Origin of the sequence: Nitratireductor sp. GZWM139 (assembly GCF_030068685.1) — a bacterium.
In the GTDB taxonomy this organism is placed as follows: Bacteria; Pseudomonadota; Alphaproteobacteria; order Rhizobiales; family Rhizobiaceae; genus Nitratireductor; species Nitratireductor aquimarinus.
Window position 1 is genome coordinate 1 of sequence record NZ_JAMQML010000009.1, and the last position, 55004, is coordinate 55004.

The 55004-nt window shown below is 62.7% G+C and carries 59 protein-coding genes and 1 tRNA gene (1 of these 60 running past the window's edge); 25 read left to right on the forward strand and 35 right to left on the reverse strand.

Annotated elements, in window-relative coordinates:
* The 4 genes from NDI72_RS12250 to NDI72_RS12265 form a co-directional block, all read right to left on the reverse strand.
* Positions 1–432 (reverse strand): biotin/lipoyl-containing protein (locus NDI72_RS12250; RefSeq protein ID WP_283800587.1); only part of this gene is annotated, 432 nt, incomplete at its 3' end.
* Position 433: 1 nt separating this feature from the next.
* Positions 434–1444, reverse strand: a complete 1011-nt coding sequence (locus NDI72_RS12255) for an alpha-ketoacid dehydrogenase subunit beta (protein ID WP_113153517.1) — start codon at positions 1442–1444, stop codon at positions 434–436.
* The gene (locus tag NDI72_RS12260; RefSeq protein ID WP_113153518.1) at positions 1444–2478 is read right to left on the reverse strand and encodes a thiamine pyrophosphate-dependent dehydrogenase E1 component subunit alpha; all 1035 of its coding nucleotides are present in this window, start codon (positions 2476–2478) and stop codon (positions 1444–1446) included. Before NDI72_RS12260 ends, NDI72_RS12255 begins: the two co-directional genes overlap by 1 nt.
* Positions 2479–2589: 111 nt before the next feature.
* A complete protein-coding gene (locus tag NDI72_RS12265; protein ID WP_283800588.1) occupies positions 2590–3906 on the reverse strand; it encodes an NAD(P)H-dependent oxidoreductase in 1317 nt (438 codons plus the stop codon).
* A 339-nt stretch (positions 3907–4245) separates the two neighbouring features.
* On the opposite strand from NDI72_RS12265, the gene NDI72_RS12270 reads away from it, so the two are divergent.
* Positions 4246–4491 carry a hypothetical protein gene (locus tag NDI72_RS12270; protein ID WP_113153520.1) on the forward strand — a complete coding sequence of 82 codons (246 nt, stop codon included), beginning with the start codon at positions 4246–4248 and terminating at the stop codon, positions 4489–4491.
* 83 nt (positions 4492–4574) lie between these two features.
* Here NDI72_RS12270 and NDI72_RS12275 read toward each other — a convergent pair whose 3' ends face one another.
* Both NDI72_RS12275 and NDI72_RS12280 read right to left on the reverse strand, forming a co-directional pair.
* Positions 4575–5408, reverse strand: coding sequence for a lytic transglycosylase domain-containing protein (locus NDI72_RS12275; RefSeq protein ID WP_432516497.1), 834 nt, complete (start codon positions 5406–5408; stop codon positions 4575–4577).
* A 179-nt stretch (positions 5409–5587) separates the two neighbouring features.
* Positions 5588–5663, reverse strand: a tRNA-Ala gene (locus tag NDI72_RS12280).
* A gap of 216 nt (positions 5664–5879) precedes the next feature.
* Here NDI72_RS12280 and NDI72_RS12285 point away from each other — a divergent pair.
* The 3 genes from NDI72_RS12285 to NDI72_RS12295 all read left to right on the forward strand — a co-directional run bounded on the left by NDI72_RS12285 (position 5880) and on the right by NDI72_RS12295 (position 7185).
* Positions 5880–6170 (forward strand): YggT family protein, encoded by a 291-nt coding sequence (locus NDI72_RS12285; protein ID WP_113156082.1) that lies wholly within the window; start codon positions 5880–5882, stop codon positions 6168–6170.
* Between the two features lie 3 nt (positions 6171–6173).
* On the forward strand, positions 6174–6500 hold the full coding sequence (locus tag NDI72_RS12290; RefSeq protein ID WP_206995541.1) for a DUF167 family protein: 327 nt from the start codon (positions 6174–6176) through the stop codon (positions 6498–6500).
* A 70-nt stretch (positions 6501–6570) separates the two neighbouring features.
* Complete coding sequence (locus NDI72_RS12295; RefSeq protein ID WP_206553258.1) at positions 6571–7185, forward strand: hypothetical protein; 615 nt, start codon at positions 6571–6573, stop codon at positions 7183–7185.
* Positions 7186–7301: 116 nt separating this feature from the next.
* On the opposite strand, the gene ppa is transcribed toward NDI72_RS12295, so the two are convergent.
* The 5 genes from ppa to NDI72_RS12320 form a co-directional block, all read right to left on the reverse strand.
* Entirely contained in the window at positions 7302–7835 is a 534-nt protein-coding gene (gene ppa, locus NDI72_RS12300; RefSeq protein ID WP_113153523.1) for an inorganic diphosphatase, read from the reverse strand.
* 202 nt (positions 7836–8037) lie between these two features.
* Positions 8038–8544: a GNAT family N-acetyltransferase gene (locus NDI72_RS12305; protein ID WP_283800590.1), complete on the reverse strand. Its 507-nt coding sequence runs from the start codon at positions 8542–8544 to the stop codon at positions 8038–8040.
* An 87-nt stretch (positions 8545–8631) separates the two neighbouring features.
* Positions 8632–9276 (reverse strand): TPM domain-containing protein, encoded by a 645-nt coding sequence (locus NDI72_RS12310; protein WP_283800591.1) that lies wholly within the window; start codon positions 9274–9276, stop codon positions 8632–8634.
* A 1-nt stretch (position 9277) separates the two neighbouring features.
* Complete coding sequence (locus NDI72_RS12315; RefSeq protein ID WP_283800592.1) at positions 9278–10117, reverse strand: TPM domain-containing protein; 840 nt, start codon at positions 10115–10117, stop codon at positions 9278–9280.
* 13 nt (positions 10118–10130) lie between these two features.
* Positions 10131–10769: a LemA family protein gene (locus NDI72_RS12320; protein WP_206545642.1), complete on the reverse strand. Its 639-nt coding sequence runs from the start codon at positions 10767–10769 to the stop codon at positions 10131–10133.
* A gap of 184 nt (positions 10770–10953) precedes the next feature.
* Here NDI72_RS12320 and NDI72_RS12325 point away from each other — a divergent pair, with 184 nt between their 5' ends.
* The 3 genes from NDI72_RS12325 to NDI72_RS12335 all read left to right on the forward strand — a co-directional run bounded on the left by NDI72_RS12325 (position 10954) and on the right by NDI72_RS12335 (position 12852).
* Positions 10954–11247: a hypothetical protein gene (locus NDI72_RS12325; RefSeq protein WP_222474045.1), complete on the forward strand. Its 294-nt coding sequence runs from the start codon at positions 10954–10956 to the stop codon at positions 11245–11247.
* 8 nt (positions 11248–11255) lie between these two features.
* The gene (gene pdxY, locus NDI72_RS12330) at positions 11256–12134 is read left to right on the forward strand and encodes a pyridoxal kinase PdxY (RefSeq protein WP_283800593.1); all 879 of its coding nucleotides are present in this window, start codon (positions 11256–11258) and stop codon (positions 12132–12134) included.
* A gap of 73 nt (positions 12135–12207) precedes the next feature.
* Complete coding sequence (locus tag NDI72_RS12335) at positions 12208–12852, forward strand: carbonic anhydrase (RefSeq protein ID WP_113153529.1); 645 nt, start codon at positions 12208–12210, stop codon at positions 12850–12852.
* Between the two features lie 63 nt (positions 12853–12915).
* On the opposite strand, the gene NDI72_RS12340 is transcribed toward NDI72_RS12335, so the two are convergent.
* A complete protein-coding gene (locus NDI72_RS12340; protein WP_206545640.1) occupies positions 12916–14181 on the reverse strand; it encodes a multidrug effflux MFS transporter in 1266 nt (421 codons plus the stop codon).
* Positions 14178–14657, reverse strand: coding sequence for a MarR family winged helix-turn-helix transcriptional regulator (locus tag NDI72_RS12345; protein WP_206548035.1), 480 nt, complete (start codon positions 14655–14657; stop codon positions 14178–14180). Before NDI72_RS12345 ends, NDI72_RS12340 begins: the two co-directional genes overlap by 4 nt.
* A 143-nt stretch (positions 14658–14800) precedes the next feature.
* On the opposite strand from NDI72_RS12345, the gene NDI72_RS12350 reads away from it, so the two are divergent.
* The 6 genes from NDI72_RS12350 to NDI72_RS12375 all read left to right on the forward strand — a co-directional run bounded on the left by NDI72_RS12350 (position 14801) and on the right by NDI72_RS12375 (position 23419).
* On the forward strand, positions 14801–16855 hold the full coding sequence (locus tag NDI72_RS12350; protein ID WP_283800594.1) for a M3 family metallopeptidase: 2055 nt from the start codon (positions 14801–14803) through the stop codon (positions 16853–16855).
* A gap of 138 nt (positions 16856–16993) precedes the next feature.
* The gene (locus NDI72_RS12355; RefSeq protein ID WP_113153533.1) at positions 16994–18562 is read left to right on the forward strand and encodes an alkaline phosphatase D family protein; all 1569 of its coding nucleotides are present in this window, start codon (positions 16994–16996) and stop codon (positions 18560–18562) included.
* A gap of 233 nt (positions 18563–18795) precedes the next feature.
* On the forward strand, positions 18796–19692 hold the full coding sequence (locus NDI72_RS12360) for an MBL fold metallo-hydrolase (protein WP_283800595.1): 897 nt from the start codon (positions 18796–18798) through the stop codon (positions 19690–19692).
* Between the two features lie 243 nt (positions 19693–19935).
* Positions 19936–21759 carry a translational GTPase TypA gene (gene typA, locus NDI72_RS12365; RefSeq protein ID WP_113153534.1) on the forward strand — a complete coding sequence of 608 codons (1824 nt, stop codon included), beginning with the start codon at positions 19936–19938 and terminating at the stop codon, positions 21757–21759.
* Positions 21760–22191: 432 nt separating this feature from the next.
* Complete coding sequence (locus tag NDI72_RS12370) at positions 22192–22803, forward strand: LysE family translocator (RefSeq protein ID WP_283800596.1); 612 nt, start codon at positions 22192–22194, stop codon at positions 22801–22803.
* A gap of 4 nt (positions 22804–22807) precedes the next feature.
* Positions 22808–23419, forward strand: coding sequence for a LysE family translocator (locus NDI72_RS12375; protein WP_206553266.1), 612 nt, complete (start codon positions 22808–22810; stop codon positions 23417–23419).
* Positions 23420–23439: 20 nt separating this feature from the next.
* Here the strand turns inward: NDI72_RS12375 and NDI72_RS12380 are convergent, their stop codons facing one another.
* From NDI72_RS12380 to ccmA, 6 genes are all read right to left on the reverse strand, one after another.
* The gene (locus NDI72_RS12380; protein ID WP_283800597.1) at positions 23440–24516 is read right to left on the reverse strand and encodes a DUF2332 domain-containing protein; all 1077 of its coding nucleotides are present in this window, start codon (positions 24514–24516) and stop codon (positions 23440–23442) included.
* 102 nt (positions 24517–24618) lie between these two features.
* A complete protein-coding gene (locus tag NDI72_RS12385) occupies positions 24619–25203 on the reverse strand; it encodes a DsbE family thiol:disulfide interchange protein (protein ID WP_283800598.1) in 585 nt (194 codons plus the stop codon).
* Positions 25200–25367, reverse strand: a complete 168-nt coding sequence (gene ccmD, locus NDI72_RS12390) for a heme exporter protein CcmD (RefSeq protein WP_113153539.1) — start codon at positions 25365–25367, stop codon at positions 25200–25202. The genes NDI72_RS12385 and ccmD overlap by 4 nt, the downstream gene beginning before the upstream one ends.
* The gene (locus NDI72_RS12395) at positions 25364–26152 is read right to left on the reverse strand and encodes a heme ABC transporter permease (protein WP_113153540.1); all 789 of its coding nucleotides are present in this window, start codon (positions 26150–26152) and stop codon (positions 25364–25366) included. Before NDI72_RS12395 ends, ccmD begins: the two co-directional genes overlap by 4 nt.
* A 43-nt stretch (positions 26153–26195) precedes the next feature.
* A complete protein-coding gene (gene ccmB / locus NDI72_RS12400) occupies positions 26196–26861 on the reverse strand; it encodes a heme exporter protein CcmB (protein ID WP_283800599.1) in 666 nt (221 codons plus the stop codon).
* 67 nt (positions 26862–26928) lie between these two features.
* Complete coding sequence (ccmA, locus tag NDI72_RS12405) at positions 26929–27543, reverse strand: heme ABC exporter ATP-binding protein CcmA (protein ID WP_432443003.1); 615 nt, start codon at positions 27541–27543, stop codon at positions 26929–26931.
* A gap of 280 nt (positions 27544–27823) precedes the next feature.
* Between ccmA and acnA the strand changes: the two genes are divergently transcribed.
* The 3 genes from acnA to NDI72_RS12420 all read left to right on the forward strand — a co-directional run bounded on the left by acnA (position 27824) and on the right by NDI72_RS12420 (position 32456).
* Entirely contained in the window at positions 27824–30517 is a 2694-nt protein-coding gene (gene acnA / locus NDI72_RS12410) for an aconitate hydratase AcnA (protein WP_206545629.1), read from the forward strand.
* Positions 30518–30680: 163 nt separating this feature from the next.
* Entirely contained in the window at positions 30681–31445 is a 765-nt protein-coding gene (locus NDI72_RS12415) for a DUF1223 domain-containing protein (RefSeq protein WP_113153543.1), read from the forward strand.
* A 627-nt stretch (positions 31446–32072) separates the two neighbouring features.
* Positions 32073–32456 (forward strand): DUF2794 domain-containing protein, encoded by a 384-nt coding sequence (locus tag NDI72_RS12420; protein ID WP_113153544.1) that lies wholly within the window; start codon positions 32073–32075, stop codon positions 32454–32456.
* A gap of 121 nt (positions 32457–32577) precedes the next feature.
* On the opposite strand, the gene NDI72_RS12425 is transcribed toward NDI72_RS12420, so the two are convergent.
* From NDI72_RS12425 to NDI72_RS12440, 4 genes are all read right to left on the reverse strand, one after another.
* Positions 32578–33150 (reverse strand): GNAT family N-acetyltransferase, encoded by a 573-nt coding sequence (locus tag NDI72_RS12425; protein WP_283800600.1) that lies wholly within the window; start codon positions 33148–33150, stop codon positions 32578–32580.
* A gap of 90 nt (positions 33151–33240) precedes the next feature.
* Positions 33241–33981 (reverse strand): Bax inhibitor-1/YccA family protein, encoded by a 741-nt coding sequence (locus NDI72_RS12430; RefSeq protein ID WP_113153546.1) that lies wholly within the window; start codon positions 33979–33981, stop codon positions 33241–33243.
* Between the two features lie 257 nt (positions 33982–34238).
* The gene (locus NDI72_RS12435) at positions 34239–36788 is read right to left on the reverse strand and encodes an ABC transporter permease (RefSeq protein WP_283800601.1); all 2550 of its coding nucleotides are present in this window, start codon (positions 36786–36788) and stop codon (positions 34239–34241) included.
* Between the two features lie 11 nt (positions 36789–36799).
* Positions 36800–37501 (reverse strand): ABC transporter ATP-binding protein, encoded by a 702-nt coding sequence (locus NDI72_RS12440; RefSeq protein WP_113153547.1) that lies wholly within the window; start codon positions 37499–37501, stop codon positions 36800–36802.
* Positions 37502–37581: 80 nt separating this feature from the next.
* Here NDI72_RS12440 and NDI72_RS12445 point away from each other — a divergent pair, with 80 nt between their 5' ends.
* Both NDI72_RS12445 and thpR read left to right on the forward strand, forming a co-directional pair.
* Complete coding sequence (locus tag NDI72_RS12445; protein WP_283800602.1) at positions 37582–38253, forward strand: arylesterase; 672 nt, start codon at positions 37582–37584, stop codon at positions 38251–38253.
* Positions 38254–38332: 79 nt separating this feature from the next.
* Entirely contained in the window at positions 38333–38932 is a 600-nt protein-coding gene (gene thpR, locus NDI72_RS12450) for an RNA 2',3'-cyclic phosphodiesterase (RefSeq protein ID WP_113156087.1), read from the forward strand.
* Here thpR and NDI72_RS12455 read toward each other — a convergent pair.
* Positions 38881–39354, reverse strand: a complete 474-nt coding sequence (locus NDI72_RS12455; protein ID WP_283800667.1) for a low molecular weight protein-tyrosine-phosphatase — start codon at positions 39352–39354, stop codon at positions 38881–38883. The genes thpR and NDI72_RS12455 overlap by 52 nt on opposite strands.
* Before the next feature lie 60 nt (positions 39355–39414).
* On the opposite strand from NDI72_RS12455, the gene NDI72_RS12460 reads away from it, so the two are divergent.
* The 4 genes from NDI72_RS12460 (at position 39415) to rlmN (ending at position 42240) form a co-directional block, all read left to right on the forward strand.
* Entirely contained in the window at positions 39415–39711 is a 297-nt protein-coding gene (locus tag NDI72_RS12460) for a 4a-hydroxytetrahydrobiopterin dehydratase (protein WP_113153549.1), read from the forward strand.
* 79 nt (positions 39712–39790) lie between these two features.
* Positions 39791–40171 (forward strand): YkvA family protein, encoded by a 381-nt coding sequence (locus NDI72_RS12465; protein WP_113153550.1) that lies wholly within the window; start codon positions 39791–39793, stop codon positions 40169–40171.
* Between the two features lie 215 nt (positions 40172–40386).
* The gene (locus NDI72_RS12470) at positions 40387–40887 is read left to right on the forward strand and encodes an invasion associated locus B family protein (RefSeq protein WP_206548045.1); all 501 of its coding nucleotides are present in this window, start codon (positions 40387–40389) and stop codon (positions 40885–40887) included.
* 126 nt (positions 40888–41013) lie between these two features.
* Entirely contained in the window at positions 41014–42240 is a 1227-nt protein-coding gene (rlmN, locus tag NDI72_RS12475) for a dual-specificity RNA methyltransferase RlmN (RefSeq protein ID WP_283800668.1), read from the forward strand.
* Positions 42241–42314: 74 nt separating this feature from the next.
* Here the strand turns inward: rlmN and NDI72_RS12480 are convergent, their stop codons facing one another.
* The 3 genes from NDI72_RS12480 to NDI72_RS12490 form a co-directional block, all read right to left on the reverse strand.
* The gene (locus NDI72_RS12480) at positions 42315–42956 is read right to left on the reverse strand and encodes a LysE family translocator (RefSeq protein ID WP_113153552.1); all 642 of its coding nucleotides are present in this window, start codon (positions 42954–42956) and stop codon (positions 42315–42317) included.
* 105 nt (positions 42957–43061) lie between these two features.
* Positions 43062–44093: an SIS domain-containing protein gene (locus NDI72_RS12485; protein ID WP_283800603.1), complete on the reverse strand. Its 1032-nt coding sequence runs from the start codon at positions 44091–44093 to the stop codon at positions 43062–43064.
* 66 nt (positions 44094–44159) lie between these two features.
* The gene (locus tag NDI72_RS12490) at positions 44160–45050 is read right to left on the reverse strand and encodes an N-acetylmuramic acid 6-phosphate etherase (protein ID WP_283800604.1); all 891 of its coding nucleotides are present in this window, start codon (positions 45048–45050) and stop codon (positions 44160–44162) included.
* Positions 45051–45323: 273 nt separating this feature from the next.
* Between NDI72_RS12490 and NDI72_RS12495 the strand changes: the two genes are divergently transcribed.
* Positions 45324–46121 carry a GntR family transcriptional regulator gene (locus NDI72_RS12495; protein ID WP_206548049.1) on the forward strand — a complete coding sequence of 266 codons (798 nt, stop codon included), beginning with the start codon at positions 45324–45326 and terminating at the stop codon, positions 46119–46121.
* Between the two features lie 79 nt (positions 46122–46200).
* On the opposite strand, the gene NDI72_RS12500 is transcribed toward NDI72_RS12495, so the two are convergent.
* The 6 genes from NDI72_RS12500 to NDI72_RS12525 all read right to left on the reverse strand — a co-directional run bounded on the left by NDI72_RS12500 (position 46201) and on the right by NDI72_RS12525 (position 52063).
* Positions 46201–47721: a di-heme oxidoreductase family protein gene (locus NDI72_RS12500; RefSeq protein ID WP_283800605.1), complete on the reverse strand. Its 1521-nt coding sequence runs from the start codon at positions 47719–47721 to the stop codon at positions 46201–46203.
* A 58-nt stretch (positions 47722–47779) separates the two neighbouring features.
* The gene (locus tag NDI72_RS12505; protein ID WP_283800606.1) at positions 47780–49036 is read right to left on the reverse strand and encodes an imelysin family protein; all 1257 of its coding nucleotides are present in this window, start codon (positions 49034–49036) and stop codon (positions 47780–47782) included.
* 147 nt (positions 49037–49183) lie between these two features.
* A complete protein-coding gene (locus tag NDI72_RS12510) occupies positions 49184–50398 on the reverse strand; it encodes a beta-ketoacyl-[acyl-carrier-protein] synthase family protein (RefSeq protein ID WP_206545620.1) in 1215 nt (404 codons plus the stop codon).
* Complete coding sequence (locus NDI72_RS12515; RefSeq protein ID WP_113153557.1) at positions 50399–50674, reverse strand: acyl carrier protein; 276 nt, start codon at positions 50672–50674, stop codon at positions 50399–50401.
* Between the two features lie 147 nt (positions 50675–50821).
* On the reverse strand, positions 50822–51274 hold the full coding sequence (locus tag NDI72_RS12520) for a hypothetical protein (protein ID WP_224873570.1): 453 nt from the start codon (positions 51272–51274) through the stop codon (positions 50822–50824).
* Positions 51275–51379: 105 nt separating this feature from the next.
* Positions 51380–52063, reverse strand: a complete 684-nt coding sequence (locus NDI72_RS12525; RefSeq protein WP_206548052.1) for a D-lyxose/D-mannose family sugar isomerase — start codon at positions 52061–52063, stop codon at positions 51380–51382.
* A gap of 195 nt (positions 52064–52258) precedes the next feature.
* On the opposite strand from NDI72_RS12525, the gene NDI72_RS12530 reads away from it, so the two are divergent.
* Complete coding sequence (locus NDI72_RS12530) at positions 52259–53464, forward strand: Aq_097 family APC-type transporter (protein WP_283800607.1); 1206 nt, start codon at positions 52259–52261, stop codon at positions 53462–53464.
* A 13-nt stretch (positions 53465–53477) separates the two neighbouring features.
* Here NDI72_RS12530 and NDI72_RS12535 read toward each other — a convergent pair whose 3' ends face one another.
* Positions 53478–53714, reverse strand: a complete 237-nt coding sequence (locus NDI72_RS12535; RefSeq protein ID WP_007010700.1) for an Lrp/AsnC ligand binding domain-containing protein — start codon at positions 53712–53714, stop codon at positions 53478–53480.
* Between the two features lie 55 nt (positions 53715–53769).
* Complete coding sequence (locus NDI72_RS12540) at positions 53770–54600, reverse strand: hormone-sensitive lipase (RefSeq protein WP_283800608.1); 831 nt, start codon at positions 54598–54600, stop codon at positions 53770–53772.
* A 219-nt stretch (positions 54601–54819) separates the two neighbouring features.
* On the opposite strand from NDI72_RS12540, the gene NDI72_RS12545 reads away from it, so the two are divergent.
* Positions 54820–55004, forward strand: partial view of a bifunctional salicylyl-CoA 5-hydroxylase/oxidoreductase gene (locus tag NDI72_RS12545; protein WP_283800609.1) — the 5' end (the start) only. Its footprint extends 2107 nt past the window's final position; the window shows 185 of its 2292 coding nt (coding positions 1–185); its start codon is at positions 54820–54822; its stop codon lies off the right edge, out of view.

The window sequence follows — 55004 nt, forward strand, 5'->3', positions numbered from 1 at the left end:
GTCGAGACCGGCTTCCTTCGCCAGACGGCGGGCAAGCGGAGAAGCGCGGACGCCGGAGGATGCCTCCGCAGTCGCTGCCGGAGCAGCGGCGACGGGTGCGGCGGCCTCAACGGGGGCCGGCGCTTCCGCCTTTGCGGGCGCTTCGGCTGCGGCTTCGGCAGGCGCAGAAACCGGCGCATCGGCCACGGCCTCGCCTTCTTCATAGATCCACGCCACAACCTGACCGACCGGAATGTCGATGCCTTCCTTGCCGGTGATGTTGCGCACGATGCCGGCGGCAGGAGAATCGATCTCCATGGCCGCCTTGTCGGTCTCGATCTCGAACAGAAGATCGCCCTTCTTCACGGTCGCACCTTCCTCGACAAGCCAGGAAGAAATGCGGCCGGTCGACATGTCCATGTCGACCTTGGGCAGGATGACTTCAACAGCCATGTCAGCGCGCTCCCGTAACCAGATCGCGGGCCGCCTTGACGATGCCGTCGACCTGCGGAACCGTCGCCTTTTCCAGCTCCGGATTGTAGGGGATCGGCGTTTCCGCGCCGCCCAGACGGACGACCGGTGCGTCGAGATAATCGAAGGCCTCGCTCTCGGCGATCATCGCCGAAATCTCTGCGCCGACGCCGAGCGTCTTAACGCCCTCATAGACGCACATCAGGCGGGACGTCTTGCACACGCTGTCGATGATCGTCTGGCGATCCATCGGGCGGATGCTGCGCAGGTCGATGACCTCGACGTCGATGCCTTCTTCGGCAAGCTGCTTTGCAGCGTCCAGCGACTTGTGCACCATGATCGACGTGGCGACGATGGTGAGATCAGCGCCCTCGCGACGAACGGCAGCCTTGCCGATCGGCACGGTGTAATAGCCTTCCGGCACTTCGCCCTTCATCTTGTAGAGGAGCTTGTGCTCGTAGATCATCACCGGATCGGGATCCTCGATGGCCGCAAGCAGCATGCCCTTCACATCGTGCGGGGTGGACGGCTGGATGACCTTCAGGCCGGGCACATGGCCGAGCCACGCTTCGAGGCTCTGGCTGTGCTGCGCAGCAGCGCCCGTGCCGGAACCGGCCGGGAAGCGCATGACGACCGGCACCGAAACGGCGCCGCCCAGCATGTAGCGCATCTTGGCGGCCTGGTTGACGATCTGCTCCATGGCGAGCGTCGCGAAATCGGAGAACTGGAACTCGAAGATCGGACGCATGCCGGTCACGGCTGCACCGACTGCGACGCCAGCGCCGCCCAGCTCCGAGATCGGCGTGTCCATCACGCGCTCGGGGCCGAAGCGTTCCACCAGATCGCCGGTGACCTGGAATGCGCCACCATAGACGCCGATGTCCTCGCCCATGAGGAACACGCGCTCATCGCGCTCCATGGCAATGGCCATGGCTTCCTGGATGGCCTGCGCGTAGCTCAGTTCACGCGTGGCTGTCTCGACTTGCGCGTCCATCAGGCCTGCTCCGTGTAGACGTATTTCTCAAGATTGGCGACTTCGGGCATCGGGCTTTCCTTGGCGAACTCGATGCCTGCTTCGATTTCCTTGCGGACCCCTTCGCGGATCGCTTCGATCCCGGCGGCGTCGATGACGCCGAACTCGACGAGTTCTGCCTCGAACGCCTCGATGGGATCACGCTCGGTCATCCACTCCTCGATCTCTTCCTTGGTGCGGTAGCGATTGCGGTCGCTCTTGGAGTGGCCGCGATAGCGATAGGTCTTGCACTCGATGAGCGTCGGTCCCTCGCCATTGCGTGCGCGCTCGGTCGCCTCGTGCATGGCCTCGGCCACATCCGACACGACATTGCCATTCACGATCACGCCCGGCATCGCATAGGCGGCGGCGCGGTCGGCAATGTTAGGCACCGCCGTCGCGCGGGCAACGGAGGTGGACATGCCGTAGCCATTGTTCTCGCAGACGAAGACGACCGGGAGCTTCCAGATGGCGGCCATGTTGAGCGCCTCGTGGAACGCGCCCTCATTGTTTGCGCCGTCGCCGAAGAAGCAGACAACGACATTGCCGGTCTTCATCTTCTTGGCGGTCAGGGCAGCGCCAACGGCGATCGGGAGACCGCCGCCGACAATGCCGTTTGCGCCGAGATTGCCCGTCGACACATCGGCGATGTGCATGGAGCCGCCACGGCCACGGCAATAGCCGGTGGTCTTGCCGAAGAACTCGGCGAACATGCGCGAGACATCCGCACCCTTGGCGATGCAGTGGCCGTGGCCACGGTGCGTGGAGGTGATCTGGTCTTCATCAGAAAGGCCGAGGCAGATGCCGACAGCGCTTGCTTCCTGTCCGATGGACAGATGCATCGTGCCGTGGATCAGGCCACGCATGTAGCTTTCTTCTGCGCCTTCCTCGAACTGGCGGATCAGATACATCTTGCGCAGTGCATCGCGCAGCTTTTCCTGATCGAACTGCCTGTAGATGAAAGGCTGGTTGGCGCCATCGGTTTTCGAGGCGCTCTTTTTGGCCGTGGCCGACATTTTTACGCTCCTGTCTAGAGCATCGGACCGAAAAGCGGGAACCGGCTTCCGGTCCGATGTTCCATCAATAAATCAGATCGTCCGTGTGCGCCCGAACGGGCGCATGGCGATCTAGCCGTAAACGAGCTTGTCCTGACGCGCGCGCAGCTCGGCGATCTTGGAACCGGCCGGCGGGGCAGCGTTGTCGGACGTGATCAGTTCACCCTTCTTGATGGGCTTGGTGACCGTGCCGCCCTGAAGCAGACCGCAGGGGATGGCTTTGGAGGCGCGGGCCTCGGGCACCGTCATGATCCATGCGCGGTAGCAATATTCACCGATTGCATCGAGCGTCTCACCCGGCTGCATGTCCTTCTTGGCGACGGCGCAGACTTCCGCAACCGGCTTGTCCAGCGGCACCATGTCCGGCTTGCCGTAGAGAACGACGCGGGCGCAGGTGAGCGGCACTTCAAGCGAGGTGAGGTGATAGGGACGGTGGAAGGTGAAGTAAGGGCCCTTGCCCATCTTCAGGTCTTCCATGCGCTCCGAAATGCGCGGATGCGACATGTCGGCGACAACGAAGACGCCGGGCGCCACGCCCTTGCCGATGGAGTAATCCACCACGCCAACGCGCGACAGCACACCGCCATCCTTTTCCGGCACCAGTACGGAGGACAGCTCGTCCAGCGTCGCCTTGGGGCCATGCATGCCCGGCTTGTCCGGCACGAGACCGGTGGCGTTGGCGATGGCCGCCATCTCGACCATGGTCTTGGAACCATCGACGAACTCGACCAGCATGCGCACATTCATGTTTCGGCGCGCTGCTTCCTCGGCATAGTCGTCCGGGATCGCATCGATGTTGAGCGGGTTGTTCTTGCCCTTGCCGGCGGCGACGATGGGATGCCCCATGGCCGAAACGAACTCGATCAGCTCCATGCAGGAGGACGGCTCGTCGCCAGCGCCCAGCGAATAGGTAACGCCCAGGCGGTCGGCTTCGCTCTTCAGATAAGCGCCGATGGTGACATCAGCCTCGACATTCATCATGACGAGGTGCTTGCCGTGCTCCATGGCCCGGAGGCCGATTTCAGCACCGACAGCGGGAACACCGGTCGCGTCGATCACGACGTCGATGAGATCGTTCTCGAGAAGCAGATCGGCATTGTTGGTGACGGCAACTTTGCCGGCTTCCATCGCCGCGGTCATTGCGGATTGCGTGTCCGCTTCCTTGGCGTGCCCTTCTTCCTGATAAGCGATATCCACGGCGCGGCTTGCCGCAGGCAGGTTCAGCTCCGAAATGGCGCCGATTTCAATGCCGGGCATATGTGCGACGCGGGTGACGATATCGGTACCCATTTCGCCCGACCCCACAAGGCCGATACGGATCGGCTTGCCGGATTTGGCCCGATCCTCGAGATCCCGGGCAAGGCCGGTAAGCGCAACGTTGGCAGACATTTCTGACCACTCTCCCAGATGGCGTTTCCTCAGATTGAGGCTTATTGAACATATGTTTAGGTGTCAATACGAATGTCCATGAGCGCAGCAACAACGCCCTGCTCTCCCCAGAACCGTCAGCAGCAAAAGCCCGCACAGCAGACATGACGCCAGGGAAAGAGAAAATCGTAACATTCCAGCTTTTGTGAACGCTCTGTTTCAGTTTTCCGATCTGAACGAACGCAAATGGGCTCCCTAAATGAAGAACCAGCCAGGGAAGACGCCTCGGCTTCGAAGTAATAACACACTTCCCTGACGGAAATGTGAAACGCTTGTTGATAGCTAACTGGAGTACCGAAAATGAAAACTGCTCTCTCCGCTCTCGTTATTTCCACCTTTATTGCAGCTCCGGCATTTGCCATTGAGCCGATCAAGGGAAGCATCACCTATGACGGTCCTTCTCAGTCGACGCTGAGCAAAACGCCGGTCGGTTCTGTTCTTCAGCACCAGTTCAACGCGAACGGCAATGAATATCGCGAGATCTATGTTGTCGGTGACGACGGCCGCCCGGTCCTCGTAAATCGTACGATCGTAGACAACAGCTAATGTTCAAATGAACATTGCAAGAAAGGCCCGGACATCGATCCGGGCCTTCTCTGCATCAGGGGGAACTCTACTTCGAAACGCGATTACCTGTTTCGCAATACAACACAGGGCAGCCCGCCACTGCGAAAACGGCGACAGACACGCACTGCATCCGGCCGGCTGTCAGCGCCGATGCGGACCGCATAGATGCCGCGCCATCCGCGCGGCGAGCGCACCCGGGTAATGACCGGCTCGTAATCCTTCAGAAGCGCTGCATGCCGGCGCAGAACCATCTGCCAAAGCCTTATCGCCACATCGCGGCGAAAATGCCCCGCCACCTGCACGCCCCAGGGCTGGGTGTGAACACTGGCCATCGCCATGACGGCGCGGGCGGAGACAGGCAGAGCAAGACAGGCCTCATCGAACGGCTTGTCGGGATGCAATGGCTGAACCTTTGCAGCGCGCGTGCGCTCGGAGAACGTATCGACCGGCTCTCCCAGGATCGCCATGACGTAATTCTCGGTTTCGAGCGGCAGGAAGCCGCCCTTCGAGAGCCAGCGTGAGACACGCCCCTCTCCCGCATTGTAAGCGGCAGCAGCGAGACCAAGATTGCCGTACTTCTCTTTCAGCTCCGCCAGATAGGCAGCCGAGGCCGGTATCGCCTTTTCAATATCAAATGCATCGTCGAGCCCGCGCATCGCCGCCGTGCCCGGCATGAACTGCGCCACGCCCTCCGCCCCCTTGGGGCTGACGGCATTGGGATTGAAGCGGCTTTCCTTCCAGAGGAGGCGGGCAAGGAAAGCGGGCTCCATGCGGTTGTCCCGCGCCTCAGCCTCCACGATCCGGCAGATGGAGGCGATGAGCGTCGCCTTCTCCGTTTCATCCTTCTTCTGGTCGCCCTGTTCTGCGTGAACGGAAGAAAGGCCCGACAGAAGCATGACGAGCATGGCAATATGCAAGATCAGCCAGCGGGAACGGACATGCTGCATCGGGCACCCTTTCGCTCTGGCCGAAGCGTAGGGCCAGCCCCGACGACAGGCAAGCCGCAGGAGAGAAGCCGCAATGGCAAAGAGCCGTTTGCCGCATCAAAAAGCCGTCGATCAATCCGCAGGAGGCATGGTGGAGCTGAGGGGAATCGAACCCCTGACCTCGTCATTGCGAACGACGCGCTCTCCCATCTGAGCTACAGCCCCGTTCCACCGATTGCACGCATTTAGGTATGCGGAAGCGGGCCTGTCAAGAAGTGCGCGCGCAAGAAGAGAGTGCATGGAAACTGCACCCTGCGCCGTGCAAAAATTCCCTCCAGACTTGCCGCATCCACCGCCAATGGCTACATGTCGCAAAATTGCCGGCATGCAATGCAGGAACCGCCTGTGCGTGCCGCGCTTAACACGGCCCAGGAGACCGGCATGCTCGCGCTTATCCAGACCATCATCATGGCGCTCGACATCTATTGGTGGCTGATCATCGCCTCCGCCATCTTTTCCTGGCTGTATGCCTTTAACGTGGTCAACCCGCGCAACCAGTTCGTCGGGTCCATCGGCAACTTTCTCTACCGCGTGACGGAGCCGGCGCTGCGCCCCATCCGCAAGGTCCTTCCGGACCTCGGCGGCATCGACATTTCGCCGATCATCCTGCTTCTGGCGCTGTTCTTCATTCGCCAGTTCATCCTGACCACCGTCGCCCCCGCGCTTCTCTGATCCATGTCGGAACTGCCCGCCTTCTGCCGACAGGCCGATGACGGGCTGGTGCTGTTTGTGCGCCTGACGCCGAAATCGTCGCGCGACGCCATTGAAGGCCCGGCGGAAACGGCGGATGGTCGCTGCCATCTGAAAGCGCGGGTGCGCGCCGTGCCGGAAAACGGCAAGGCCAATGCCGCGCTTGAAAAACTGCTCGCCAAGCAGCTTCGCGTGCCCGCAGGCAGCGTTTCGGTGACCGGCGGAAGCACTTCGCGCCTCAAGACCGTGACAGTGGCGAACGCCGACAAGGACGTGCTCGACCGGCTCTCAGGCTTCGCTGCAGAAAAATAAGGCTCCCCTGTCGAAACAGGCTATGCTCCGCCCCCAAGGGGGATGAGGGGTTATGAAGAGGAGCCTGCCCATGAGAATGGCACTGACCAGACTTGCGATAGCGGGACTTGCGATGGCGGCGATGGCCGGCACGGCGCGAGCGGTCGACATTGAAAGCGCATATACAGAGCTGAACACCGAAAAGAACTGCGCACCCTTTGCCGCGCCGGGCGGCGACGAACCGGGCGACTGGGTCAACCTCGTATGCTCAGGCTGGAAAGGCTATCCCGTTCTTGTCTACTACAGCGATGCACGGGAATCGCTGTTCTATGGCTTCCCGCCGGCCGGCGATCTGGCACCTGAGTGGGAAAGCTTCTCCGCGTTCAATTCCACCGGCCCCACCATCGAATGGCGCATCATGAAGGATGGCGACCGCGAATGGCCCGTCGCGACGATCCATCGCTGGTTCGTGGATGACGATTTCGGCGACAAGATCGAGGTGCTTGTGGTGGAAAAGGTCGGGCAGCTTCTGGAACGGCAGGGCTGTGTCGTTGGCTATGTGGTTGCGACAGGCAACGAAAACGCCAATGAAAAAGCCCGCCGCATTGCTGATCGGCAGGCCTATGACTTTGCTTGCGGGGCCGACCAGCCGGTGGTTGACGCGGGTGAGGTGCCAGCCCCGATGAGCGCGGGTGGCGGCGGCTAGAACACGGGACCGAAAACTGAAATCCGGCTTTCGGTCCGATGTTCAGGTGAAGGTCTGGATCGCCCGTGGTGCGCCCTGATGAAGGCAGGCCGATCCAGACGCCGCCAGCGCCATGCTTACTTGCTGGTCTTGGCCCGCTCGATGGCCTCGACGATCAGCCTGCGCGCTTCGCCGGCATCCAGCCAATCGCCGATCTTGACCCACTTGCCGGGCTCGAGATCCTTGTAGTGTTCGAAGAAGTGCTGAATCTGCTGGAGGGTGATCTCGGGCAGGTCCTTGTAGTTGTGCACGTTCTCGTAGCGGCGCGTCAGGTGAGCCGACGGCACGGCGATGATCTTCTCGTCCTGTCCGGAATTGTCTTCCATGACGAGAACGCCGATCGGGCGCACATTGATGACGCAGCCGGGAATGAGCTGGCGCGTGTTGCAGACCAGAACGTCGATGGGGTCGCCGTCATCCGACAGGGTGTGCGGCACGAAGCCGTAATTGCCCGGATAGGTCATCGGCGTGTAGAGGAAGCGGTCGACGACCAGCGTTCCCGAATTCTTGTCCATCTCGTATTTGATCGGCTGACCGCCGACCGGGACCTCGATGATGACGTTCACGTCTTCCGGCGGATTATCACCGGTGGAGATGGCGTCTATGCGCATGGAGAAGCAACCTTTGTTCTGGCAGGTGATGGCTGCCGGAGACCGGCGCGGCGACCGATAAGGTCCGCCGGACGAGGCAACCCGGAAATGGATGGCTGCCGCTTTATCGCGTCACAGGCCGCATGGCAATGCAGCGAATGGTGCAGTGCGAAATTTTGATGGTGCGCGCGGACCGGAAAGACATGCGCAGCAGGGTCGAAGCTCAGTCCCAGACGAAGGCCAGCTTGCGCAGCGCCCGGCTGTGAAACACCTCGACGCCCTCGGCAATGTCGCGCCCGCCGGCGCCGGCATAGAACGCCAGCGCTGCCTCATTGTCTTCCAGAGCCCACACGACAAGACCGTTCAGACCATGGGCCGACAGCATGTCGCGCGCGGCCTGGAAGAGCCGCGTGCCAAGACCGACGCCCTGATATTCAGGCCGCAGGTAGAGCTCGTAGATCTCGCCTTCCTGCGTCAGCTCACGGGCGCGGTTGCGCCCGAGCGTTGCGTAGCCGGCAATCTCTCCGCCGATTTCGATGACGAGAACGGTGGCGGACCGACGAATCGCATTGGCCCACCAGCGCGGACCACGACGACCGATCATGCGCCCCAGCGCCTGATAGGGGATGATGCCGGTATAGGCCCCGCGCCACGCGCTATCGTGGACTGCGGCCACCGCCTCGGCGTCTTCCGGCTCTGCTCGTCTGATGTCGACCGTCAGCGTGTTCATAGTTTCTTAACCATAGCTGCGTCGGGTCGACATGCGCAAGCATTAGAGCGCTCATCTTTGCGGTCGCGCACAGGCAGCCGAAAGCGCTCAGATTTCCGTCAAACGGTCTTCGATTTCATTGGGATTAAGCCGGCCGGCGGGGAAATGCTGTGCAAGCACCTCTCCGGCGTAGCCAACGGTTTCGACAAACCCGTCGGCCAGCGTGCCGCGGCGCGCGTGCTCCAGCATCATGGCGACGCCCTCGTTCCAGACACGCTGTTCGACACAGGCGTCGATCTCGCGGTCAGCCACGATTTCCACGTAGCGTTCCGCCAGCGAAACGAAAATCAGAACGCCGGTCCGCCCCTCGGTCACATGGATGTTGTGGGCGAAAAACTGGTTCTGCGCTTTCTCGTGGGCGCGCCGGTATTTCAGCGCCTTGGGCACAAGCGCTACGCGCAGCCCCCGAAAAGCGATCAGAAGAGCGCCGGCCGCGGCAAATGCCGCGAGCTGCGCAGCGGCGAAAACCACGGGATCGACGGAAATCCACCAATGCCTGAGCGCCAGCGCCAGAAACGGCCCGAGAATGAGGATTGCCAGCGCGACGATGAGGCCGGCGGGATAGAGGTAGGGATCGCTGGAACGCGCGAGCACGCAGTAGATTTCGCCCGCAGTGCTGCGCTCGGCGTCACGGATCGCCTTTGCGATGCGGGCATGTTCTTCGTCCGTCAGTGTCCTGATCTTTCGCAACATCCTACCAGCTCCCCGAAGCACCGCCGCCGCCGGACGAACCGCCGCCGCCGGAAAAGCCCCCGCCACTGCTGCCGCCGGAAGACCATCCGCCGGAGGAGCTGCGTCCGGAGCGCCCGCTGGACTTCTTGTAATTCACCTTCATGCCGAGCCACTCATACTGGCCCGGCCCGATCTTGCGCCCGAAGATGGGCGGCAGAAGCGCCATGGCGAAACCGCCGAAGAAGAAGGTGCCCCAGACGATGAAGAACAGGATCGTCGGCCAGGGAATGCTGTCATCTTGCTGCTGGCTGCGCCGGGCGCGGGCCTCGAGCTCCGCCGCATTGCCCTCCAGCACCATGATGATGTCATCCACCGCGCCATCGATGCCGGCGTCGTAATCGCCAGCGCGGAAGGCCGGCACCATGGTGTTTTCGATGATGAGTTTGGAGTGCAGGTCGGTCAGCGTGCCTTCGAGACCATAGCCGACCTCGATCCGCATCTTGCGGTCATCGAGCGCGACCAGAAGCAGGACGCCATTGTCCTCACCCGCCTGCCCCAGCCCCCATGCGCGGAAGAGACGGTTGGCGAATGGCTCCAGCGCCTCGCCATCGAGGCTGCGAATGGTGGCGACGACGATCTGGTCGGAAGATTTCTGCTCGAAGGCTTCGAGTTTTCCGGTCAGGCGTGCCGTGGTTTCCGCATTGAGGATGCCGGCGTTATCGACCACCCGCCCGGTGAGCCGGGGCAGTTCCGCAGCGGCCAGCGCCGATGCCAGAAACAGAGCGACAAGGCCGGCCGCAAGGGCAAGCCAAAGGCGCTGGCGATCACGTGCGGCGGGAAACCGCCGGACTGCCTCCCCCATCGATCAGTCTCCGTCAGCCGCCGCTGTTCGTGCCGAAATTGACCGACGGCGCATCCATCTGCTCCTGCGAGATGGTGAAGGTCTCATAAGGCTCGTTGCCCGTGAACCAGAACATCGCCCACAGCATGGAGGGCAGCGTCTTCAGCGACGTGTTGTAGAGGCGAACCGCCTCGATATAGTCGCGCCGGGCGACGGCGATGCGGTTTTCCGTGCCCTCAAGCTGGGCCTGCAGCGCCAGAAAGTTCTGGCTCGCCTTCAGATCCGGATAGTTCTCGACGACGGCCAGAAGGCGCGACAGCGCGCCGGTCAGGCCGGCCTGGCTCTCCTGAAACGCCTTGAAGGCTTCCGGGTCGGTGAGCATGTCCGTCGACACCTGAACCTGGGTGGCCTTTGCGCGGGCCTCGACGACGCCTTCCAGAACCTCGCGCTCGTGGGAGGCATAGCCCTTCACCGTTTCGACCAGATTCGGGATGAGGTCGGCGCGGCGCTGATACTGGTTCAGCACTTCGCTCCAGGCGGCCTTGGCCTGTTCCTCACGGGTGGGGATGGTGTTGAACCCGCAGGCAGAAAGCAGCGGCAACATCACGAAGAGCGCCAGAAGAGAAAGAAGGCCGCGCTGAGAGACAGCGGCGAGCGGCTTGGCAATCGGCATGAAGGAGCGCCTCCGAAACATTGGTTCTGGGAACATTAGAGCATCGGACCGAAAAGTGGAAACCGGTTTTCGGTTATTCCGATGCTCCATCAATCGCTTAGATCGTCCTTTGTGCGCCGGAATGGGCGCACGGCGATCTAGAACATGGGCCACTGACAGGAAACCAATTCCGATCAGGCTGCCCATGCTGTACGGTTATCGCAAATCCACTGCAACGGGTTTTCAGATGGGGTCGGGAAACAAACAGGATCAGGAAGCCGAAGCGGAGTCGCGCCGGATTCTCGACCGGGTTGGCCGAGAGAGCGAAGGCAGCTCCATGATGACGCGCGTGCGCGATCACGTGGCGGCTACCGATGCAGAGCAGAACGACCCGATTGAACTCTGGGGCACCCGCATCGGCAGGGCCATCGCCGTGACCACGCTGACGGCCCTGATCCTCTGGCTCCTCCTCTACGTCTTCGGCATAATCGGCGGATAACGGACAGCATGACCAATCAGGACAACCGGGGCGAGGCGCGCGCCGTTATCGTCATTTCAAGCCATGTGGCGCGCGGCAGCGTTGGCAACAGGGCGGCCGTTTTCACGCTTGAAGCGCTGGGCTTTCCGGTCTGGGCGGTGCCGACGGTCATTCTGCCCTGGCACCCCGGCCACGGGCCGGCGACGCGCATTGTGCCGGAGGCAGATGAGTTTGCACGCTTCATTCACGATCTGGAAAACGCCCCCTGGCTGGGTGAAGTGTCGGCCGTGCTGACAGGCTATCTGGGCGGGCCGGAACAGGCGACGGCGATTGCCGGGCTGGTGAAAACCCTGAAGGCACATAACCCGCAGGCGCGCTATGTCTGCGACCCCGTTCTGGGCGACAAGGGCGGACTTTACGTGCCGGAGGCGACGGCAACGGCGATCCGTGATCAGCTGCTGCCACTGGCCGACATCACCACGCCGAACCGCTATGAGCTGGCGTGGCTGACGGGGATGGAGATTTCCGGCACGGAAAGCGCCATTCGCGCGGCGCGGCAGGCCCCGCCGGCGGATGTGATGGTGACGTCAGCGCCGGCCAGCAGCCCCGACCGGCTCGCCAATCTTCTGGTGAGCGAGACGGACGTTCTGCGCGCCGTGCATGACAGCATTCCAAGCGCGCCGAACGGGACGGGCGATCTGACGGCAGCGCTCTATCTCGCCCGGCTGCTCGCAGGCGAGACGCGGGAAGAAGCGCTTGCAAAGACGACGGGCTCGGTTGTGGCGATCCTCAACAAGGCGGCAGAACGCGGCTCGAACGAACTGATGCTCGAAACCGACCGGCAGATCCTGACGCGCCCGGAAATGAGCATCGAGATCGAGCATGTGGCGGAAACCGCGGAGGCATGACGGCGGTCTGAGCCTGCGGGCAAACGCATAAACCGGATTGCCCGAAGAACGGTTTACCGTTATTCGGAATTCCATGACCCATCTGCCAGACCGTCTTATCGCCGGCTACCGCAACTTCATGGCGGGCCGTTACAGCTCCGAGAGCGATCGCTATCGCGCATTGGCCAAGGATGGCCAATCCCCGAAAACCATGGTCATCGCCTGCTGTGATTCACGCGCGGCGCCGGAAACGATTTTCGACTGCGGCCCCGGCGAGCTTTTCGTCGTGCGCAACGTGGCCAACCTCGTGCCGCCCTATGCGCCGGACGGGCAGCATCACGGCACGTCCGCAGCCCTGGAATTCGCGGTGCAGAGCCTCAAGGTGAAGCACATCGTCGTGATGGGGCATGGACGCTGCGGCGGCATTGGCGCGGCGCTGAACCGCTCGGCCGAGCCGCTTTCGCCCGGCGACTTCATCGGCAAATGGATGGGGCTGGTCAAGCCGGCCGCAGAAGCCCTGGCCGAGAACGAGATGATGACAAAGGCCGAGCGCCAGACAGCACTTGAGCGCATCTCGATCCGCTACCAGGTGGAAAACCTGCGCAGCTTTCCCTGCGTGAAAATCCTCGAAGACAAGGGCAGGCTCACCCTGCACGGCGCGTGGTTCGACATTTCGAGCGGCGAGCTGTGGGTGATGGACCCCAAGACCGGCGATTTCGAACGGCCGGACTTCGAGTAGACCCGATACTGTCAGGCGGGATCGCCTGACTTTTCACCAAAAGCGAAGCGCGATGGCCCCGTATCAGACGGGGCCTGTCGGACCATGCCGCAATGCCGTTGCCAGCGTTGGCTCCGGCAGCCTGTTCCAGATGATCCATGAAACGATTGCCACCGTTCCAAGCGTCGGGATGATGAGCACCATGGCCAGAACGGGATCGCCGATGAGTGCGGCGATGGTTCCGCCGGCGAGCCCGGTCGTCATCTGAAGAAAGCCCGTCAGCGACGATGCGGAGCCCGCAATGCGGGGGAATGGGGCAAGGCCCGCCGTCATCATGGCCGGCATCACGAAAGCGATGCCGAAGGCATAAACGCCGACCGGCCCCATCACGCCGATGAAGCTTGGCTCGAACAGGGTGAGCGCAAACACCAGAAGCAGGCTGCCCACACCGATGGCCGTGAGGCCGATGGGCACAAGCCTGTAAGCGCCGAGTGACTTCATCAACTGCCGCGCGGCGACAGCGCCGACGAAATACATGCCCGATTGCGCCAGCATGCCGAGGCCAAACTCGGCGGGTGTCATGCCGACATTGTCCATCAGAATGAAAGGCAGAACGGTTGCCTGCGTATAGAGCGCGCCGACCGCACCGGCGATGACGAAGCTCGACAGCATGAAGTAGCCATTGCTCAGAAGCAGGCCATAGGAGTGGACCAGCGCCTTCGGGCTGATGCGCGAGAGATCGCGCTCGACGGTCTCGCGCATACAGAAATGGATGATGAGCGCGATCACCAGTCCCGCCACCAGCATGAGAATGAAGATGGCGTGCCAGCCGGCTATCTGCATCGTCAGACCGCCGAGCGTCGGCGCGAAGGCCGGCCCCACGGCAAGAATGATGCCGACCAGGTTCATGATCCGGGCGGAACTTTCATTCGTGAAAAGATCGCGCACGATGGCGCGCGAAACGGCCACGCCGACGGCCGCGCCAAAGCCCTGTAGAAAGCGGGCGGCGATCAGCGTTTCGATATTGGGTGAGATCAGCGCGATGAAACTCGCCACCACATAGATCGCGATGAAGGCGAAGGTGACGGGCTTGCGCCCGAGGCCATCCGACAGGGGGCCGCAGAAGAGCTGCGCCACTGCAAAGCCGGCAAAGTATAGCGAGATGGTCATCTTGACCGCCGCTTCCGTGGTGCCGAAAGCCTCGACGATCTCCGGCAGCGCAGGCGTGAAAAGCGCCATCGAAACGGGCCCGAGCGCCACCAGCAGCGCACCGATGATGCTGACCCGCCGTTCGCTCATCAGCGGCGGTGGCGGGGTTTCGGCATCCGGTGCTTCTGCGCGCATGTTCATAAAGGCTCCCCCTGCCGTGGCGCGGCAGGCTTTTGCGACAGGCCCGCCAGATTGGCCCGCACCACTTTCAGTTTCTCGAGCATTTCGTCCCACTCGGCTTCGCTGAGCGTGCCGGCAGCGCTGCGCCGCATCTCGGTGCCCACCCGGCCAATGGCCTCAAGCACCGCATCGGCCTTGTCCGTCAACTCGACGAGCTTTGCCCGACGGTCGGACGGGTCGTTCGCACGGCGCACGAGATCGCGCGCCTCAAGCCGGTCGAGATAGCCGCTCAGCGTCATCGCCTCGACGCCCATGCGCTCAGCGAGAACATTCTGGCGAACTGCGCCGGCGCGCGCGGCATGAACCAGCGTGCGCGCCTCACCGGGCGTCACGCCGATACCGGCATTGGAAATTGCCCGATCCATCGTGTTTCTGATCAGACGATAAACGTCTGCGATGAGGAAACCGAACGATTCCGGATTCACGTGCTGCGTCATCAAAAAGACCCTTATTATAAGGCAAACTTAATATAAGCCATACATATAGTCAGCCCCTATCATCGTCAACTCCGGCCATTGCGCCGTCAGCCGCCAGCGCTTACATCGCAAGGGCTCTGTTCCTCCAACGAACCGGAAACGCCATGCAGAAATCCGCTCCCATCGATCTTGCAACGCACCCGCTGACGAACTGGACCGGGCCGCACGGCCTGCCGGATTTCACCGCATTCGACGATGCCGCGTTTGCGCCCGCTTTCGAGGCAGCCATCGCTGCCCATGAGGCGGAGATCGAGCAGATCGCCAACAATCCGGACGCGCCGGACATCGAAAACACGCTGGCTGCGATGGAACTCGCCGGCGAAGCGCTCTCGCGGGTCTCGGCCATCTTCTGGTGCCGCGCAGGCGCACACACCAATGAGACGATCCAGGCGCTGGAACGGGAAATCTCGCCGCGCATGGCCCGGCACATCTCGTCCGTTCTCATGAACGCGGCGCTGTTTGAGCGCATCGACCGGCTTTATCAGGCGCGCGACACGCTCGACCTTGATGCAGAGACCGACCGCGTTCTTGAAAAGGTCTGGAAGCGCTTTGTGCGCGGTGGCGCACAGCTCGACGCAGACGACAAGGCGCGGCTTGCCGTGATCAATGAGGAACTGGCCGGGCTTGGCGCGAAATTTGGCCAGAACGTGCTTGCAGACGAAAGCGGCTGGTCACTGTTTCTGGAGGAAAACGACCTGGCCGGGCTCTCCGACGCGCTGAAGAGCGCCATGGCGGAAGCCGCCGAAGCGCGCGGCGAGAAGGGGCGCTATGCGGCAACGCTCTCACGCTCCATCGTGGAACCGTTCCTTGCCTCCTCCGAACGGCGCGACCTGCGCGAGAAGGTGTTCAACGCATTTGCCAAACGCGGCGAGAATGGCGGCGACACGGACAACGCCGACATTATTGCGAGCACGCTCAAGCTTCGCGCAGAGAAGGCGCGATTGCTCGGCTATGAAACCTATGCCGCGCTGAAGCTGGACGACACGATGGCGAAAACGCCGGAGGCCGTGCAGGAGCTTTTGCAGCCGGTCTGGCGAAAGGCGCGCGAGAAAGCCGCCGAAGACGAAAAGGAACTGGCGAGGCTGGCAGCCGAAGACGGCCAGAACCACGCCATCGCCCCCTGGGACTGGCGCTATTATGCGGAGAAGCGGCGCGCCGAGCGCTTCGCCTTCGATGAAAGCGCGCTGAAACCCTATCTCGCACTCGAAAACGTGATCGCCGCCTCCTTCGATGTCGCCAACCGGCTGTTCGGCCTGACCTTCGAGGAGCAGAAGGGCGTTCCGGCCTGGCATGAAGACGTGCGCACCTTCATCGTGCGCAATGCCGACGGCTCGCAACGCGGCCTGTTCCTGGCCGACTATTTCAATCGCCCGTCCAAGCGCTCCGGCGCATGGATGAGCGGGTTGCAGTCGGGCTATCGGCTGGGTGCCGGCAAGACGCCGATCATCTACAATGTGATGAACTTCGCAAAGCCGCCCAAGGGCACCCCTGCCCTTCTCTCGGTCGATGAAGCACGCACATTGTTTCACGAATTCGGCCATGCGCTGCACGGGCTTCTGAGCGACGTGACCTGGCCGTCGATTTCCGGCACCTCGGTCTCCCGCGACTTCGTGGAGCTGCCCTCGCAGCTCTATGAGCACTGGTTCACCGTGCCGGAGGTGCTGCAGAAATTCGCCCTGCATCACGAAACCGGCCAGCCCATGCCGCAGGAACTGCTTGAGAAGATGCGCGCGGCGCGCACCTTCGACGCCGGCTTTGCAACGGTGGAGTTCACCGCCTCGGCGCTGATGGACATGGCGTTCCACAGCCAGGCCGAAGCACCCGATGCGCCGCTGGACTTCGAGGCGGAAACGCTGAAGCAGATGGAAATGCCGGACGCCATCGTGATGCGCCACCGCACGCCGCATTTCCTGCATGTGTTTGCGGGCGATGGTTATTCAGCCGGCTATTATTCCTATATGTGGTCGGAAGTGCTCGACGCAGACGCCTTCCGCGCCTTCGAGGAAACGGGCGATCCGTTCGATCCGGAAACCGCGAAGAAACTGCTCCGGCACATCTATGCGGCCGGCGGGTCGGCTGATCCCGAAGAGCTTTACAAGGCGTTCCGCGGGCGCATGCCGACGCCGGAAGCCATGATGGAAAAGAAGGGGCTCGCCTAGGGCCGGAAACCTGACGATGACGGCCTGCCTGCGGGCCGTCATTCAATGGTCAGATAGATGTCACGCCGCCGATAACCGGTTGCCACACTAAACGGTGAAATTGCCTCCCACGACCCAACCAGATCGAGGGAGACTGTCATGAAGTCCTTTGGAGTGAGCACCCGCCGCAAATTCCTGATCGGAAGCGGCGCAACCGCACTTGCCACCACGCTTGGCGGGCTGGCCATGCCCGCCATTTCGCGCGCCTCGTCGCGCCCCGTCTTCACTCATGGCGTCCAGTCCGGCGACGTGGACACCACGACCGGCATGATCTGGACCCGCACGGATCGCCCGGCGCGGGTGGAGTTTGAAGTCTCGACCACCGAGAGCTTCGCTAACCCGACCCGGCTGCCGAGCCTCGACGCCCTGCCCGACAGCGATCTCGCCGTCAAAAGGCTGCTGGAGAACCTGACGCCCGATCAGGATATTTTCTACCGCATGACTGCCGTTGATCTCTCCGACGTTTCGGCGCGCTCGGAGCCGATTGTCGGACGCTTCCGCACCGCACCCTCTGCACGCCGCGACATCCGTTTCGCCTGGTCGGGCGACACCGCCGGCCAGGGCTGGGGCATCGATGAGACCGGCATGAAGACCTATGCCACCATGTCGAAGCACGAGCCCGACTTCTTCCTGCATTCCGGCGACACGATCTATGCCGACGGCGCGATCCAGGACGAGGTGGAGCTGAAGGACGGCTCCAAATGGGTCAACAAGGTGGTGATCGACGAGAAGCGCAAGGTCGCTGAAACGCTGGACGAGTTCCGCGGCCAGTGGAAGTACAACATGATGGACGACCATGTGCGCGCGCTGAACGCCGTGTGCCCGACCTTCTTCCAGTGGGATGACCATGAAGTGGTCAACAACTGGTCGGCCTCCAAGGACCTCACCGAAGACGACCGCTACACCGAGAAGTCGGTGGCGCTTCTGCAGGCGCGCGCTGCCCGCGCGTTCCACGAGATGTCGCCGATCCGCTTCACCCCGGCAGAGCCCGGCCGCGTCTACCGCAAGATCGCCTACGGGCCGATGCTGGACGTGTTCTTCCTCGACCTGCGCTCCTATCGCGGCCCCAACACCGCTTCCATGCAGGATGAGCTGAGCGATGAGGCCCGCATTCTGGGCGATGCGCAGATGCAGTGGCTGAAGCGCGAACTCTCGAACTCGCGCGCCACCTGGAAGGTGATCGCCTGCGACATGCCGATCGGCCTTGTGGTGCGTGACGGCGAGAAGATCGAGGCGATTGCAAATGGCGACGATGGCGCTGCCAAGGGCCGCGAGCTGGAAATCGCCGAGCTGCTGCGCTTCATCAAGAATGCGGGCATCGAGAACACGGTGTGGCTGACTGCCGACGTGCACTACACGGCTGCCCACTACTACAATCCCGACAAGGCGCAGTTCCAGGACTTCAACCCGTTCTGGGAATTCGTGTCCGGCCCGCTGCACGCCGGCACGTTCGGCCCCAACGATCTGGACCAGACCTTCGGCCCGGAACTGAAATATGTGAAGGCCCCGAGCAAGGAGCAGGGCGTGAACCTGCCGCCTTCGGACGGCTTCCAGTTCTTCGGCCTGGTCGACATCGACGCCGACACCCAGCAGATGACGGTGCGCCTTATGGATCGCGATGACAACGAGCTCTACACAATGACGCTCGATCCCGTGCGCTCGGCCTGACACTGAGCGCATGCACTCGAACCGGGGCCTTTGCGCCCCGGTTTTTTGTTTCGCGCGAGGCATGTGCCACGCAAATGACTGGAGGTAATCCGGTTACTCTTAGAAAATCATGCCCAATTGGTCGCAGTCTGCGAAATTGCATCTTTCCGCAACGCACACTAACTAAACCCGGAAAGCTGTCGAAAACCGTGGAGAGCAAGATGCATCAGACAGGCGCGCCCCAGGGAGCCGAAATGACCGCAGACGCAGGTCCTGCCCGGCCAGACGTGACCGTCTTCTTCGACAGGCGCACCTTCTCGGCACAGTATGTCGTCGCAGATCCGGCGACCGGCAAATGCGCAATCATCGATCCCGTTCTCGATTTCGACGAGAAATCCGGCGCAACCTCCACGGAAAACGCCGACCGGCTCCTCGCCTTCATCGAGGAGAAGGGGCTCGAGCTCGAGTGGATTCTCGACACCCATCCCCATGCCGATCATTTTTCAGCCGCGAGCTATCTGAAAACCAGAACCGGAAAGCCGATCGCCATCGGCGAGAAGGTGGTCGAGGTGCAGAAGCTCTGGAAAGGCATCTACAACTGGCCGGAGTTCCAGGCAGACGGATCGCAGTGGGACAGGCTTTTCGCTGACGGCGAGACTTTCACCATCGGCTCTTTGCCGGCAAAGGTCATGTTCTCGCCCGGTCACACGCTGGCCTCGATCACCTATGTGGTCGGCGATGCGGCCTTCGTGCACGACACGCTGTTCATGCCCGATTCCGGCACGGCGCGCTGCGACTTTCCCGGCGGCAGCGCGGAGCGGCTCTGGAAGTCCATTCAGGACATTCTCAGCCTGCCGGACGAAACGCGCATCTTCGTCGGCCATGACTATCAGCCGGGCGGACGCGAGCCGCGCTTCGAAAGCACGGTTGCCGAGCAGAAGGCCACCAACAGCCACATGTCGAAATGCGCGACAGAGGCGGAATTCGTTGCCGTGCGCGAGGCGCGCGACAGGACGCTGCCCATGCCGAAGCTCATTCTGCATGCGCTTCAGGTGAACATGAATGCGGGCCAGCTTCCCGCGCCGGAAGCCAATGGCGAGCGCTATCTGAAGTTTCCGCTCAACGCGCTTGAAGGCGCTTCCTGGGGCTAGAGCGCCGTGCATCGTGCTTTCCGAAAATCGATCCCGATTTTCGGGCCGATGCGCTAGACAATTCCAGGAAAAGCGGGAACCGGTTTTCCGTCCGGAATTGCGCAAAAACAATGATTTGAGCGGTCCCGGGGTCGACAACGGGCACTGCGGACTTTCGCAATTGCGAAAAAACCTGTAAGAGCGCGGCAACGCAACAGGGCCGCGCCTTGCCTTTCGCGCGCCTACCGACCCCAAAGAGCACATATGAAACTGCGCAACATTGCGATTATCGCCCACGTTGACCATGGGAAAACGACACTCGTCGACGAGCTTATGAAGCAGTCCGGCGCGTTCCGCGAGAACCAGCGCGTCGCCGAACGCGTCATGGACTCCAACGAGATCGAAAAAGAACGCGGCATCACCATTCTCGCCAAGGCCACCTCGGTGGAATGGAACGACACCCGCATCAACATCGTCGATACGCCCGGACACGCCGACTTTGGTGGTGAGGTGGAGCGCATCCTCTCCATGGTGGATGGCGCAGTTCTTCTGGTGGACGCGGCCGAAGGCCCGATGCCGCAGACCAAGTTCGTTGTCGGCAAGGCGCTGAAGGTTGGCCTGAAGCCGATCGTCGCCATCAACAAGATCGACCGCCCGGACGCACGCGCCGACGAGGTGATCAACGAGGTGTTCGACCTGTTCGCAGCGCTCGACGCCACCGACGAGCAGCTCGACTTCCCGATCCTTTACGGTTCAGGCCGCGACGGCTGGATGAACTACAGCCCGGAAGGTCCGAAGGATGAGGGCCTCACCCCGCTCTTCGATCTGGTGCTGAAGCACGTGCCGGAGCCCAGCACGGAGCCCGGTCCGTTCCGCATGATCGGCACGATCCTGGAAGCCAACCCGTTCCTCGGCCGCATCATCACCGGCCGCGTGGCAGCCGGCTCCATCAAGCCGAACCAGGCGGTGAAGGTGCTGCATCACGACGGCACGCTGCTTGAGACCGGCCGTATTTCCAAGATCCTCGCCTTCCGCGGGCTCGAGCGCCAGCCCATCGAGGAAGCGCAGGCAGGCGATATCGTCGCCATTGCCGGCCTCTCCAAGGGCACGGTGGCCGACACGTTCTGCGATCCCTCCGTCAACCAGCCGATGGAGGCACAGCCCATCGATCCGCCGACGGTGACCATGAGCTTCATCGTCAACGACTCGCCGCTCGCCGGCACCGAGGGCGACAAGGTGACGAGCCGCGTGATCCGCGACCGCCTCCTGAAGGAGGCCGAGGGCAATGTCGCGCTGAAGATCGAGGAAGCCGACGACAAGGATTCCTTCTACGTCTCCGGCCGTGGCGAGCTTCAGCTTGCCGTTCTGATCGAGACCATGCGCCGCGAGGGCTTCGAGCTTGCCGTTTCGCGTCCGCGCGTGGTGATGCAGAAGGACGAGAACGGCAATCTTCTCGAGCCAATCGAAGAAGTCGTGATCGACGTGGACGAGGAGCATTCCGGCATCGTCGTGCAGAAGATGTCGGAGCGCAAAGCCGAGATGATCGAGCTGCGCCCCTCCGGCGGCGACCGCCAGCGCCTTGTCTTCCACGCACCGACGCGCGGCCTGATCGGCTACCAGTCGGAGCTCCTGACCGACACGCGCGGCACGGCCATCATGAACCGGCTGTTCCACGATTATCAGCCCTACAAGGGCGAGATCGGCGGCCGCATCAACGGCGTGCTCATCTCCAACGATGACGGCGAGGCGGCAGCCTACGCGCTGTTCAACCTGGAAGACCGCGGCCCGATGGTGATCGACGCCGGCGTGAAGGTCTATCAGGGCATGATCATCGGCATTCACTCCCGCGACAACGATCTGGAAGTGAACGTGCTGAAGGGCAAGAAGCTCACCAACGTCCGCGCCTCCGGCAAGGACGAAGCCGTGAAGCTGACCCCGCCGATCCGCATGACGCTGGAGCGCGCGCTTTCCTGGATTCAGGACGATGAGCTGGTGGAAGTGACGCCGAAGTCGATCCGCCTGCGCAAGCTTTACCTGGACCCGCACGAGCGCAAGCGCTTCGAGAAAAGCCGCGCCGGCGCGGCTTGAGGTCTGAACCCAATATTGAGCCCGCATCTACTTGCGGGCTCAATTGCATCTGGATGATGCTTTTCCGGTTTATGATGGCTGCTGGGCGCTGCAGGATGGAGCCGGCTTCAACGCCGCGTCAGGCACCCTCGCCCTTCGACAGACTCAGGATGAGGGTTGTTGAGGCGTCGGGTGCCAATCCAGCGGCTGTGGCTGTGTGACCGGCATCCCATCAGGCTGCAGCATGGGCAGCTGAAGCATCCGCCAGGCCCGTTTTTACATGCGTCCCAATAACCCTCATCCTGAGCCTGTCGAAGGGCGAGGGTGCCTGGCGCGGACTGAGACGCCGCCTATCCTTCACACCACCTCCCATGGCAGCAGCCTTTCGCAGCCGGGTTGACAGCACCCGAACATCCCGCGCTAATCGCCACAAGGTTGTGGAGGACGTTTCAGATGGATCCGGCATTCCTGCTCACGGCGCTTGTCGTTGTGCTGATTCCCGGCACCGGCGTGATTTACACGCTGAAGATTGCGCTTGGTCGAGGCGGCCCCGCTTCGGTTTCGGCGGCGTTTGGTTGCACGCTGGGCATCCTGCCACATATCGCAGCCGCAATTCTCGGCATCGCCGCGCTGCTGCATGCCAGCGCCATGCTTTTCCAGATCGTCAAATTCGCCGGCGTGCTCTACCTGCTCTGGATGGCATGGGGCGCGCTGAAGGAAAACGGCATGCTCAATGCAGAGCCAGACCGCACGGCGATTGCACATCGCGCCATCATCCGGCGCGGTTTTCTCATCAACATTCTGAATCCGAAACTGTCGATCTTCTTTCTGGCGTTCCTGCCCCAGTTCATCCCTGCTGAAAGCACCCTTCCCGCGCTCGACATGGCGTGGCTCGGCTTTGTCTTCATGGTCATGACGTTCGTGGTCTTCGTGCTCTATGGGCAGATGGCGTCGCTGGTGCGCGGCAGGGTTCTGTCGAGCCCGACGATCATGAAATGGCTGCGCCGCTCCTTCGCGGCAGCCTTTGCGGCGCTGGGACTGCGCCTCGCCCTTTCGACAAGGTAGTCAGATGGAACTCTCCGCTCTCGTCATCTTCGCCGGCGCGCTTCTGGTTGCTGCCGGCACGCCCGGCCCCAGCATCGCCGCCCTCGTGGCCCGTGTGATCACGCGCGGCTGGGGCGATGTCCTGCCCTTCATGGTGGCGATGTGGATCGGCGAAGCGGTGTGGCTTTCCTTCGCGATTTTCGGCCTCGCGGTTCTCGCCGAAAGCTTCCATCTGGCGTTCTCGGTCATCAAATATGCGGGCGTGGCCTATCTGCTTTATCTCGCATGGAAAATGTGGACCGCGCCGGTGACGAACCCGGACGACGCCGTGCCCGACGCGCAATCGGGCGGGCGGCTGTTCTTTGCCGGTCTGGCGGTCACGCTTGGCAACCCCAAGATCATGATGTTCTACGTATCGCTGCTGCCCACGATCATTGATCTGGCTTCGGTGACCCTGATGGGCTGGGCAGAGCTGACACTGACCATGCTGCTCGTGCTGCTGGTGGTGGACGCGGGCTGGATCGTCGCGGCGGCGCAGGCCCGAAAGCTGCTCAGAAGCCCGCGCGCCATGCGCATCGCCAACCGTACAAGCGCATCGCTGATGGCAAGTGCAGCGGCAGCCATCGCGGCGCGGTAGGGCGTTCGGCGCTCAAACATTCAGGGCCGCGTTTCCCTGCAACGGTGAACCGTTCTAGGGTCAGCGCCAATCCACTCGATCCAGCGGCCATGGAAGTCGCAGCGCGCCAGATCGCGGCGCGTTCCTTCCGGCCACAGGGTGAGCGAAACGCGCGCGAAGGGCTCCTTCATGTCGGACGGCTCCATGCGCAGCCAGGCGATGGGCGCCCCGCCGGCGTGCCCCGCTTTTTCCAGCGCGCCCTCGATGCGGGACTGCGTTTCGAACGGCAGATATTGCCACATGATCGAGTGAAACAGCACTAGCACCCGGTCGGGTTCGCGCATGGCAAGCGCCGCCTCGACAAAATCGGCCGCATCCGCCTTTTCCAGCGAGAGAGAAGCGCCATCCGCAAGGCTGATCGCCGCGACAAGACGTTCGAGCCGCGCCGCCTGATCGGCCCAGACATAGGAGGTGAGACGCAGGCGCTCGCTCTCCAGCGCAACATCGATGGGGGCGATGTCACTGCCCTCGCGCGAGGCGATTTCAAGCCTGCCGGAAAGGTCGGGCGCAGCGCCCCGCACTTCTGGCGCGAGCTTTACCGGTGAGGCGGCATCGCCCCAGATGCTCTCGCCGTAACAATAGTGGAACCGGTCGAACAGAAGGTTCAGCCCCGCGCTCGATCCGATCTCACGAAGGTCAAGCGGAAGGCCGGTTTCGCGGGCAATCGTGAGAAAACCCGGCAGGAGCATGGCCGAGCGGGCGATCTCATTGGTCTGCGGCGCGCTGTCCAGAGTGGTGCAGAGCCGTGCATCATGGCGCGCAATGGTGCCGGCGACAGCCGCGCCAACGGCATCACGCGAGGCCGTTCCGGGTGGATAGACGCCGGCTAACTCCGCGTCCTCTCCCGCCAGAACCAGCGCATGAAGCCCGCCGCAAAGCCGCAGCGCCAGCGCATCTTCGCCGGGCGCTCCGGACCAGTCGAGCACGCGCGCGCCGGTTCTCGTGTTGCGATCCAGAATTTCAGGCAGAAGCCGGCACAGCTGGGCGGTGAAGGGGGAGCCCATACGGTCGCAGGCCTCGGCCTGCTTTTCGAAATGTGCGCTGATCCGGCTTTCCATGCAGTTCTCCTTCAAAGTTTGAAGGAGAGGCTAGCATGCGTTGTCCGAGAGATTTGTTGCAGCGCAGCATTTTTTCTGGACCAACCGACTGGCACAGAAAAATCAGCCTGCCGGGCGCTCTGCCAAAAGCTTTTCGATCTCGGGCATCAGGTCGTTCTGCACGCTTTCGGGCGTGAAAGGGCCGACATGCTTGTAGCGGATCCTGCCTTCCGGCCCGACGAGAAAGGTTTCCGGAACGCCGTAGACACCCCAGTCGATGGCCGCGCGGCCATTCTGGTCCACGCCGATTGCATCATAGGGATTGCCGAGATCGCCGAGAAAGCGGCGGGCGTTTTCCGGCTTGTCCTTGTAGTTCAAACCGGCGATGACGAAACGCTCGTCTCTGGCCAGCTCCATCAACAGCGGATGCTCCTGCCGGCAGGGCAGGCACCAGGAGCCCCAGACATTCACCAGCGTGATCTTGCCTGCAAAGGCGTTAGAGGAAAGTCCCGGCAGGGACATGCCCTCAAGCGGCGGCAGATCCGTCTGCGGCGCATCGCGGCCGATCAGCGCCGAAGGCACGAGCGAGGTGTCCCGCCCGGAAAAAAGCTGCATGAGGAAAACGGCGGCCAGCGCCAGGAAGACCAGAAGCGGCAGCAGAAACAGCAACCGCCGCGAACGGTTGGACTTTTCGCCGGTAACGCTCATTTCTTCTCTGCCTTGCGCTCGGAGCGGCGGCGAACGCCGCGCTCTTCGAGTTCCTTGAGTTCGCGCTTGCGGCCTGCCTGATCGATCAGGATCCAGAGGCAGAGCCCCGCAATCACCAGTGCCGAAATACCATAAGCGGCGAACACATAACCTGCGTGGGTCATCGCGCTGCCCTTTCTGCCGCGCGCGCCGAAAGCCTGCGCATGGCGATCACACGCCGACGCCAGATCTCCGCACGCATGGCCATCAGGTGAAGCGTGAGAAGCACGAGCGTGAAACCAAGCGCGCAGACGAGCAGCGGCCAAAGAAGCGATGTGTGGATGGTGGGACCATCGAGACGGAACACGGATGCCGGCTGATGCAGCGTGTTCCACCAGTCCACCGAGAACTTGATGATCGGGATGTTGACGAAGCCGACAAGCGTGAGGATCGCCGCGGCCCGCGCCGAACGGCCGGGATCGTCCATCGCCCGCGTCAGGGCGATGATGCCGAGATACATCAGGAACAGGATGAAAACGGAGGTCAGCCGCGCGTCCCAGACCCACCAGGTGCCCCACATGGGCTTGCCCCAGACGGAGCCGGTGAACAGCGCCAGCGCGGTGAAGGCCGCGCCGATGGGAGCGGCGGACTTGAGCGCCACATCCGCGAGCGGATGCTTCCACACAAGCGTGCCAAGCGCGGACGCCGCCATGAGCGAGTAGCAGAACATGGCGAGCCAGGCGAACGGCACATGGATGTACATGATCCGCACCGTGATGCCCTGCTGATAATCCTCGGGCGCGGTGAAGGCCATGTAGAAGCCTGCCGCAAGCACCGCCAGCGCCGTGCCGCCAAGCCAGGGCACGAGTGTGTCTGCCAGCGCGAGAAAGCGCGTGGGATTGGCGAGCGCCGTCAGGCGACCGGAGAGCGTGGAGGCTTGCGGGGTGGCGTTTGTCATGCCTGAACCCATAGCGTCGAGTGTCCTGTTCCGCAATCGAATCGATTGCCGCACATCAATCGCCGCCCCACCGCAATGCGAGCGCGGCGGCCAGCGGCCCGATGACCGCAAAAAACAGCATCAGCGCGGCAAGAATGAGGAAGGGCGGCAAAAACGGGTCCGGATCGGCAACCGCGCCGCGCGCCGCCGCCACGCCGAAGATCAGAACCGGGATGGTGAGCGGCAGAACCAGAACCGAGACCAGAAGCCCGCCCCGTGGCAGCGCCACGGCAAGGGCCGCGCCCACCGCGCCGATGAAGGTGATGGCGGGCGTGCCGACGGCCAGCGTCGCGGTCGCAGCCAGAATGCCCACCGGTTCGACATTCATGAAGAGGCCGAGCAGCGGCGTCACCACCACCAGCGGCAGGACGTTCACCGTCCAGTGCGCGAGGCACTTCACGAACACGGTCAGCGCCGTCATGTGGCGGTTGTCGGCGAGAAGCATGAGATCAAGCGAGCCGTCTTCGCGATCAGCCTGGAACAGGCGCTCAAGCCCGAGCAGGCCCGCAAGCAGCGCGCCGATCCAAAGGATGGCCGGGCCGATCCGCGCCAGAAGGTTGAGGTCCGGTCCCACGCCGAAGGGGATGACGGCCACCACGGCGAGGAAGAACAGGACACCGGTGAGCGCGCCGTTTCCGGTGCGCACGCCGATCTGCAGCTCGCGGCGGAAAAGCGCTAGCATGACTGGAAAAGCTCCTGACCGGGTGTGGGGCCGAGAGCGCCTGACAGCCGCGCGGCGTCAAACGTCCTCATGCCTGAACCTGCCCCATGCGCAATTCGCGCGCGCCGGTCAAGCCGAGCGGCAGATGGGTGGCGGCCACGATCAGCCCGCCATCTTCCAGATGCACGCCCATCAGTTCGGCAAATTGGGCTTCAGACGCCTTGTCGAGGCCGGAAGTGGGTTCATCCAGAAGCCAGACCGGCCGGTAGCTGACGAGAAGCCGGGCAATGGAGGCGCGCCGGCGCTGGCCGGTGGAGAGATAGCCGAAGGGCAGATGGCCGATATCACCGAGCCCGACCATTTCCAGCGCTTCGAAGGGCGAAAGATGCGGATGCCCCAGAAAATCCTGCCAGAAGCGCAGATTCTCTTCGACGCCAAGTTCCGCCTTCATGGCATTGCGGTGGCCGAGATAGTGGCAGGCCGCACCGGCATCGGGAAATTCGTCGCCACCGCCGGAAAACGACACCGCGCCCTCCGCCATGGGCAAAAGGCCGCAGAGCACCCGGAGCAATGTCGACTTTCCCGCGCCGTTCGGCCCGGTCACCGTCAGCGCCTCGCCGGCTTCGAGCACGAAGGATATGCCGGAGAACACGGTTTCACCGCCCCGCTCGCCACTCACGTTTTCGGCGGCGAGCCGCATCATGTCTTCATCCTTCGGCAAGGGTGTATTCCTGATTTTTTCACGACGCGGCAGATTTGCCGTTTCCCACTCTAGAACTCTTCTACAAAATTCTCTATATCCGCCTCAACCACGCCAGCGGTCGGCGTGTAACTCTTTGTGCCGATACCCCGCGCGCGCGCCGCCTTGAACGGCCGGGACGCTTGGGGGCGGACAGCGGAAATGACCGTACCCGCACCTTTTGCGCGTGATGCCTCGAGGAGTCCGTTCCCGTTTCGGATAGCAGAACAGGATAGGATCGCCCGTGACCAAATCACTTGACAGTTTCAATTGCCGCCGCACCCTCCAGGTTGGGGATGCAGAGTATGTTTATTTCGACCTCAAAGAGGCCGAAAAGAACGGTCTTGAAGGCATTTCCCGTCTGCCCTTCTCGATGAAGGTGCTGCTCGAGAACCTGCTGCGCAACGAGGACGGACGCTCGGTCACCAAGTCCGACATCGAAGCAGTCGCAGCATGGCTCGACGACCGCGGCACGGCCGGCCACGAGATCGCCTACCGCCCGGCCCGCGTGCTGATGCAGGACTTCACCGGCGTTCCCGCCGTGGTCGATCTGGCAGCCATGCGCGACGCCATGGTGTCGCTCGGCGGCGACCCGCAGAAGATCAACCCGCTGGTGCCCGTCGATCTGGTCATCGACCACTCGGTCATCGTCGACGAGTTCGGCACGCCGAAGGCATTCGACCGCAACGTGGAACTCGAGTATGCGCGCAATGGCGAGCGTTACCGCTTCCTCAAATGGGGTCAGAACGCGTTCAAGAACTTCCGCGTCGTTCCGCCCGGCACCGGCATCTGCCACCAGGTGAACCTCGAATATCTCGGCCAGACCGTCTGGACGAAGGAAGAGGACGGCAAGACGATTGCCTATCCGGACACCTGCGTGGGCACCGATTCGCACACCACGATGATCAACGGCCTGGGCGTTCTCGGCTGGGGCGTGGGCGGCATCGAGGCAGAGGCGGCCATGCTCGGCCAGCCGGTCTCCATGCTCCTGCCGGAAGTCATCGGCTTCAAGCTGACCGGCAAGCTGAAAGAAGGCGTGACGGCAACCGACCTGGTGCTGACCGTCGTGCAGATGCTCCGCAAGAAAGGCGTTGTCGGCAAGTTCGTCGAGTTCTTCGGCGAAGGCCTCGACCACCTCACGCTGGCGGACGCCGCAACCATCGGCAATATGGGTCCGGAATACGGCGCGACCTGCGGTTTCTTCCCGGTTGATTCGGAAACGCTGAACTACCTCAACGTCTCCGGCCGCTCCAAGGAGCGCATCGCGCTCGTGGAAGCATACTCCAAGGCGCAGGGCATGTTCCGCGAGACGGGCACCGAGCATCCGGTGTTCACCGACACGCTCGAGCTCGACCTCGGCGAAGTCGTGCCGTCCATGGCCGGCCCGAAGCGTCCGGAAGGCCGCATTCCGCTCGAGAACATCGCATCCGGCTTCGCCGAATCGCTTGAGAAGGAATACAAGAAAGACCCGTCCACGCTGGAACAGCGCTGGCAGGTTGAAGGCGAGGATTACGACCTCGGCCATGGTGACGTGGCGATTGCCGCCATCACCTCCTGCACCAACACCTCGAACCCGAGCGTGCTGATCGGCGCCGGCCTTCTGGCCCGCAACGCCAACCGCCTGGGCCTCAAGCAGAAGCCCTGGGTGAAGACGTCGCTCGCCCCCGGCTCGCAGGTGGTTGCCGAGTATCTGGAGAATGCCGGCCTGCAGAAGGAGCTCGACCAGATCGGCTTCAACCTCGTCGGCTTCGGCTGCACGACCTGCATCGGCAACTCCGGCCCGCTTCCGGCCCCGGTCTCCAAGACCATCAACGACAAGGGCCTGATCGCTGCCGGCGTTCTCTCCGGCAACCGCAACTTCGAAGGCCGTATTTCGCCTGACGTGCAGGCCAACTACCTGGCTTCGCCGCCGCTGGTCGTCGCCTATGCGCTCGCCGGCTCGGTGACCAAGGACCTGACGAAGGAGCCGATCGGTCAGGACAAGGACGGCAATGACGTCTTCCTGAAGGACATCTGGCCCTCCAACCAGGAGATCCAGGAGTTCATCCAGAAGAACGTTACCCGCGACCTGTTCGAGAAGAAGTACGCAGAGGTCTTCAAGGGCGACGAGAACTGGCAGGCCGTGCAGGTGCCGGAAGGCGAGACCTACGCATGGGACGACACGTCGACCTATGTTCAGAACCCGCCCTACTTCGCCGGCATGACCAAGTCGACCGGCAAGGTGACGGACATCGAGGGTGCGCGCATTCTCGGCCTGTTCGGCGACAAGATCACCACCGACCACATCTCGCCGGCCGGTTCCATCAAGGCACAGTCGCCAGCCGGCAAGTACCTGATGGACAATGGCGTGGGCGTTGTCGACTTCAACCAGTACGGAACGCGTCGCGGCAACCATGAAGTCATGATGCGCGGCACCTTCGCCAACATCCGCATCCGCAACCACATGCTGGGCGAGAACGGCACCGAGGGCGGCTACACGATCCACTATCCTTCCAAGGAAGAGATGTCGATCTACGACGCAGCCATGGAGTACCGCAAGGAAGGTGTTCCGCTGGTGGTGTTCGCCGGTGGCGAATACGGCAATGGCTCCTCGCGCGACTGGGCTGCCAAGGGCACGAACCTGCTCGGCGTCCGCGCCGTGATCGCAGAGAGCTACGAGCGCATCCACCGCTCCAACCTGGTGGGCATGGGCGTCATCCCGTTCGTCTTCGCTGAAGAGACGAGCTGGGAGAAGCTTGGCCTGAAGGGCGACGAGACGGTGAGCATCGAGGGTCTTGAGACGCTCAAGCCCCGCGCCAAGGTCAACGCCAAGGTCACCTTTGCCGATGGTTCGGTGAAAGAGGTTCCGCTGCTCTGCCGCATCGATACGCTCGACGAGCTAGAGTACTTCAAGAATGGCGGCATCCTGCAGTACGTGCTGCGCGACCTGGCTGCATAATCCAGGTCTGCCACCTGCCTGAGACAGACCGTCGGCGGAAACGCCGGCGGTCTTTTTTGTTTCCGGCTGCATTTCCTCACCGGAACGTGACTTCTTGTTGAGCCCGCCCGCCACCTATAGTGCCTGAAAACAGGATCGGGTTCAGTTTCCGAACGGAGTACAGATGACTTGGCTCACCACGCGCCGCCAGCTGCTGGCGGCGGTTGCAGGCTTCTACGCCCTTACCGGCATTGCCGGCGCCCAGGAGATGGCGCGCCCGGTCGGTGTGGTCGAGCTGTTCACCAGTCAGGGCTGCAGCTCCTGCCCGCCAGCGGATGCGCTGCTCAGCGAACTGGCGGAAAGGGATGACGTCATCTCCCTCGCCTATCACGTCGATTACTGGGACTATCTGGGCTGGCGCGATGCGCTTGGCAGCGCCGCGAACACCGCGCGGCAGAAGAACTACGCGCGCTCTCTCCAGAAAGCCTCCGTCTACACGCCACAGATGATCGTGAATGGCCGCACCGACATGAACGGTGCGGACCGGAGCAGGGTCACCGCATCGCTCGACAGCATGGCCGGCACGCCGGACGGGCTACAGGTGGATCTGTCGCTTCAGGACAGGGGCGACACCATTCTCGTCGAAGTCGGCGCATTTCGCGGCGACGCGGGCAACGAGCTGCTCGACGCGCATCTGGTCTTTGTCGACTTTGCGCCACGCGCGACGGTGGAGATCCGCGCCGGAGAGAACCGGGGCCGCACCATCGAATATCGCAACGCGGTGAACCAGATCCAGACAATCGGCATGTGGGACGGAACGGCCAAGAGCTTCGAAATGCCCAAGAGCGAGCTGGTGAAGAAAGGCAATGGCTGCGCGCTGCTTCTCCAGCGCGTCGACAGGGAAGGAAGGCCGGGCGCCATCCTCGGCGCTGTCGCAATCACCCCATGAACCAAAAGCATGGGCACCCCATGAACCAACCATGGGCACCCCGTGAGCCAACCCCGTAAGTCAAAAAACCCGGTGGTCCCAAAAGAAAAACCGGTGCTGAATCATTCAGCACCGGTTTTGATCTTTTGGGACCGTTGCCCGGCTCGGAGATCCGAGTTGGTTCGATCCGGTCATGACCCCGAGGGCGGGGGGGCTTGGGGTTTTCGGGATCCGTGTCCGGACCGAACCGTCTCAGGCAACGGTCGGATCGTCGCGGCACAATGGGGCGTGAGCTTGGACAAAATGTGTCGAGAAAAAGGCACGTCATCACCAATTCCGACAAACGGTCCCGATTTGTGACTACCGGCTAACGATAGTGGCTTGCAGGTTCACAAAACATGCGTCGGCAAAATGTCGGGGATGGTCTAACCACTCCGAATATAGCACGGCATCAAGAAAGGTTAACAGGCTTTTCCAACCTATCCCGCGCGGCCTGAGCATCGGACCGAGACAGTGGAGACCGGTTTTTCGGTTGCCCCGATGCCTCTGGACAATCTCGATCGTAAGCCGGGAAGGAATGCAGGGCTTGCATTTCCGGCTATGGCGGGCGAACCTTTCGTGTCACCAAATCGTCATGAGGTTTAGCCAATGAGCGATTACGGCAGCGCCGGGGAGGATAGGGACAGCTCCGGGATACTGATCCCGCTGCATGAAGAGCGCCGTGCGCGCTCCAGCCTTCCCGTAACCTTCGACCGGCGCGAACTGGACCAGATTCTTCGCATCTACGGGCGCATGGTCGCCGCCGGGGAGTGGCGCGATTATGCAATCGACCACCTGAAGGACCGGGCCATCTTCTCCGTTTTCCGGCGCACCAGCGAAGTGCCCCTTTTCCAGATCGTGAAAGACCCCAAGCTCACGCGCAAGCAGGGCGCATACAGTGTGGTTGCGGCCACCGGCGCGATCCTGAAGCGCGGGCACGAACTGACGCGGGTGCTCGCCGTGTTCGACAAGAAGCTCAAGCTGGTCACCTGAGCAAAGCCGGCTGGAGCATCGCTGGTCTGGATCGCCTTTGTGCGTCCGCCGGGACGCATGGCCGTCTGCCCCCCCGGTCTGCCACCCCTTGGTCAGCCCCCTTGGGTCAGCCCCCCTTTGGTCAGCCCACAGCCTCACCGCGAAACAGCCGCTCGGGGAGCGATTGAGGATCGGGTGGCGTGTTCGTTCCCCCATTCAGCGTGCGCTGCATGAACACCGTGTCGAGCCAGCGGCCATGCTTGAACCCGCTGCCGCGCAGCACCCCGGCATCCTCGAACCCCATGGCCCGGTGCAGCTTGACCGAAGCGCTGGTTTCCGAGCCATCGCCAATGACCGCAACGATCTGGCGGAACCCGCACTGCGTGCATGCCTCGACCAGCGCTTCGAGCAGAGTGCGGCCGATACCGCGCCCCTGCGCCTGCGGGTCGAGATAGACGGAATCCTCCACCATGAAGCGATAGGCGCGGCGCGGGCGAAACGGCCCCGCATAGGCGTAGCCAAGCAGCGCTCCCTCCTCCTCCGCCACCAGATAGGGATAGCCGCTGCCGAGGAGCACGCTCATGCGCTCACGCATCCCGGCCTCGCCCGGCGGATCAAGCTCATAGCTTGCCGTGCCTTCGTTCACGGCATGGGCGTAGATGCGGGTGATGGCGGGCGCGTCATCGAGACTGGCGGGGCGGATGGTGAGCGGCATGGAGCAAAAACGCCTTTTGGGAAACCGGATCAAAGAAAAGGGCGGCCCGAGAGCCGCCCTTTCGTATCGTCGTTCAAAGTCCTGCGCCCGCTACTCGCGATTGCCGAGGAACTGCAGCATGAACATGAACAGGTTGATGAAGTCGAGGTAGAGACGCAGGGCGCCCATGATTGCCTTGCGGCCGGACACGGTGGCGTCGTCGCCCTCGTAGTACATCTCCTTGATCTGCTGGGTGTCGTAAGCCGTGAGGCCGGCGAACACCAGCACACCGATCACCGAGATGGCGAACTGCAGCGCGGACGAGCCGAGGAAGATGTTCACGATCGAGGCAATGATGATGCCGATCAGACCCATGAACAGGAACGAGCCCATGCCCGAGAGGTCACGCTTGGTCGTGTAACCCCAGAGCGACAGCGCGCCGAACGATGCGGCGGTGATGAAGAAGGTGCGGACGATGCTCTCACCCGTGTAGACGAGGAAGATCGTCGACAGGGAAAGACCCACGAGGCCCGAATAGACCCAGAATGTCGTCTGCGCAGCCGCGACACTCATGTTCTGAATGCGGAAGCTGAGGAAAAACACCAGCGCGAGCGGTGCGAGGATGACAACCCAGCGGAAGGCGCTGGCGTAGATGAGCTGGCCGAATGCGGTCAGCTGGCCATCCGCGATGGCGAGATTGAATGCACCAAAGGCTGCAAGACCGGTGATGGCCAGGCCAAGCGCCATAAGGTTGTAGACGCGAATCATGTAGGCGCGCAGGCCCTCGTCGATGGCCGCGTCCGCGCGTACGCCGGGCGTTGCGCGGGCCTGATAGTTACGAAGGTCAGCCATAATTATCCCTTTCTGGCTTTAATCCCGTCGGGTGACGGCCATACGACCGTGCGCCGCTGGCGGGATACCAGCATGCGTAATGCAAATATGATGTCAGTTTAAGCTGACGACAAGACCTGAAACGCCCAGAAATGCAGATGCGGCAACACTTCGCGGGCAAAAAAAGCGCTTCCCCGGCGGGACGGTTAACGCTTTTTCATGCCTGAGGCTGCCGGAAGCGGCCCAAAGGCCGCCCCGCTGTTTCAGAGTCTCTCGCTTTAGAGATTGCGCAGAACCGGAGCCGCCTTGTGCCCAAGCACCCGCCAGGTGCCGATCAGGCCGAAGCCGACGGTCAGGACGAGCGCCACCGCAATGGTGGTCAAAGCCACCTCCGGCAGGAAGCTCGATGGCAGGCCCATGACCTGCGCAACAACGAACCATGCCGCGACACCGCCGGCAAGCAGCGCGAACACCGCTGTCGCCAGACCGATCAGCAGATATTCGAGCGAGAAGGCCGCGATCAGCGTGCGCCGTGTCGCGCCCAGCGTCTTCAGCACCACCGCATCATGGACCCGCGCCCGGTTTCCAGCCGCCAGCGCGCCCGAAAGCACCAGAACCGAGGCGATCAGCGCCACGGCGGCGGCGGCGCGAATGGCGGTCGCCAGCTGCTCGACCAGCCGGTTCACCACATCGAGCGCATCCTTGACCCGCACCGTGGTCACGGTCGGGAAGCTGCGCGTGACCGCGTTGAGGATCTGTGATTCGTCGGCCTGCGTTGCCTCGGCATCCGTCAGCGTGGCGAGCCATGCATGCGGCGCACCGGCAAACGTGTTGGGCGAGAACACCATCACGAAATTGATGGCGAGCGATTCCCACTCGACCGCGCGGAAATTGGCGATCCGCGCCGTGACATCGCGACCCAGCACGTTGACGGTGATCGTATCGCCGATCCTGAGCCCGAGCTCGCCGCCCTCCTCCGCCGTGAAGGAAACCAGCGGCTCGCCTTCATAATCGGCCGGCCACCATTCGCCCTGGGTCAGGGTGGAATTTTCCGGTGCGTTGCGGGCATAGGTAATGCCGCGATCGCCGCGCAGCACCCAGCCGCCCTCCGGCGGGATCTCCATGTCGCGCACATTGACGCCATTGAGCGCCGTGATGCGGCCACGCAGCATGGGCACCTGGATCAGCTTGCCGTCGGGCGCCTGCTCGCTCACCAGATCGGCGAAGGCTTCCACTTCACCACTCTGGATGTCGACAAAGAAGAAGTTCGGCGCGACCTCCGGCAGATTGCCGGTAATTTGCCGGCGCAGATTGCCGTCGATCAGCGCCAGCGTGGCGAGCAGCGTCAGGCCAAGCCCCAGCGAGAGAACGACCGAGGGCGTGAGCGCGCCGGGGCGATGGATGTTGCCAAGCGCCAGACGCAAGGGGGTGGACGCAACACGCGGACTGCGGCGCGCCAGCCACTCGATGCCGAGCGCCACCACGCGCAGCACGATGAAGGCAAACACCGTCGCACCGACGAACACCGCCGCCATGCGCCGGTCATCGGAGAACCAGATGGCGAAACCGGCGAGCGAGGCAGCGATGGCCATGGACAGGAGGATGTAGACGGCGCGCGGCCAGCCACGACCATCGACACCCATTTCGCGGAACAGCGCCGTCGCCGGCACATCGCGCGCACGACCAAGCGGCATGAGCGCGAAGACCAGCGTGATCATGACGCCGAACAGCGCCGCCACGGCCAGTGCTGCCGGATAGAACCCGCCCGTGGCCGGCACCGGCAACACGCTGGAAAGCACGGCCGATGCGCCGAACGGCATCAGCGCGCCGATCACCAGACCGGCAAGAATGCCGATCCCGGCGATCATCAGGATCTGCACCAGATAGACCGTGAAGACGAACGCGCCCGATGCGCCGAGGCTCTTGAAGGTGGCGATGACGGCGCGCTTGCTGTCGAGATAGGCGCGCACGGCATTGGCCACGCCAACACCACCGACCACCAGCGCCGTCAGGCCCACAAGGGTGAGGAATTGAGAAAACCGCTCAATGTTGCGGGAAAGCGAGGGCGCGGCATTGCTGCGTGTGCGGATGCTCCAGCCGGCCTCGGGGAACTCTGCACCGGCCTGCGCCTGCGCGGCCTCCAGCGCAGCGGCATCGGTGTCGCCGACAAGCCGCACCTTGTAGACATGCTCGACCAGACTGCCCGGCTGGATGAGGCCCGTCGCTTCCAGCGCATCAAGCGAGATCATCAGCCGTGGCGCGAAACCGAAACCGTCCGAGACAGCATCGGGCTCGGTGGTCAAAACGGCCCGCAGCTCGATCGGCTGGCCGCCGAGCATAATGCGGTCGCCGGGCGCAATGCCGAGACGTTCAAACAGCAATGCCGGAGCGGCAGCGCCGAATGCACCATCCACTGCGGCAAAGAGATCGTCATGCGAAAGCTGCGGCTCGGTCACGCGCTCGCCATAGAGCGGGTAGAGGCCGTCCACCGCCTTGACCTCGACCAGCGTTTGATCGGAACCGTCGGGCAGACGAGCCATGGAGCGCATGTTTGCGCTTTCGGAAACATCGCCGAGACCGGTGAGGAACGCGCGCTCATCTTCACCCGCACGGCGCTGGTTCAGCTCGAAGCGCAGATCGGCAGCGAGCAGAGACTGCCCCTCCGTCTCCACCGCCCCGGTGATCGCGCGGGCGACCGAATTGACGCCGCCAATCGCGCCGACACCCAGCGCGATACAGGCAAGGAAGATGAAGAAGCCGGACAGGCCGCCGCGCATTTCACGGAGGGAAAAACGGAAGGCAAGGCGCAGGGTTCGGCCAAAACTCATGTCGCCGGCCCTCATGCCATTGCAGCCTTTTCGGCCTCGGCTGCAGGCTCGATGCGGCCCGAGCGCATCGCCACCTGGCGTTCGCAGCGGGCGGCAAGGGCCGGGTCATGCGTGACGAGCACCAGCGATGTGCCGCGTTCGCTCGCCTTGGCAAACAGCATGTCGGCAATCTGCCGGCCCGTCGCCTGGTCAAGATTGCCAGTGGGTTCGTCGGCAATCAGGATGGCAGGTCCGGGGGCCAGCGCACGCGCAATCGCCACGCGCTGTTGTTCGCCGCCGGAGAGCTCGCCGGGATAATGCGTAAGGCGCTGCGAGAGACCGACAGCGGCCAGCTCTTCCTCCGCCGCGCCGAACGGGTCGGGATGGCCCGCCAGTTCCAGCGGCACGGCCACGTTCTCGAGAGCCGTCATGTTGGGGATGAGGTGGAAGGACTGGAAGACGATGCCGATGGAGCGGCCGCGAAAGGCGGCGATGGCGTCTTCACTGAGTCCGTTGATCTGCGTTCCGCCGACACGCACCGTGCCGCCATCAATGCGCTCCAGCCCGGCGATGACCATCAGAAGCGTTGATTTTCCAGAGCCGGACGGGCCGACGATGGCGGTCGAGCGGCCACGCTCCACCGACAGGCTGACCCCTTTGAGAACATGGACCGAGGAAGCGCCCTCACCCAGCGTCAGCGACACATTCTCAAGTTCGATCACGGCTTCTGTCACGGAAAAGATATCCTATATTGGGAAAAAATGGCGCTGGGATCGTACAATTGCACGGTTCCGGCAAATATGGGTTATCCCGCATGGCATTCAAATTTTTTCGATCTTTCGGCCAGTTCACAAAAATTTCATCGGCCGCAGCGGCGGTGACGCTCGCGCTTGTCACGGCTCCCGCAGCGCTTGCAAACCAGGTCGAAATCGTCGGTTTCGGCGACAGCCTCATGGCCGGCTACAACCTTGCGCCGGGGGAATCCTTTCCCGAACAGCTCGAGGATGCGCTGAAGGCGGAAGGCTATGCGGTGAAGGTGGCCAATGCCGGCGTTTCCGGCGACACGAGCAGCGGCGGGCTTTCGCGGCTCGAATGGTCCATCCCCGAGAGCACCGACATCGTGATCCTGGAACTCGGCGCAAACGACATGCTGCGCGGCATCCCGCCGGCTTCAACGGAAGAGAACCTCGACCGGATGATCGCCAAGCTGGATGAGCGCGGGCAGCGGGTGGTTCTGGCGGGCATGATGGCCGCGCCCAATCTGGGCGAGGACTACGCGTCCGCCTTCAACCCGATCTTCAAACGGCTGGCCGAGAAGCATGACGTAACGCTTATCCCCTTCTTTCTCGATGGCGTGGCGGCGGAACAGTCGCTGCTTCTGGAAGACGGAATGCACCCGAACCCACAAGGGGTTAGGCGCATGGTCGAACGCATGCTGCCAACCATTCGCGATGTGATCGAAGCGCATCAGGAAGACGACGCCTAAAAAGCGCGGCAAAAACCGCTTGCCGAGACTGGCGATCAGTGATTCGCTGATGGCGACAGTTCGATTCGAGGAGGTTGCCATGCCGCGACTTTTCACCGCCCTCGAGATCCCGCGTGACGCGGCTTTGTCGTTGTCACTCCTGCGCGGGGGTCTTCCAGGAGCTCGCTGGATCGACGTCGAAAACTATCACCTGACATTGCGTTTCTTCGGCGATGTGGAAGGCCATACGGCCGACGAGATCGCCAATGCGCTTGATCGGGTTCGGCGTCCCTCTTTCACCATGAAGCTCTCCGGCGTCGGCGCCTTCGGACAGAAGAAGCCGCACTCCATCTGGGCCGGCGTTTCCGCCTCGCCGGATCTCTACGCCCTGCAGGGCGAGATAGAGAGCATTTGCCGGCGGCTGCGACTGCCGCCCGATCCCCGCAAATTCACGCCGCATGTGACGCTCGCCCGCCTCAAGAACGCCAATCCGCATGAGGTGGCGCACTATCTTTCGGCGCGCGGCAATTTCGCTTCGGTGCCGTTCACCGTGGGGCGTTTCGTGCTGATGTCGTCACGCGCTTCCGTCGGCGGCGGCCCCTATGTGATCGAAGAGGCCTGGCCACTGGTCGGCGCGGACTATGACCGTCAGTCGAGCCTGGACAACAGCGCTTCCGAGGCTTCGCGGATCGTCTGGTAGACGGACGCGAAGCCGTCATCGCCCCCGTAATAGGGGTCGGGAATGTCGATCATGCGCCCGCCCGCATAATCGAGAAAGAGATGAACCCGGTCCGCCGCTCCGGCAGGCGCGCGCTCGCGCAGGGTGCGGACATTGCTGTGGTCCATGCCGAGCAGCAGGTCGAAGCGGTCGAAATCCTCCGCCGCCACCTGACGCGCCCGCTGACCGGTGATGTCGACGCCGAAATCACGGGCAATCGCCACCGAGCGCGGATCGGGCGCATTGCCCGCATGCCAGGCGCCGGTGCCAGCCGAATCGATGAGAAACGCATCCTCCCTGCCCTTTTCCGCAACGACGCTGCGAAACACGCCTTCGGCAAGCGGCGAACGGCAGATATTGCCGAGGCAGACAAAGAGGATCGATGTGCGGGGCTTTGCGTTCATGCTCATGGCGCTATCATCCGGAAGTGACATTCCACACAGGCGATACCATGGAGAGACGCGATGACAAGACCAAAGCTCGATCCGACGGCGCTGGAAGAGGCCCTTGAAAAGCTCGAAGGCTGGGAACTGGCCGAGGATGGCGCGTCAATTCAGAAGCGGTTCGTCTTTGCGGATTTCTCCGAGGCCTTCGCCTTCATGACCCGCGCGGCGCTGGCGGCGGAGAAGCTCAATCACCATCCCGACTGGTCGAACGTGTACAAAACCGTGGACGTGGTGCTTTCCACCCATGACGCCGACGGGCTGACCGAGCTGGACCTGAAGCTTGCCGCCGCCATGAACCGTTTTGCCCGGACTTGAGGCGTTTTAGGGCGGCTCAAAACGGGCAAACATTGAATTTCGCCACGCATCTCCCACATTTCTGCAATCAGGAGACGCTATGGACGACGTGAAAATCGGCGAAATTCTCGAACCGGTCGAGCCGCGCGAAAACCGCAGGCGCGAAGAGCGTGTGCGCGCAAAATTCTGGCGCACGATGAAGAAGGCCGCCCGCCAGGTGCCCTTCATGGAAGAGATTGTCGCCGGCTATTACTGCGCGCTCGATCAGGACACGCCACCGCGTGTGCGCGGCATCCTGCTGGCGGCGCTCGCCTATTTCGTGTTGCCGCTGGACGTGGTGCCGGATTTCCTGCTCGGCTTCGGTTTCACCGATGACGTGGCGGTTCTCGCCGCTGCGCTCAACGCCGTGCGCCGTCATATTACGCCGGCTCACACTTATGCCGCGCGGAAGGCGCTCTCCGAGACCGGGTTCGACGCATAACCAGTCAAAATCTTGCCTCTTTCATTCGTTTCAACCGATAACGAAGGGGTGTTCGGCAGTTGTCGCACCAATTGTGTGATGACGGATCGGGGTTTAGCGCATGCAGAATTCGTCAATTCGCTTCACGCTTTGGTAACCCAGATTAAGTAAAAATGAAGTGATCTAGAGAGAGGCTACCCGGCCTCGAAACACTGGCAAAAAAGACGGTCAAGACGATGCGCGTACTGATTTCGACACTGATGCTCATTTGCGGAATGGCGGCAGCGAGCCCTGCACTGGCCCAGGCTACGGCGGTGGGGCAGCATCGCGATTGGGGCGTTTACAGCTACCAGTCCGGCAACGGCAAGGTGTGTTACGCCATGAGCGTGCCGAAAGCGAAGCAGCCGGCCAGCCTGGACCATGGCGACATTTTCTTCTTTGTGAGCCAGAAGCCCGGCCAGAACGTTGCCTCCGAGCCCCAGTTCATTGCCGCCTACAATTTCCAGACGGGCTCCAAGGTGATTGTCACCGTCGGCAACAAGAGCTTCACCATGTTCACCAAGGGCCAGTCGGCCTGGCTCGAGAATGCAGCGGAAGAGCCGCAGCTCATCGCGGCCATGAAGGGCGGCGCCGACATGAAGGTCGCAGCCAAGTCCGGTCGCGGCAACGACACCAGCTACACCTTCTCGCTGAGCGGTGTGACGGCTGCGATCAACGCCACGCAGAACTGCAAATAGCATCCTGCAAAACGAGGCTGCCGACCGCCAGAGGTGACGGCAGCCTTCAGGCGTGCTATGAGCGCGGCAAATGAAGGGCAGCCCCGTCATTCGGAGAGTGCTGCCCGCAACCGTTTCAAGAACGCCATGGCACTGACACTCGATCTATCGACGCCCGAGGGGCGCGCTGAGCTGCGCCCCGCCGCAACCGCCGAAAAGCAGCCGCTGATCGGCCTTTCGCGCGAACAACTCGCTGAAGCGCTTCTCCCGCTCGGCGTGCCGGAAAGGCAGGCGCGCATGCGCGTGCGCCAGCTCTGGCACTGGCTTTATGTGCGCGGCGTGTCGGACTTCTCGCAGATGTTCAACATCTCGAAGGACCTGCGCACCAAGCTCGATGAGTACTTCACCATTGCGCGCCCGGAGATCATCGAAGAGCAGATCTCGCAGGACGGCACCCGCAAATGGCTGATGCGCTTTCCGCCGCGCGGCGCAGGGCGCCCGGTGGATGTGGAAACGGTCTACATTCCCGAAGAAGGCCGCGGCACGCTGTGCGTTTCCAGCCAGGTGGGCTGCACGCTGACCTGTTCCTTCTGCCACACCGGCACCCAGAAGCTGGTGCGCAACCTGACGCCGGGCGAAATTCTCGACCAGCTTCTGGTGGCGCGCGACAGGCTCGGCGATTTCCCCGAAGCCGATACGCCCGATGGCGCGATCGTGCCGGCCGAAGGCCGCAAGGTCACCAACATCGTCATGATGGGCATGGGCGAGCCGCTCTACAATTTCGAGAATGTGAAACAGGCCCTGCTGATCGCCTCCGATGGCGAAGGCCTGTCGCTCTCCAAGCGCCGCATTACGCTTTCCACCTCGGGCGTGGTTCCCGAGATTTACCGCACCGGCGAAGAGATCGGCGTGATGCTCGCAATCTCGCTGCATGCGATCCGCGACGAGCTGCGCAACGAGCTGGTGCCGATCAACAAGAAGTATCCGCTCAAGGAGCTGCTCGACGCCTGCCGCGCCTATCCCGGCCTGTCGAACGCACGCCGCATCACCTTCGAATATGTGATGCTGAAGGGCGTCAACGATTCGCTCGACGATGCGCGCGAGCTCGTGCGGCTGTTGAAGGGCATTCCTGCCAAGATCAACCTGATCCCCTTCAACCCATGGCCGGGCAGCGATTACGAATGTTCCGACTGGGAGCAGATCGAGGAGTTCGCGGATCTGGTCAACAAGGCCGGCTACGCCTCTCCCATTCGCACCCCGCGCGGTCGTGACATCCTCGCGGCCTGCGGCCAGCTCAAATCCGCTTCCGAGCGCATGAAGAAAGCCGACCGGCTGAAGCTTGAAGCGATGATGATCGCCGGCCACGGCGAGTAGGACCAAACACCTTCAAACAAAAACGCCGGCGCGCGATCTGCGAGCCGGCGTTTTTGTTTGTCTGGTTTCCCCGATCAGCGGGCCTGCGCGGTCAGAATCTTCAGCGCAAAGGCCGAGAAGACGCCGGCAAAGAGATAATCGACCACGCGGGTGACGCGCGGGCTCTTTTTCAGGAACTTCGAAAAACTGTCTGCCGCAATCACCATCGGCGCAACGATGGGGAGCGCAAGCGGGATGAACAGCAGCCCCAGAAAGAACAGCTTGCCCGGCGCATCCGGATCATTGGCCGAAACGAACTGCGGCAGGAAGGTCATGAAGAACAGGATGATCTTCGGGTTCAGGAGATTGATGCCGAGCCCCGTGGCCCAGTTCTTCAGGAGCGAACGGCCCGAACCGCCCTTGTTGTCCGGCGTGAAGGCCGAGCCCTTGCGGATTGCCTGAACGGCAAGCCAGATCAGATAGCCAGCGCCAAACACCTTCAGCGCAAGGAACGCCTCCGGCGAGGCGACGATCAGCGCCGAGAGCCCCAGCGCCACGAGCGCCGTATGGATCATGATGCCGGTCATGGCGCCGAACATGCAGGCAAAGCCCGCTGCACGGCCCTGGCTGAGCGCACGACCGACAAAAAGGGTCATGTCCGGCCCCGGCGTGATGGAGATCACAAAGGTGGCCAGCGCGAACTGAACGATGGTGGCGAAATCCGGGATGAAGGTCATGGGAAGCTTCCGGCACGGGTTGAAGTGCCGGAAGCTAACGCATCGGCCCGAAAATCGGAACCGATTTTCGGAAAGCATGATGTGCAGATTCAACAGGGTAGAGCGTCAGATGGTCTGGGTGACCTTGTTGAGCTTGTCGGGCGTGTCCGGGTTGAGGCCACGCTCGCGCGCAACGCGCTCGATCAGGCGGTAATAGCCAACCAGCGAAACCAGCGGATCGATATGACCGTGGCCGGTGGTCGGCGTCTTGATGGTGCGCTCACCCACATCGCGCGAGGAGAAGCTCGCAATCTGCGCGCCGAAGCCACGCAGTTTCTCAAGCGACTGCTCGCTGGAGGCCAGCGCCTCGTCCTCGGGCACGAAGGCGAGGATCGGGAAGCCCTTGTCGACCAGCTGCATCGGCCCGTGCATGAGCTCTGCCAGCGAGAACGCTTCGGCGTGAAGCTGCGCGGTTTCCTTTGCCTTGAGCGCTGCTTCCAGTGCGATGGCGAAGCCCGGACCACGGCCAGCCGTGTAGACAGAGCCGGCATCGGCGAGAAGCGGCAGGGCCGGTTCCCAGTTCACGTCGCAGGCAGCAGCCAGCGCCTCGGGCAGCCGGTCGAGCGCCCCCTTGAGCGCGGCGCTGGCGGACGCGACCTGCGCAACACCGGCAAGCGCGGCAGCTGAAGCGATGAAGCTCTTGGTGGCCGCGACGCTGCGCTCCGGTCCGGCATGGATCGGCAGAACGATGTCGGCGGCGTTTGCGAGCGGGCTGTCGGCCACATTGACCACGGCCAGCGTGACTGCGCCACCCTTCTTGGCCGATGCCTGCGCCGCCACGATATCGGGGCTGCCGCCGGACTGGGAAATGGTGATGTGAAGCGCGCGGTCGAGCTTCAGCGATGCATCATAGACCGAGGCAACCGAAGGTCCGATGGACGCCACGGGGATGCCCGTGTGGATCTCGAACAGATACTTGAAGAAGCTCGCCGCATGGTCCGAAGACCCGCGCGCGGACATGCTGACCAACGCGGGCGAGCGCTCGGCGATGACCCTGCCAAGCTCGGCAAAGGCCTGCGCCTCATTGGCAAAGAGCCGGCCAACAGCCTCGGAAGCTTCGGCGGTTTCCTGAAACATCAGGGAAGGTGTCTCGGTCATTTCAGTCTTTCCATATGAATCATGCCTGTGGGGCGGTGCGGAGTGGGGCGGTACGGGACGGGCCGTTCAGCCCGGTTCGTCGAGTGCGCGGTGAAGGTCGTCGCCATGACGCGCCAGCGCCGCAGCGGCTTCCTCGGGCGACAGGCCGCGCACCACCAGCACAGCCGGCTTTACGTGGAAGGCGGTCTTCTCCAGTGCGGCGCGGGCCGATGCCTCATCGCACTCCGCGACCTGCATCAGCATTTCGACGGCGCGCTGCACCAGCTTCTTGTTGGTCGGCTTCATATCGACCATGCGGCCACGGTAGACCTTGCCGAGGCGCATCATGACAGCGGTGGAGAAGAGGTTCATCGCAATCTTCTGGCTCGTGCCTGCGGCCATGCGCGTGGACCCGGCCAGGACTTCGCCACCGGTCTCGAGAAGCACGTCGCACTCGGCGTTTTCGAGAAGCGGGCTGCCGGGATTGTTGGCAATGCCGATGGTGAGCGCGCCACGCTCCCGCGCCGCCTCGATGGCCGCGCATGTGTACGGCGTGCTGCCACTGGCAGCCAGGCCGACCACCACGTCACGCGGGCCACAGTCGACACCGGCGATCTCGGCGCGGGCCGCATCCTCGTCGTCTTCCGCGCTTTCGCGCGCTTCGGCCACACTGATGCTGCCGCCGGCCAGAAGGAAAATGCAGCGCTCCTCCGGCCAGCCGAATGTCGGATAAAGCTCGACGGCATCCAGCATGCCCACACGGCCCGATGTACCCGCACCGACATAGATAAGCCGGCTATCAGGATCAACCAGGCGGCTGGCCGTTGCTTCAATGGCTGTTTCAAGCGCCGGCAGGGCGGCCCTGACCGCCTCCATTGCGGCCTGCTGACCGTCCAGCATGGCGGTGAGCATGTCGGCTGTCGCGAAGCGTTCAATGTCGCGATAGGCCTGGCTGGCGGTTTCCGTCGGTTTTGTCATGGCGAGCTCATCGGTTTCCGGTTTGCATGGCCCATGATAGACCAATCTAATACCAAATAGCTTATACAGGCTTTTTCTCCGGAATCCATTCCCTCTCTGCAAATCTCTTCGCAAATTCGGAAATTCGCCCCCAAACCCTGCAATCATTATGCTTCAAAAATAAGACAGTGTGGCCAGACGCAATGCCGGGCTTGCAAATCGGTATGGCCGGCTTCATAATTGGGCTTATATTGTTAAGACCAATTTTTTAATCGACAGGGAAACGCCAGACCCATGACCGACACCCGGCAGGACCAGGGAGAACCCATTGGCGCGTTTCTCGCACGCGACATGCAGGCCAGCGAAGCGGATGCGACCCCGCTTTACATCCGGCTCGCCAATGCAATTCGCCGCCTGATCGATGCGGGGACGCTGGAAGCCGGAACGGCCCTGCCCTCGGAGCGTATTCTGGCCGAGGCGACAGCGCTGTCACGCGTGACCGTGCGGCGGGGGATTGAGCTGCTGGTGCGGGAAGGCGTTCTGGAACAGCGCCGGGGGTCGGGCACCTATGTGCTGGAGCCGGCAGAGCGTTTCGAGCAGCCGCTGGCGGCGATCACCAGCTTCACCGAAGACATGCTCTCCTATGGCCGCAAGCCGGAAACACGCTGGCTGGCGCGCGAATACGCCAATCCGTCTGCCCAGGAAGCGATGGTGCTTGGCCTGTCGCCGGGCGACCGCGTGGTGCGGCTGCACCGGCTGCGGCTGGCCGATGCCCTGCCGCTCGCGGTGGAACTGGCCATCGTGCCGGCCGACCTTCTGCCCGATCTCTCAGCGCTCGGCACATCACTCTATGAAGCGCTGGCGCAGGCGGGCGCACGGCCGCACAAGGCCCTGCAACGCATGCATGCCTGCGCGCTGCCGGAGTTCGATGCGCGCCTGCTGGAGGCCGACGCCGGAGAGCCCGCGCTTTTTCTGGAGCGCATATCCCGCACGGCGGAGGGGCGCGTGGTCGAGTTCACGCGCTCCTATTTCAAGGGCGACAGGTTCGATTTCGTTGCCGAACTCAACCTGCAGCAGGAAACAGGCAGATAAAGCAATCCCAGGACAAGCGGGAACCGGTTTTCCGTCCGGAATTGCCAAAGACAGTGATGCTTCAGACCTTACAGGCGCTTCAAAGCGACTCGAGAAAGCGGACCAGATTGTCCCGGTCCTGCTTCGCCATTTCGACCACCCGGTCGCGCGCGGCCTGCGCCTCGCCCCCATGCCAGAGCACGGCTTCAAGCAGGGTGCGGGCGCGCCCGTCATGCAGGAAGGTCGCTTCCTCATTCACCGTGCCGGTGAGCCCGATGCCCCAGAGCGGCGGGGTGCGCCATTCATAGCCATCGGCAAGCCCTTCGGTCCGGTGATCGGCGAGGTCTTCACCCATGTCGTGCAAAAGCATGTCGGTATAGGGCCAGATCAGCTGGAACCTGAGCGCCGGATCGTCCACATCGCGACGCGTCACATATTTCGCACGATGGCAGGAGGCGCAGCCGCTTTCGTAAAACACTTTCTTGCCGGCGAGCACCTGCGGGTCGTCGACATCGCGACGGGCCGGAACGGCGAGATGGCTGGAATAGAAGGTGACGAGATCCAGCAGATCCTCGGGCACCTCTTCCGCGCCCAGCCGCTCCTGCGCACCGTGCGGCAGAGCCCGGCAGGCAGTCTGGGCTTCGGTGCAATCGCCCCAATGGTCGGGCGCGAGCGGCGATGAGAGCCCCATGTCGCCGGAGAAAGCGCCTGCGCTCTGCTCGGCAATGGTCGGCGCAATCGCCTTCCATCCGAAACGACCGAGACGCCACTCTCCCTGTGCATCGCGCACGCGGGCGGGCCGCCCGGAAATGCCATCGCCATCCTCGTCGTCCGGGTCCGCCCAGGCGAGGATATCAGCTTCGTGAACACTCTCCAGAAGTCCAAGGCCGATCATCGGCGGCGCAACGCGCGCCGACAGCATGAGATCATCACGGAACGGGCCGAAACCGGGCTCGGTGATGCCGAGCGCCGGCCGGCGCAGGGTGACGGTCTCGCCGCCCGCGAGCGCCACGGGCACATCCTCATAGGTGATCTGCACGCGGCCTTCGGGGTTGAGGCCGGCCACGGCGTGATCCTGAAGCTGCAGCCCGTACACGAGATCGGGCGCGGCATGCAGCCGCCCGTCGGCAATCGCCTCCTGCTGCTCCTTATTCGGCGGCACCGAAACGCGCACAAGCAGCGACACGGCGGAATCTTCAACCCGCGCCGGCGCATGGCCGCGCCCGTCCTTGATGTGGCACGACTGGCAGGCCCGCGCATTGAACAGCGGCCCCAGCCCGTCGGAGGCCTGCGTGGAAGCGGGCGACGACACCCAGTCCTTGCGGAACAGGCCGTTGCCCAAAAGGAAGCGCTCCAGCGCCTCGAATTCCAGATTGGCCGACGAATGGGAGAACGCATCGGCATTGATGCGCTTGGTGGAGGTTGCCGCGCCCGCGGCCATGCGCTCGAAGCGCTCCGCCTTTTCAAACTGCCCGGCGGGCTTCGTGACCTTTTCGACCCGGGCGCGATCCTTCTCCGTCAGGTCGTCGCGCGTTTCGGGCAGCGAACCTCCCGCATGGGCGGTCATGACAAGGGCTGAGAGAAGAACGAGGAGCGTCGTGCTGCGGGCAATCATGTTCATGGCGGAACTTGTTGGCTGTGTCGCCGGGCCGGCATGGCGGCCCGGCGGCAATTGGCTCTTATTCGAAAACGGCTTCCGGATTGTCGAGACTGTCGGAACCCTCAAGCTCGATCCCGGACAGGTCGAGCGCGACGATGACGCGTTCCAGCGAACGGGTCTGATCAACGAGACCGTCAATCGCCGCCTGAACGACCGCGTTGCCCTCTTCATTGCCCTGACCGATCATCTGGTCATAGGCCTCGCCGCCGTCGGCGCGCGCCTTCATCACGGCCATCGCTTCGAGCGTGGTGTCGAGCTTCGCCTTCACTTCATCGGCGAGGGCCGCATCCTTTTCCGACACCAGATCGGCGAGACCTGGCCCCTCGACCGTGGAACCGTCGACACGCTCATAGGCGCCGAAATAGACGTTCCGGATGCCAACGACATCGTAGTAATGGCTGTTGTGCGTGTTGTCGGAGAAGCAGTCATGCTCCTCCTCCGGGTCGTTCAGGAGCAGGCCGAGCTTCATGCGCTCGCCTGCCAGTTCGCCATAGGAGAGCGAGCCCAGACCGGTCAGCATCGCCGTCAGGCCCGCCTGCGGGTCCGCCATCACTTCGGCACGGGCTTCCCCTTCGGTTTCCCAGTTGGCGACCATCTCTTCGAGATCCGTGATCAGGAGATCGGCGGCAGCCTGAAGATACTGCGCGCGGCGCTCGCAATTGCCGCCGGTGCAGTTTTCCGTGTCGAAATCCGTGTAAGCACGTGTTCCCGCACCGGCGTCGGTGCCGTTCAGGTCCTGCCCCCAGAGAAGAAACTCGATGGCGTGGTAACCGGTGGCGACGTTGGCCTCGATGCCGCCAACCTCGTGCAGCGACGCGATCACCTCGGTGGTGATTTCGGTAACGTCGATATCCGTACCGCCAGCGCTTACCTTGTCATTGGCGATCACATTGACCGTGTAGAACTCGTTGGCGTCCGACTCCGTGCCATAGCTTGCATCGACATAGTCGATGAGGCCCTCGTCCAGAGGCCAGGCATTCACCTTGCCTTCCCACTCATCCACGATGGCGTTGCCAAAACGGAAGGCCTCGGTCTGCTGGTAGGGAACGCGTGAAGCGAGCCATGCCTCGCGGGCGGCAGCCATGGTCTCTTCCGACGGTGTTTCGACAAGCGCATTGATCGCCGTGCGCAGCTCTTTCGCCGTCTCGAGACTGTCCTGATAGGTCGCGAGAGCGATATCCGCGTAGGTCTCGACCACTTCCTGCGGTTCAGCGGCAATGGCCGGCGCTGCCATGACCGCCATGATTGCAGAGCCGAGCAGTAAACGACGTTTCATGAAGACTTCCCCTCTTCCAAACCTGAAAACAGGCGCTGCCATTGCCATCGACAACGGACGCGCACGGCCTCGTGGCCGCCACTCAATAATGTGGACTTAAATTATCAGGTTTAGAAAGGCAAGCCCGACGGGCGCATTGCGCGCCCGCTATTCCATGGCTTTCACCGCGATAACGGCATTGGTGCCACCGAAAGCAAAACCATTGCTGAGGGCGACGCGCACATCGCGCCTGCGCGCTTCATTGGGCGTGACGTCCAGATCGCATTCCGGGTCGGCTTCGCGATAGCCCGCCGTTGGCGGGACGATACCCTCCCGGATCGCCATGACGCAGGCGATGAGTTCCAGCGCGCCCGATGCGCCAAGGCAGTGAGCATGCATCGACTTGGTGGACGACACGGAAAGCTTCGAGGCATGTGCGCCGAACACGCGCTTGATCGCTTCGGTCTCAATGCGGTCATTGGCCTTGGTGCCTGTGCCATGCGCGTTGATGTAATCGACATCGGAGGGGGCGAGACCGGCCTCGTTCAGACAGGCCTGAAGCGCGGCGGAAGGCCCCTCGACCGTGGGGGCCACGATATCGGACGCATCGGCCGACATGCCGCCACCGGCCAGCTCGGCTAGAATGGTCGCGCCACGCGCCTGCGCATGTTCGAGCGTCTCGAGCACCACCATGCCCGCGCCTTCGCCCAGCACCAGACCATTGCGGTCGGCAGAGAACGGGCGGCAGGTTTCCGAAGCCAGAACGCGCAGCGCTTCCCAGCCCTTCAGAATGCCGTAGATCAGCGGCGCATCGGAGCCACCGGCAAGCATGACATCGGCACGACCGAGACGAAGCTGGTCTGCCGCCGAAAGGATCGCGTGGTTGGAAGACGCGCAGGCAGAGGTCGCGCCGAACACCGGGCCGCGCAGCCCGAGCGTCATGCTGACCTGTCCGGCAGCTGCACCGGGCATCACGCGCGGAACCGTGAAGATGCCCGTTCGCGGCTTCCCTTCCAGAAGGATCGCGCGATAGCTTTCCTCGATGGCTTCCCAGCCGCAGACACCGGTGCCGACCACGGCACCAACGCGGTGCGTATTGGCATCGTCCACGGCAAAGCCCGACTGGCTCATGGCCTCCTGCGCCGCAATGGATGCGAGCAGGCTGAAGCGGTCCATGGTGACGAGCCGCTTGCGGTCCAGACCGTGCTCCGGCAGCTGCTTGATCTCGGCGCCAATGCGCACTTTCAGTTCATGCAGCGGCGCCGTGGTGATGGGACCAATCGCCTGACGGCCCGCGCGCATGCCCGACCAGATGGCCGGGGCATCCGTTCCAAGCGCGCAAATGCCACCAATGCCCGTTATGACGATGCGTGGAGCTGTCATCTAGTTCTTGGAGTCCACCAGTTCGCGCACGGCGGCGACGATGTCCCTGACGGTCTCCATGCTTTCCCAGGCCTCGGCGGTGTTCATCTCCACTTCGATGTTGAACTCGTCTTCGACATCGAAAATGATCTCGGTGAGTTCGAGGGAGTGAATGCCAAGGTCGGCGAGCGGCGTATCGAGCGTTATCGTCTCGACCTCGTCCTGCGCATGGGTCTTGATCTTCTCAAGGATCGTCTTGCCGATCTCATCCGTGCTCAAACTGGTCTCAGCATTCATGAAGCGTCTCCTTGGACAACTTTTACGCAGGCTAGGATGCCATCGGGCAAGGCGTCCACGCTCAACTCTATAAAATCGCAGACATAAGAAACCAAAGCGTGTCCTGCGGCAAGAGTTTGCAGTGCAATTCCGCCGCGCATCACCGCGTCAGTTTTCGTTCACGCCACCCTTTACGAAAATGGTTACGGTGCCGTCCTCACCATAGTCCAGCGCGACCACATCGCGGACCTGGATGGAACGCGAATCCACCGCATGGAAGAACAGCGCACTGCCTTCGATGGCTTCACGCAGAATGGCGATTTCTTTCTCATGCTCGGCAATCGCCTTGGCGATGTCCTGCCCCTTCCTGTCCAGATCGGGCAGGAGAACGATATCCAGTTCTTCAAGCGAGAAGGTCTTGCGCACGCGCTCGGCATTCTGCGTCGTGATGCCGATTGCCGCGATGATGCGCTTGCTCGCCGTCTCCGGTTCGACTTCCTCGGTTTTCACCTCGGAGCCCACAATGGCATCGATTGCTTCTTCGCTCTTCAGCCCCTGCGCGAAAAGCGGAGACTGCAAAGCGATGACCATCGTCAATGCAAGTGCGGCTCGTAGCGGCATGGGCCGACATCCGATGTTCAAGGTCATGACTCAATCCTGTAGATTCGCCGCGCAGAAAACATGTTCTGCCAGAGAAGGCAACGGGCGGGGGCCGGGCAGGTTCCCTTACAACCGGGTCGCGTAATCCGAAACCAGCAGCCGACAGGGCTCCTCATCTTCCTCGATTTCGGAGAAGCGGGCGATCGGCTCTGCGAAGATGTTGTCCGTCACGTCATCATTGACGGTCGAGACCTCGCCGATCAGCACGTCCTCCCTCTCGCCCCAGAATGCATGCCAGACGCCCGGCAGAAGCGTGACGCTCTCGCCCGGCTCCAGACGCAGGACTCCGCCGGCATCCACGCGCCGCATCACGCCATCGGTCGGCACGCGCACGGGCGAGACACGGTCGATCCCGCCTTCCGGATCAGACCCGAAAAGCTCGATGCACAGCGTGCCGCCACCACGGTTGATGATGTCTTCGGCCTTGATCGCGTGGGTGTGCAGCGGCGCGAGCTGGTCACGCCGGGAGATCATGATCTTCTCGGCATAGAGCATGCCGCGGCCATGCTTCAAATCTTCCTGATTGCCGTTACGCACCGTGAAGAGAAAGAGGCCGCGCCGGTCGAAATCGCCAGCGCCATAGTCGGTGATGTCCCAGCCGAGCCGCGCATCGACAATGCCGTCGATTGCAGCGCGCCGGTGCTTCATCTCTTCCGGGGTCCAGTCGGCGAAGGGCGGCAGCACATAGCCGAAGGAGCGGATGAACTCTTCTCCCTGGCGCAGGATCTCGTTCACTCTCGAGCGCTTCACCGCAACCTCCCTCGTGCGAAACCGACTTGATGTGTGGTCGTAGCGCAAGCCCGGCATTCCGCCAAGGTGTTTTGCCCGGCCGGATCTTGCGTAACCCACTTGATCTTGCGCAACGCACCGGCCAGCCTCATCAATAGAATGCCCATCCTCAAACCGGCGTCGCACCGGACATGAAGCACAAACCGGGATCTCTCGATGTATCTGAACGCCGTTATCCTGCTGACCGTCGTCGCGGTGATGCTGGCGCTGTGGTCGCCGCGTCTCCATGGCCGGCCGACATGGAGGGCGATGACCACGCCGCTGGCCTCCATCATCGGCAGCGGGTTTCTCGTTCTGGGGCCAATCCTCAATTTCGCCTATGGCGTCAACGCGCCGCTCGTCATGCTGGCGCTGTGTCTGGGCGCGTATCTGTTCGGCGCGGCGATCCGCTACAATATGAGCATGCTGCAGGCGGAAGCGGGACGGCACGGCAGCAGGCTGGAAACGCTTCTGGAAACGACAGCCTCAGCGAGCCTCGGCTTCGCCTACATCATCTCGGTCGCCTATTATCTGAACCTGTTCGGCGCTTTCGGCGTGAGCCTGACCGAAGCCAACCAGCCAACGGATGCACGGCTTCTGACATCGGCCGTCTATGTGCTGATCCTGATGGTTGGCTGGACGCGCGGTTTCCGGGCGCTCGAAAAGATGGAGTACGCGTCCGTCGCGCTCAAGCTCGCCATCATTGCCGGCCTGCTGGTCGGTCTCGGCATCTTCTTCATCCAGCATGTGTCGGCGCATGACATGATCCTGCGCGCGCCAAGTGTGAGCGGCTGGCACGCCATCGCCCTTGCCTTCGGACTGATCGTGACGGTTCAGGGGTTTGAGACATCGCGCTATCTCGGCCGCGACTATGACACGCCGACGCTGATCCGCTCGATGAAGCTGGCGCAATGGATCTCGACCGGCATCTATATGAGCTACATCCTGCTGATCAGCTACACCTTCGACATCGACGGGCAACCGCTCACGGAAACGGCCATCATTGGCATGATGGCCGCCGTCGCGCCGATCCTCTCCGTGCTTCTGGTGGCAGCGGGACTGGCCGCGCAGTTCAGCGCGGCAGTGGCGGACACGAGCGGATCGGGCGGGCTTCTGACAGAGCTGACGCGCGGTCGGCTTACGCCCAGGCGGTCCTACGCCCTGCTTGTGGCGGTGGGCCTCGCTCTCACCTGGTCGGCGGATGTGTTCCACATCATCAGCTACGCGTCGCGGGCCTTCGCGCTTTACTACATGCTGCAGGCCGCACTTGCCGCAGCCAAGGCATGGCGTGATGCAAACAGCCCGTGGCGCGCGGCGGGGTTCGCCGCGCTGGCGCTGCTCGGCCTGGCGATCGTGGTTCTGGGGGTGCCGGTCGAGACGTAAGACCGGACCGGGATCAGAACGCCTTGAAGGTCAAAGTGGTGAGCGAACGGCGAATGCCGGGCACATTGGCGATGTTCTCGCTGACGAACTTGCCGATATCGACACCGTCATCGATGTAGACCTTCATGAGCAGGTCGTAATCGCCGCTCGTGGAGTAAAGCTCCGAGGCGATTTCGCGCTTGTAGAGTTCGTCGGCCACCTCATAGGTCTTGCCGGGTTTGCAGCGCAGTTGAACGAAGACAGGTCTCATAAGGGCTCCATGGAGCAAGTTCGAAACAGGGTCGGGCCAGACTTGGCCCATCGCGTTACGCTGTCAACAGACAGCGCACGATCTGATGGGATGAATCCGCGAGCCCGTCAATGACATCGAAATGATGGCGGTCGGGTTCTTCCACAGCAGCGGTCTGCGCACCAAGCCCGACCCAGACATTGGCGAGAAGCGCATTCTGGCGCAGGAACTCGCCCCGCTCCGAAGCGCCAACCCAGCAGGTTACGCGCACGCCAGGGATGGGCGCGAGCAGCGCCGGGCTTTCCGCCAGCGCCTCCTCTTGCGTGATCTTCAGCCCCTCATTCATCGCCGTCTTCATCATCGGGCGCAGATCATGCACGCCGGAGATCGACAGGACATGGCGAAGGCGCGCGCGCACATCCGCAGGCAGCGGTGAGGTCTCGCAGGCCATGCGCGAAGCAAGGTGGCCGCCCGCCGAATGGCCGGTCAGGACGAGCGGTCCATCGACGCGTCCGGAAGCGGCGGTGACCGCCGCGCCGATCTCGCGCACGATGCCGGAAATCGAGTTTTCGGGGCACAGCGTGTAGGACGGCATGGCCACCGCATAGCCGCTGTCGACCGCACCGGCGGCCAGATGCGACCAGAAGCTCTTGTCGAGTTTCAGCCAGAAACCGCCATGGATGAACACCACCAGACCGGCCGGCTTTCCTTCCGGCAGAAACAGGTCGAAGCGGTTGCGTGCGCCGTCGCCATAGGGAATGTCGAGCTCGGCCCGGCCAGCGGCCGAAAGCGCATCACGATAGGCCTGCGCCGGGGCTACCCAGGCATCCGGCCAGCGGTCGCCCTGCGGAATGTTGACGCCATTCGCATAGGCGTCATCCCAGTCCGAAACCTGACGATAGAACATGTTCAATTCTCCCTCCGCGCCGCCCTCCGCACATGGCAACAGGGCCTGCATAGCCGTGCCAGCCTCCACTGTCATCATTGCGGATCGTGATGTACACTGCGCCCAGACCGGACATATTTCAACCTTAAAATTTCATGCTTGAAATGTCGTCTGTCCGGTGCAATGCTCCAAGCTTACAAAGCCAGGCGTAGAGCAATCCTGGGAGGAAGGAGCTCGAGCATGAAAGTCGCAATTCTCGGCGGTGGTCCGGCGGGCCTCTATTTCGCAATCTCCATGAAGCTGCGCGATGCAGCCCACGACATCACGGTTTTCGAGCGCAACAAGCCCGATGACACGTTCGGCTGGGGCGTGGTTCTCTCTGACGAAACCCTCGACAATCTGGCGGAAAACGACCCCGTCAGCGC

Bases quoted from the DNA above. Each gene is read 5' to 3' on its own strand.
- NDI72_RS12480 (WP_113153552.1), bottom strand. From the start codon at position 42,956: ATGACCTTCATCCCGGATTTCGCCACCATCGTTCAGTTCGCGCTGGCC.
- NDI72_RS12255 (WP_113153517.1), bottom strand. From the start codon at position 1,444: ATGGACGCGCAAGTCGAGACAGCCACGCGTGAACTGAGCTACGCGCAG.
- NDI72_RS12290 (WP_206995541.1), top strand. From the start codon at position 6,174: ATGTCGGAACTGCCCGCCTTCTGCCGACAGGCCGATGACGGGCTGGTG.
- NDI72_RS12510 (WP_206545620.1), bottom strand. From the start codon at position 50,398: ATGACAGCTCCACGCATCGTCATAACGGGCATTGGTGGCATTTGCGCG.
- NDI72_RS12520 (WP_224873570.1), bottom strand. From the start codon at position 51,274: ATGCCGCTACGAGCCGCACTTGCATTGACGATGGTCATCGCTTTGCAG.
- NDI72_RS12420 (WP_113153544.1), top strand. From the start codon at position 32,073: ATGAGCGATTACGGCAGCGCCGGGGAGGATAGGGACAGCTCCGGGATA.
- NDI72_RS12425 (WP_283800600.1), bottom strand. From the start codon at position 33,150: ATGCCGCTCACCATCCGCCCCGCCAGTCTCGATGACGCGCCCGCCATC.
- rlmN (WP_283800668.1), top strand. From the start codon at position 41,014: ATGGCACTGACACTCGATCTATCGACGCCCGAGGGGCGCGCTGAGCTG.
- NDI72_RS12310 (WP_283800591.1), bottom strand. From the start codon at position 9,276: ATGTTGCGAAAGATCAGGACACTGACGGACGAAGAACATGCCCGCATC.
- NDI72_RS12465 (WP_113153550.1), top strand. From the start codon at position 39,791: ATGGACGACGTGAAAATCGGCGAAATTCTCGAACCGGTCGAGCCGCGC.
- ppa (WP_113153523.1), bottom strand. From the start codon at position 7,835: ATGCGCATAGACGCCATCTCCACCGGTGATAATCCGCCGGAAGACGTG.
- NDI72_RS12370 (WP_283800596.1), top strand. From the start codon at position 22,192: ATGGATCCGGCATTCCTGCTCACGGCGCTTGTCGTTGTGCTGATTCCC.
- NDI72_RS12265 (WP_283800588.1), bottom strand. From the start codon at position 3,906: ATGTCTGCCAACGTTGCGCTTACCGGCCTTGCCCGGGATCTCGAGGAT.
- NDI72_RS12325 (WP_222474045.1), top strand. From the start codon at position 10,954: ATGCTGTACGGTTATCGCAAATCCACTGCAACGGGTTTTCAGATGGGG.
- thpR (WP_113156087.1), top strand. From the start codon at position 38,333: ATGCCGCGACTTTTCACCGCCCTCGAGATCCCGCGTGACGCGGCTTTG.
- NDI72_RS12285 (WP_113156082.1), top strand. From the start codon at position 5,880: ATGCTCGCGCTTATCCAGACCATCATCATGGCGCTCGACATCTATTGG.
- NDI72_RS12540 (WP_283800608.1), bottom strand. From the start codon at position 54,600: ATGTTCTATCGTCAGGTTTCGGACTGGGATGACGCCTATGCGAATGGC.
- NDI72_RS12350 (WP_283800594.1), top strand. From the start codon at position 14,801: ATGCAGAAATCCGCTCCCATCGATCTTGCAACGCACCCGCTGACGAAC.
- NDI72_RS12315 (WP_283800592.1), bottom strand. From the start codon at position 10,117: ATGGGGGAGGCAGTCCGGCGGTTTCCCGCCGCACGTGATCGCCAGCGC.
- NDI72_RS12455 (WP_283800667.1), bottom strand. From the start codon at position 39,354: ATGAACGCAAAGCCCCGCACATCGATCCTCTTTGTCTGCCTCGGCAAT.
- NDI72_RS12260 (WP_113153518.1), bottom strand. From the start codon at position 2,478: ATGTCGGCCACGGCCAAAAAGAGCGCCTCGAAAACCGATGGCGCCAAC.
- ccmB (WP_283800599.1), bottom strand. From the start codon at position 26,861: ATGCTAGCGCTTTTCCGCCGCGAGCTGCAGATCGGCGTGCGCACCGGA.
- NDI72_RS12355 (WP_113153533.1), top strand. From the start codon at position 16,994: ATGAAGTCCTTTGGAGTGAGCACCCGCCGCAAATTCCTGATCGGAAGC.
- NDI72_RS12495 (WP_206548049.1), top strand. From the start codon at position 45,324: ATGACCGACACCCGGCAGGACCAGGGAGAACCCATTGGCGCGTTTCTC.
- pdxY (WP_283800593.1), top strand. From the start codon at position 11,256: ATGACCAATCAGGACAACCGGGGCGAGGCGCGCGCCGTTATCGTCATT.
- NDI72_RS12295 (WP_206553258.1), top strand. From the start codon at position 6,571: ATGAGAATGGCACTGACCAGACTTGCGATAGCGGGACTTGCGATGGCG.
- NDI72_RS12415 (WP_113153543.1), top strand. From the start codon at position 30,681: ATGACTTGGCTCACCACGCGCCGCCAGCTGCTGGCGGCGGTTGCAGGC.
- NDI72_RS12345 (WP_206548035.1), bottom strand. From the start codon at position 14,657: ATGACGCAGCACGTGAATCCGGAATCGTTCGGTTTCCTCATCGCAGAC.
- NDI72_RS12530 (WP_283800607.1), top strand. From the start codon at position 52,259: ATGTATCTGAACGCCGTTATCCTGCTGACCGTCGTCGCGGTGATGCTG.
- NDI72_RS12320 (WP_206545642.1), bottom strand. From the start codon at position 10,769: ATGCCGATTGCCAAGCCGCTCGCCGCTGTCTCTCAGCGCGGCCTTCTT.
- NDI72_RS12380 (WP_283800597.1), bottom strand. From the start codon at position 24,516: ATGGAAAGCCGGATCAGCGCACATTTCGAAAAGCAGGCCGAGGCCTGC.
- NDI72_RS12340 (WP_206545640.1), bottom strand. From the start codon at position 14,181: ATGAACATGCGCGCAGAAGCACCGGATGCCGAAACCCCGCCACCGCCG.
- NDI72_RS12305 (WP_283800590.1), bottom strand. From the start codon at position 8,544: ATGAACACGCTGACGGTCGACATCAGACGAGCAGAGCCGGAAGACGCC.
- NDI72_RS12430 (WP_113153546.1), bottom strand. From the start codon at position 33,981: ATGGCTGACCTTCGTAACTATCAGGCCCGCGCAACGCCCGGCGTACGC.
- NDI72_RS12500 (WP_283800605.1), bottom strand. From the start codon at position 47,721: ATGAACATGATTGCCCGCAGCACGACGCTCCTCGTTCTTCTCTCAGCC.
- NDI72_RS12515 (WP_113153557.1), bottom strand. From the start codon at position 50,674: ATGAATGCTGAGACCAGTTTGAGCACGGATGAGATCGGCAAGACGATC.
- NDI72_RS12535 (WP_007010700.1), bottom strand. From the start codon at position 53,714: ATGAGACCTGTCTTCGTTCAACTGCGCTGCAAACCCGGCAAGACCTAT.
- NDI72_RS12270 (WP_113153520.1), top strand. From the start codon at position 4,246: ATGAAAACTGCTCTCTCCGCTCTCGTTATTTCCACCTTTATTGCAGCT.
- NDI72_RS12490 (WP_283800604.1), bottom strand. From the start codon at position 45,050: ATGACAAAACCGACGGAAACCGCCAGCCAGGCCTATCGCGACATTGAA.
- NDI72_RS12360 (WP_283800595.1), top strand. From the start codon at position 18,796: ATGACCGCAGACGCAGGTCCTGCCCGGCCAGACGTGACCGTCTTCTTC.
- NDI72_RS12470 (WP_206548045.1), top strand. From the start codon at position 40,387: ATGCGCGTACTGATTTCGACACTGATGCTCATTTGCGGAATGGCGGCA.
- NDI72_RS12275 (WP_432516497.1), bottom strand. From the start codon at position 5,408: ATGCTTCTGTCGGGCCTTTCTTCCGTTCACGCAGAACAGGGCGACCAG.
- NDI72_RS12505 (WP_283800606.1), bottom strand. From the start codon at position 49,036: ATGAAACGTCGTTTACTGCTCGGCTCTGCAATCATGGCGGTCATGGCA.
- NDI72_RS12485 (WP_283800603.1), bottom strand. From the start codon at position 44,093: ATGACCGAGACACCTTCCCTGATGTTTCAGGAAACCGCCGAAGCTTCC.
- NDI72_RS12460 (WP_113153549.1), top strand. From the start codon at position 39,415: ATGACAAGACCAAAGCTCGATCCGACGGCGCTGGAAGAGGCCCTTGAA.
- NDI72_RS12335 (WP_113153529.1), top strand. From the start codon at position 12,208: ATGACCCATCTGCCAGACCGTCTTATCGCCGGCTACCGCAACTTCATG.
- NDI72_RS12435 (WP_283800601.1), bottom strand. From the start codon at position 36,788: ATGAGTTTTGGCCGAACCCTGCGCCTTGCCTTCCGTTTTTCCCTCCGT.
- typA (WP_113153534.1), top strand. From the start codon at position 19,936: ATGAAACTGCGCAACATTGCGATTATCGCCCACGTTGACCATGGGAAA.
- NDI72_RS12375 (WP_206553266.1), top strand. From the start codon at position 22,808: ATGGAACTCTCCGCTCTCGTCATCTTCGCCGGCGCGCTTCTGGTTGCT.
- NDI72_RS12395 (WP_113153540.1), bottom strand. From the start codon at position 26,152: ATGGGTTCAGGCATGACAAACGCCACCCCGCAAGCCTCCACGCTCTCC.
- ccmA (WP_432443003.1), bottom strand. From the start codon at position 27,543: ATGATGCGGCTCGCCGCCGAAAACGTGAGTGGCGAGCGGGGCGGTGAA.
- NDI72_RS12385 (WP_283800598.1), bottom strand. From the start codon at position 25,203: ATGAGCGTTACCGGCGAAAAGTCCAACCGTTCGCGGCGGTTGCTGTTT.
- NDI72_RS12445 (WP_283800602.1), top strand. From the start codon at position 37,582: ATGGCATTCAAATTTTTTCGATCTTTCGGCCAGTTCACAAAAATTTCA.
- ccmD (WP_113153539.1), bottom strand. From the start codon at position 25,367: ATGACCCACGCAGGTTATGTGTTCGCCGCTTATGGTATTTCGGCACTG.